General features: G+C 71.1%; 43 protein-coding genes and 1 pseudogene. 28 read left to right on the plus strand and 16 right to left on the minus strand.

Annotated elements, in window-relative coordinates:
* Window positions 1-664 (minus strand): annotated as a pseudogene (locus ACFU53_RS12170) (hypothetical protein); the annotation flags it as partial.
* Between the two features lie 164 nt (window positions 665-828).
* Window positions 829-2,412: an oxidoreductase gene (locus ACFU53_RS12175; RefSeq protein ID WP_383989640.1), complete on the minus strand. Its 1,584-nt coding sequence runs from the start codon at window positions 2,410-2,412 to the stop codon at window positions 829-831.
* 183 nt (window positions 2,413-2,595) lie between these two features.
* Between ACFU53_RS12175 and hisD the strand changes: the two genes are divergently transcribed.
* From hisD to hisF, 8 genes are read left to right on the plus strand one after another with little or no spacing between them, the layout of a single operon-like run.
* A complete protein-coding gene (hisD, locus tag ACFU53_RS12180; protein ID WP_383989643.1) occupies window positions 2,596-3,918 on the plus strand; it encodes a histidinol dehydrogenase in 1,323 nt (440 codons plus the stop codon).
* Window positions 3,915-5,066, plus strand: a complete 1,152-nt coding sequence (locus tag ACFU53_RS12185) for a histidinol-phosphate transaminase (RefSeq protein ID WP_383989646.1) — start codon at window positions 3,915-3,917, stop codon at window positions 5,064-5,066. Before hisD ends, ACFU53_RS12185 begins: the two co-directional genes overlap by 4 nt.
* On the plus strand, window positions 5,063-5,665 hold the full coding sequence (gene hisB, locus ACFU53_RS12190) for an imidazoleglycerol-phosphate dehydratase HisB (protein WP_383889871.1): 603 nt from the start codon (window positions 5,063-5,065) through the stop codon (window positions 5,663-5,665). The genes ACFU53_RS12185 and hisB overlap by 4 nt, the downstream gene beginning before the upstream one ends.
* On the plus strand, window positions 5,662-5,826 hold the full coding sequence (locus ACFU53_RS12195) for a hypothetical protein (protein ID WP_383989649.1): 165 nt from the start codon (window positions 5,662-5,664) through the stop codon (window positions 5,824-5,826). Before hisB ends, ACFU53_RS12195 begins: the two co-directional genes overlap by 4 nt.
* Complete coding sequence (gene hisH / locus ACFU53_RS12200) at window positions 5,817-6,467, plus strand: imidazole glycerol phosphate synthase subunit HisH (protein ID WP_383989653.1); 651 nt, start codon at window positions 5,817-5,819, stop codon at window positions 6,465-6,467. Before ACFU53_RS12195 ends, hisH begins: the two co-directional genes overlap by 10 nt.
* Before the next feature lie 2 nt (window positions 6,468-6,469).
* Window positions 6,470-7,192, plus strand: a complete 723-nt coding sequence (priA, locus tag ACFU53_RS12205) for a bifunctional 1-(5-phosphoribosyl)-5-((5-phosphoribosylamino)methylideneamino)imidazole-4-carboxamide isomerase/phosphoribosylanthranilate isomerase PriA (RefSeq protein WP_383989657.1) — start codon at window positions 6,470-6,472, stop codon at window positions 7,190-7,192.
* A gap of 25 nt (window positions 7,193-7,217) precedes the next feature.
* Entirely contained in the window at window positions 7,218-7,610 is a 393-nt protein-coding gene (locus tag ACFU53_RS12210) for a RidA family protein (RefSeq protein ID WP_383989660.1), read from the plus strand.
* 35 nt (window positions 7,611-7,645) lie between these two features.
* Window positions 7,646-8,401, plus strand: a complete 756-nt coding sequence (gene hisF, locus ACFU53_RS12215; RefSeq protein WP_383989663.1) for an imidazole glycerol phosphate synthase subunit HisF — start codon at window positions 7,646-7,648, stop codon at window positions 8,399-8,401.
* Between the two features lie 100 nt (window positions 8,402-8,501).
* Here hisF and ACFU53_RS12220 read toward each other — a convergent pair whose 3' ends face one another.
* A complete protein-coding gene (locus ACFU53_RS12220; protein ID WP_383989666.1) occupies window positions 8,502-9,137 on the minus strand; it encodes a TIGR03085 family metal-binding protein in 636 nt (211 codons plus the stop codon).
* Window positions 9,138-9,315: 178 nt separating this feature from the next.
* Between ACFU53_RS12220 and hisI the strand changes: the two genes are divergently transcribed.
* The 11 genes from hisI (at window position 9,316) to lgt (ending at window position 18,766) form a co-directional block, all read left to right on the plus strand.
* On the plus strand, window positions 9,316-9,762 hold the full coding sequence (gene hisI / locus ACFU53_RS12225; RefSeq protein ID WP_383989669.1) for a phosphoribosyl-AMP cyclohydrolase: 447 nt from the start codon (window positions 9,316-9,318) through the stop codon (window positions 9,760-9,762).
* Between the two features lie 11 nt (window positions 9,763-9,773).
* Window positions 9,774-11,252, plus strand: coding sequence for an anthranilate synthase component I (locus tag ACFU53_RS12230; RefSeq protein WP_383989672.1), 1,479 nt, complete (start codon window positions 9,774-9,776; stop codon window positions 11,250-11,252).
* A gap of 52 nt (window positions 11,253-11,304) precedes the next feature.
* Window positions 11,305-11,949 (plus strand): TIGR02234 family membrane protein, encoded by a 645-nt coding sequence (locus ACFU53_RS12235; protein WP_383989675.1) that lies wholly within the window; start codon window positions 11,305-11,307, stop codon window positions 11,947-11,949.
* A gap of 206 nt (window positions 11,950-12,155) precedes the next feature.
* Window positions 12,156-12,428, plus strand: a complete 273-nt coding sequence (locus tag ACFU53_RS12240) for an HGxxPAAW family protein (protein ID WP_383989677.1) — start codon at window positions 12,156-12,158, stop codon at window positions 12,426-12,428.
* A gap of 78 nt (window positions 12,429-12,506) precedes the next feature.
* Window positions 12,507-12,998 (plus strand): DUF2752 domain-containing protein, encoded by a 492-nt coding sequence (locus tag ACFU53_RS12245; RefSeq protein ID WP_383989680.1) that lies wholly within the window; start codon window positions 12,507-12,509, stop codon window positions 12,996-12,998.
* Window positions 12,999-13,170: 172 nt separating this feature from the next.
* Entirely contained in the window at window positions 13,171-13,980 is an 810-nt protein-coding gene (gene trpC / locus ACFU53_RS12250) for an indole-3-glycerol phosphate synthase TrpC (RefSeq protein WP_383989683.1), read from the plus strand.
* Between the two features lie 148 nt (window positions 13,981-14,128).
* A complete protein-coding gene (gene trpM / locus ACFU53_RS12255) occupies window positions 14,129-14,308 on the plus strand; it encodes a tryptophan biosynthesis modulator TrpM (protein WP_371584338.1) in 180 nt (59 codons plus the stop codon).
* Window positions 14,309-14,552: 244 nt separating this feature from the next.
* The gene (gene trpB / locus ACFU53_RS12260; protein ID WP_383989686.1) at window positions 14,553-15,842 is read left to right on the plus strand and encodes a tryptophan synthase subunit beta; all 1,290 of its coding nucleotides are present in this window, start codon (window positions 14,553-14,555) and stop codon (window positions 15,840-15,842) included.
* A complete protein-coding gene (gene trpA / locus ACFU53_RS12265; protein ID WP_383989689.1) occupies window positions 15,839-16,657 on the plus strand; it encodes a tryptophan synthase subunit alpha in 819 nt (272 codons plus the stop codon). The genes trpB and trpA overlap by 4 nt, the downstream gene beginning before the upstream one ends.
* A 152-nt stretch (window positions 16,658-16,809) precedes the next feature.
* Window positions 16,810-17,586 carry a DsbA family protein gene (locus ACFU53_RS12270; RefSeq protein WP_383989692.1) on the plus strand — a complete coding sequence of 259 codons (777 nt, stop codon included), beginning with the start codon at window positions 16,810-16,812 and terminating at the stop codon, window positions 17,584-17,586.
* A gap of 166 nt (window positions 17,587-17,752) precedes the next feature.
* Window positions 17,753-18,766 (plus strand): prolipoprotein diacylglyceryl transferase, encoded by a 1,014-nt coding sequence (gene lgt / locus ACFU53_RS12275; RefSeq protein WP_383989695.1) that lies wholly within the window; start codon window positions 17,753-17,755, stop codon window positions 18,764-18,766.
* Window positions 18,767-18,850: 84 nt separating this feature from the next.
* Here the strand turns inward: lgt and ACFU53_RS12280 are convergent, their stop codons facing one another.
* From ACFU53_RS12280 to ACFU53_RS12305, 6 genes are read right to left on the minus strand one after another with little or no spacing between them, the layout of a single operon-like run.
* The gene (locus ACFU53_RS12280; RefSeq protein WP_383989698.1) at window positions 18,851-19,705 is read right to left on the minus strand and encodes an HpcH/HpaI aldolase/citrate lyase family protein; all 855 of its coding nucleotides are present in this window, start codon (window positions 19,703-19,705) and stop codon (window positions 18,851-18,853) included.
* Complete coding sequence (locus ACFU53_RS12285; RefSeq protein ID WP_383989701.1) at window positions 19,702-20,901, minus strand: CaiB/BaiF CoA transferase family protein; 1,200 nt, start codon at window positions 20,899-20,901, stop codon at window positions 19,702-19,704. The genes ACFU53_RS12280 and ACFU53_RS12285 overlap by 4 nt, the downstream gene beginning before the upstream one ends.
* Window positions 20,898-22,463, minus strand: a complete 1,566-nt coding sequence (locus tag ACFU53_RS12290; RefSeq protein WP_383989704.1) for an ADP-ribosylglycohydrolase family protein — start codon at window positions 22,461-22,463, stop codon at window positions 20,898-20,900. Before ACFU53_RS12290 ends, ACFU53_RS12285 begins: the two co-directional genes overlap by 4 nt.
* Entirely contained in the window at window positions 22,460-23,635 is a 1,176-nt protein-coding gene (locus ACFU53_RS12295; protein ID WP_383989707.1) for an ADP-ribosylglycohydrolase family protein, read from the minus strand. Before ACFU53_RS12295 ends, ACFU53_RS12290 begins: the two co-directional genes overlap by 4 nt.
* A gap of 40 nt (window positions 23,636-23,675) precedes the next feature.
* Window positions 23,676-25,214 (minus strand): ADP-ribosylglycohydrolase family protein, encoded by a 1,539-nt coding sequence (locus ACFU53_RS12300; protein WP_383989710.1) that lies wholly within the window; start codon window positions 25,212-25,214, stop codon window positions 23,676-23,678.
* Complete coding sequence (locus ACFU53_RS12305) at window positions 25,211-26,317, minus strand: ADP-ribosylglycohydrolase family protein (protein ID WP_383989713.1); 1,107 nt, start codon at window positions 26,315-26,317, stop codon at window positions 25,211-25,213. The genes ACFU53_RS12300 and ACFU53_RS12305 overlap by 4 nt, the downstream gene beginning before the upstream one ends.
* Before the next feature lie 251 nt (window positions 26,318-26,568).
* Here ACFU53_RS12305 and ACFU53_RS12310 point away from each other — a divergent pair, with 251 nt between their 5' ends.
* The 3 genes from ACFU53_RS12310 (at window position 26,569) to ACFU53_RS12320 (ending at window position 33,769) form a co-directional block, all read left to right on the plus strand.
* Complete coding sequence (locus ACFU53_RS12310) at window positions 26,569-27,297, plus strand: VIT1/CCC1 transporter family protein (protein WP_383989716.1); 729 nt, start codon at window positions 26,569-26,571, stop codon at window positions 27,295-27,297.
* A gap of 405 nt (window positions 27,298-27,702) precedes the next feature.
* Window positions 27,703-32,316: a glutamate synthase large subunit gene (gene gltB / locus ACFU53_RS12315; protein WP_383989804.1), complete on the plus strand. Its 4,614-nt coding sequence runs from the start codon at window positions 27,703-27,705 to the stop codon at window positions 32,314-32,316.
* Window positions 32,309-33,769, plus strand: a complete 1,461-nt coding sequence (locus ACFU53_RS12320) for a glutamate synthase subunit beta (protein WP_383989720.1) — start codon at window positions 32,309-32,311, stop codon at window positions 33,767-33,769. The genes gltB and ACFU53_RS12320 overlap by 8 nt, the downstream gene beginning before the upstream one ends.
* A gap of 206 nt (window positions 33,770-33,975) precedes the next feature.
* Here ACFU53_RS12320 and ACFU53_RS12325 read toward each other — a convergent pair whose 3' ends face one another.
* On the minus strand, window positions 33,976-34,905 hold the full coding sequence (locus ACFU53_RS12325) for a rhomboid family intramembrane serine protease (protein WP_383989723.1): 930 nt from the start codon (window positions 34,903-34,905) through the stop codon (window positions 33,976-33,978).
* A gap of 154 nt (window positions 34,906-35,059) precedes the next feature.
* Here ACFU53_RS12325 and ACFU53_RS12330 point away from each other — a divergent pair, with 154 nt between their 5' ends.
* Window positions 35,060-35,779, plus strand: a complete 720-nt coding sequence (locus tag ACFU53_RS12330; protein ID WP_383989726.1) for a vWA domain-containing protein — start codon at window positions 35,060-35,062, stop codon at window positions 35,777-35,779.
* Window positions 35,780-35,865: 86 nt separating this feature from the next.
* The gene (locus ACFU53_RS12335; protein ID WP_383989729.1) at window positions 35,866-37,518 is read left to right on the plus strand and encodes a cytochrome bc complex cytochrome b subunit; all 1,653 of its coding nucleotides are present in this window, start codon (window positions 35,866-35,868) and stop codon (window positions 37,516-37,518) included.
* Here ACFU53_RS12335 and ACFU53_RS12340 read toward each other — a convergent pair.
* Together ACFU53_RS12340 and ACFU53_RS12345 are read right to left on the minus strand one after the other, a co-directional pair.
* On the minus strand, window positions 37,493-38,473 hold the full coding sequence (locus ACFU53_RS12340; protein WP_383989732.1) for an acyl-CoA dehydrogenase family protein: 981 nt from the start codon (window positions 38,471-38,473) through the stop codon (window positions 37,493-37,495). The genes ACFU53_RS12335 and ACFU53_RS12340 overlap by 26 nt on opposite strands.
* 49 nt (window positions 38,474-38,522) lie before the next feature.
* On the minus strand, window positions 38,523-39,662 hold the full coding sequence (locus ACFU53_RS12345) for an acyl-CoA dehydrogenase family protein (RefSeq protein WP_383989734.1): 1,140 nt from the start codon (window positions 39,660-39,662) through the stop codon (window positions 38,523-38,525).
* 72 nt (window positions 39,663-39,734) lie between these two features.
* Between ACFU53_RS12345 and ACFU53_RS12350 the strand changes: the two genes are divergently transcribed.
* From ACFU53_RS12350 to ACFU53_RS12360, 3 genes are read left to right on the plus strand one after another with little or no spacing between them, the layout of a single operon-like run.
* Window positions 39,735-40,523 carry an SDR family oxidoreductase gene (locus tag ACFU53_RS12350; RefSeq protein WP_383989737.1) on the plus strand — a complete coding sequence of 263 codons (789 nt, stop codon included), beginning with the start codon at window positions 39,735-39,737 and terminating at the stop codon, window positions 40,521-40,523.
* Between the two features lie 14 nt (window positions 40,524-40,537).
* On the plus strand, window positions 40,538-41,152 hold the full coding sequence (locus ACFU53_RS12355) for a TetR/AcrR family transcriptional regulator (protein WP_383989740.1): 615 nt from the start codon (window positions 40,538-40,540) through the stop codon (window positions 41,150-41,152).
* 23 nt (window positions 41,153-41,175) lie between these two features.
* Complete coding sequence (locus tag ACFU53_RS12360; protein WP_383989743.1) at window positions 41,176-42,333, plus strand: acetyl-CoA C-acetyltransferase; 1,158 nt, start codon at window positions 41,176-41,178, stop codon at window positions 42,331-42,333.
* Window positions 42,334-42,383: 50 nt separating this feature from the next.
* Here ACFU53_RS12360 and ACFU53_RS12365 read toward each other — a convergent pair whose 3' ends face one another.
* Genes ACFU53_RS12365 through ACFU53_RS12380 form a run of 4 tightly spaced genes read right to left on the minus strand, consistent with a single transcriptional unit; the run spans window position 42,384 to window position 45,894 of the window.
* Entirely contained in the window at window positions 42,384-43,445 is a 1,062-nt protein-coding gene (locus tag ACFU53_RS12365; protein ID WP_383989746.1) for an NAD(P)H-dependent flavin oxidoreductase, read from the minus strand.
* A gap of 52 nt (window positions 43,446-43,497) precedes the next feature.
* Window positions 43,498-44,247, minus strand: coding sequence for a CoA-transferase subunit beta (locus ACFU53_RS12370; RefSeq protein WP_383989750.1), 750 nt, complete (start codon window positions 44,245-44,247; stop codon window positions 43,498-43,500).
* A complete protein-coding gene (locus tag ACFU53_RS12375) occupies window positions 44,226-45,074 on the minus strand; it encodes a CoA transferase subunit A (RefSeq protein ID WP_383989753.1) in 849 nt (282 codons plus the stop codon). The genes ACFU53_RS12370 and ACFU53_RS12375 overlap by 22 nt, the downstream gene beginning before the upstream one ends.
* Window positions 45,067-45,894, minus strand: a complete 828-nt coding sequence (locus tag ACFU53_RS12380; protein ID WP_383989756.1) for an enoyl-CoA hydratase family protein — start codon at window positions 45,892-45,894, stop codon at window positions 45,067-45,069. The genes ACFU53_RS12375 and ACFU53_RS12380 overlap by 8 nt, the downstream gene beginning before the upstream one ends.
* Window positions 45,895-45,959: 65 nt before the next feature.
* On the opposite strand from ACFU53_RS12380, the gene ACFU53_RS12385 reads away from it, so the two are divergent.
* On the plus strand, window positions 45,960-46,678 hold a 719-nt coding region (locus tag ACFU53_RS12385; protein WP_383989759.1), incomplete at its 3' end, for an SDR family oxidoreductase.

The following is a 46,678-nucleotide window of genomic DNA, read 5'->3' on the forward strand; positions in this document are numbered from 1 at the left end:
GGGGGGGCGCCGCCGGGGCGCCCGGCGGCGCGCCGTCGCCGGGGGGGGGGGGGGGCGGGGGGGGGGGGGGGGGGCCCCCCCCCCACCGAGCACAGCAGGCGGCGGACAGGTACTTCAGGGCCGAGACGTGGCAGCCGTAGTGGTGCGGGGAGCGGCGGACCGCCTCCGCCCACAGCTGTTCGAAACCGGTGTGGCCGAGGCCCGTGCCCCGGGCGTGGTCGAGGGCGATCCGCCAGGGCACCGGGTCGCGCGGCTCGCCCTCGGCGGCCGCGGCGATCAACGGGTTCACCTCGCGCAGCAGTTCGACCCGGGCGGGGGAGTGCCAACCGCGGGCGACCGCCAGCTCGGCCTTGATCAGCAGGGCGTCCGGGTCGTGCGGGGTGGCCGCCTGCCAGGCCCGCAGCCACTCGTCGCGCGCGTGGGCGAAGGCGGCGAGCCGCAACGCGTACCGGTCGCGGTTCTCCCATTCGGCTGCCTCCCGGGTGGTCGCCAGCAGCTTCGCCGCGGGCGCGTACTCACCGCGGCCGGCCGCCACCAGCGCGGGCCCGAGCCGTTCGTCGGGGGCGTCGAGCAGTACCTCGTCGTCGACGGGCAGACCGACGGCGAGCCGTGAGGTGTGGCGTGCCATCCGGGCGGTACGGACGAGCGCGCGCAGCGGATCCATGACACCCCTTCGCGCCTGAACCGGCGCCGCTCTCGCGGACCGGGTTCCCGCCATCGTGGTTTCGCGATTGACGGTTTCGGTATCAAGACGGTGGGATGGCGGGTCCGGTTGTGTGCTGCCCGGATTGAGGTCCGGATCAGCGGTCAATGGTGGAGCAGAACCGATCAGTTCCTGCTCAGCAGCCGGGTGGCGCCCGCCGCCACCGTCGTCGCGAGGATCCAGCCCAGGATGATCACCACCGCGGCCAGCCACTGCCAGCCGCCGCGCAGCTGCCAGTAGCCGACGTGGCCGAGGTCGACGATCGGCAGCAGCAGGTCCAGGGCGAACAGGGAGGGGCTCCAGTTCGGGTGCTCGCCGCTCTTCATCGGCGGATGGTCGGCGTGCGCGAAGGCGTACGAGGTCAGCGCCCACAGCACCGCCATCCACACCGCGGCCCGGCCCGGCCGGTACCCGTAGGCGACCGTCCAGTCCTGCACGTAGCCCCAGAGCTTGGCCGCGAGCGGCAGGTTCTCCCGCCGGTGGCGCTGCTTGGCGAGGAGCACCTCGCGGGCGCCCTCGTCGTCCCCGCCGACCCGCAGCACGGCCGCCAGCCGCTCGTACGGCTCCGGGCTGTACTCGGCGGTCGCCGCCGCCACCCACTCCAGCCGCCTGGCCAGCGGGAACCGGTCACGCGGCACGAGGGTCTCGTACTGGAAGCCGCCCATGTGCAGGTTGCCGGGGCCGGGCCAGCTCTCCGAGCTGTCGATCAGGACGCCGACGCGGGCGCCGGACAGGACGACCTTGCCGCGCTCGGGCTTCTCGCCGAGGAACCGCAGCTCGGGCACCTGGACACGGCGCAGCGACAGCTCCTGGTCGTCCGTGAAGGTGAACCGGGCCCGCTCCAGATCGACGGAGTCGCCGAACCGCCCGTCGTCCAGCCGGATCCCGCCCTGGCACTCGAACCGCTGGACGCGGGTGCCGCGCGCGGGCGTGCTCCCGCTGGTGTGCAGCGGATTACCGATGCCGGCCGGGGTGAGATAGAGGGTGCGCTCGACGGTCAGCTGGGGAGCGTTGAGGGCGAGGCGGCCGTAGGGGTTGGCGAGCCGGCTGCCGCGCAGGCTGAGCGAGGCGCCGACGGTCGCGCCGCGCAGGCTCAGCTCGCCGTGCGACTCCAGCATCTCGGCCTGCACGTCCTGGGCGACGGTCAGCCCGTCGGCGGAGAGCGAGCGGCCGTGCCGGTCGCGGTAGACGACCGCCTGGTTGAGCAGCAGATCGGTGCCGATGTGCGCGTCCGCCAGCCGCACCCCGTTGTGGAACCGGCAGCGCGGCAGATGCAGATCGCCCTCCGTGTGCAGCCGGGCCGCCTCCAGCCGGGGCACCGAACAGTCCACCAGCCGTACGGTCGTGAACCGGGCCTCCGGCAGCAGGATCTCCTTCTCGAACCGGCAGCCCTTCATCTCCATGTACGGCACCACCTGGCCGCCCGCGAGCTCCAGGACGCCCTTGATCTGGACGCCGACCATCTTCAGCGCGGACACCCGGCCGGCCAGCGCGGGCGGCCCGTCCAGCAGCAGCCAGGCCACGATCCGGGCCCGTACGGTCCGCTCGGGCCCCCAGGGGTGGCCGCCGTGCGGATCGTCCACGGCGATGTCCCCGTCGCGCAGGTCGTACACGCTGCCATTGCGGAATGCCTGCCACATACCGGCCTCGGCGGCGGTCAGGTCGTCCGGCAGGTCCCCGTCGTCCCGGATGCCGGCACCCTCGCTCACAGCTTTTCCTTCCCCCGTCCCCTGCACTCACGTGTATCGCGCAACTGTTTACGCTGGTGATGCCCGCTGAGTCACACCCTGAACGCTAGACGGGAAGAAGATCTTCCGGGTTCCTGCGCCGGTCTGTATCAGCCATTGGAACGCGCGGACGGCCGCCTGCGCGGGTCTGAGAGAATTGAGCCTGTGATCTCCCGAATCGATCTGCGCGGCGACGCCCTCCCGGAGGGACCCGCCCTGCGCGACCTGCTGCCCCGAGCCGACTTCGACGTCTCGGCCGCCCTGGAGAAGGTGCGTCCGATCTGCGAGGCCGTGCATCATCGGGGCGACGCGGCGCTGATCGACTTCGCGGAGAAGTTCGACGGCGTACGGCTGAAGTCCGTACGGGTACCGGCCGAGGCCCTCACGCAGGCGCTGGAACAGCTCGACCCGGCCGTCCGCGCGGCCCTGGAGGAGTCGATCCGCCGAGCCCGCATCGTCCACCGCGAGCAGCGCCGCTCCACGCACACCACCCAGGTCGTCCCCGGCGGCACGGTCACCGAAAAGTGGGTACCTGTCGAGCGTGTCGGCCTTTACGCCCCCGGCGGCCGGTCGGTGTACCCCTCGTCCGTGATCATGAACGTGGTCCCGGCGCAGGAGGCCGGTGTCCCGTCGATCGCCCTCGCCTCCCCGGCGCAGGCCGAGTTCGACGGGCTCCCGCACCCCACGATCCTCGCGGCCTGCGCGCTGCTCGGCGTCGACGAGGTGTACGCGGCCGGTGGCGCCACCGCCGTCGCGATGTTCGCGTACGGCACCGAGTCCTGCCCGCCCGCCAACATGGTCACCGGCCCCGGCAACATCTGGGTGGCCGCCGCCAAGCGGTACTTCACGGGTGTCATCGGCATCGACTCCGAGGCCGGCCCGACCGAGATCGCGGTCCTCGCGGACGACACCGCCGACCCGGTGCACGTCGCAGCCGACCTGATCAGCCAGGCCGAGCACGACCCGCTCGCGGCCGCCGTGCTCGTCACCGACTCCGTCGCGCTCGCCGACGCGGTCGAGAAGGAGCTTCAGCCGCAGGTCGAGGCCACCAAGCACATCGAGGACCGCATCCGGCCCTCCCTCGCGGGCCGGCAGTCCGCGATCGTCCTGGTCGACGGCGTCGACGAGGGGCTGCGCGTCGTCAACGCGTACGGCGCCGAGCACCTGGAGGTGCAGACGGCGGACGCCGAGGCGGTCGCCGAGCGCGTCGTCAACGCGGGCGCGATCTTCATCGGCCCCTGGGCGCCGGTCTCGCTGGGTGACTACGCGGCCGGCTCCAACCACGTGCTCCCGACCGGCGGCTGCGCCTGCCACTCCTCCGGTCTGTCCGTCCAGTCCTTCCTGCGCGGCATCCACATCGTCGACTACACGAAGGACGCGCTGGCCGAGGTCGCGCACCACGTGGTGACGCTGGCGGAGGCGGAGGACCTGCCCGCGCACGGCGCGGCGATCAAGGCAAGGTTCGGTTGGAAGGTACCCGGCAAGTGAGCTTCGGAATCGACGATCTTCCCGTACGGGACGAACTGCGCGGCAAGAGCCCCTATGGCGCCCCTCAGCTCGACGTCCCCGTACGGCTGAACACCAACGAGAACCCGTACCCGCTGCCCGAGCCGCTGGTCGAGCGGATCGCCGAGCGCGTGCGGGAGGCGGCCCGGCACCTCAACCGCTACCCGGACCGGGACGCGGTGGAGCTGCGGACGCGGCTCGCCGAGTATCTGACGAAGGCGTCCGGGTACGGGGTCGATCCAACAAACGTTTGGGCGGCAAACGGCTCCAACGAGGTCATCCAGCAGCTGTTGCAGACGTTCGGCGGACCCGGCCGTACCGCCATCGGCTTCGAGCCGTCGTACTCCATGCACGGGCTGATCTCGCGCGGCACGGGCACCGGCTGGATCTCCGGCCCCCGCAACGACGACTTCACGATCGACCTCGCCGCCGCCGAGAAGGCCATCGCCGAGCACCGCCCGGACGTCGTCTTCATCACCACCCCCAACAACCCCACGGGCAACGCGGTCTCACGGGAGACCGTCCTCGCGCTGTACGAGGCCGCGCAGGCGGCCAGGGCTGCGACTGCCGGGGCGATCGTCGTGGTCGACGAGGCGTACATCGAGTTCAGCCACGGCGACTCGCTGCTGCCGCTGCTCGACGGACGGCCGAACCTCGTCGTCTCCCGCACGATGTCCAAGGCCTTCGGCGCGGCCGGTCTGCGCCTCGGCTACCTCGCCGCCCACCCGGCGGTCGTGGACGCGGTCCAACTCGTCCGGCTGCCGTACCACCTCTCCGCCGTCACCCAGGCGACCGCGCTGGCCGCCCTGGAGCACACCGACACCCTCCTCGGCTATGTCGAACAGCTGAAGACGGAGCGGGACCGGCTCGTCGCCGAACTGCGCGCCATCGGCTACGAGGTGACCGAGTCCGACGCGAACTTCGTGCAGTTCGGCAGGTTCGAGGACGCGCACGAGGTCTGGCGGAAGATCCTCGACCGGGGCGTCCTGGTCCGGGACAACGGCGTACCGGGATGGCTGCGGGTCACCGCCGGAACCCCCGCCGAGAACGACGCGTTCCTCGACGCGGTACGTGAACTACTGAGCTTTGTGGGGGACACCCCCACACCCCCGAAGGAGCAGAGCGCATGACTCGCGAAGGCCGCGTCGGCAGGATCGAACGGACGACCAAGGAGACGTCGGTCCTCGTCGAGATCAATCTCGACGGCACCGGCAGGACGGAGATCTCCACCGGGGTCGGTTTCTACGACCACATGCTCGACCAGCTCGGCCGGCACGGTCTGTTCGACCTGACCGTGAAGACCGACGGCGACCTGCACATCGACTCCCACCACACCATCGAGGACACCGCCCTCGCACTGGGCGCCGCCTTCAAGCAGGCCCTCGGCGACAAGGTCGGCATCTACCGCTTCGGCAACTGCACGGTCCCGCTGGACGAGTCCCTCGCCCAGGTCACCGTCGACCTGTCCGGCCGCCCCTACCTCGTGCACACCGAGCCCGAGAAGATGGCGCCGATGATCGGCGAGTACGACACCACGATGACCCGGCACATCCTGGAGTCCTTCGTCGCCCAGGCCCAGATCGCGCTGCACGTGCACGTGCCGTACGGGCGCAACGCGCACCACATCGTCGAGTGCCAGTTCAAGGCGCTGGCCCGGGCCCTGCGCTACGCCTCCGAGCGCGACCCGCGCGCGGCCGGCATCCTCCCTTCGACGAAGGGCGCGCTGTGAACGGGCTCTCCACCGTCCTGATCGTCGTCGGCCTCTTCCTGGTCGGCGGGATCATCTCGTTCGCCAAGCAGCAGATGCCGAAGAGCCTCATCACACTGCTCTCGATCGGCGCCGCGATGTGTCTCGTCGCGGGCGTCCTGCGGCTGGAGGTGTGGAATTGAGCACCGCGTCCAAGAAGGTCGTCGTCTTCGACTACGGCTTCGGGAACGTGAGGTCCGCCGAGCGCGCCCTCGCGCGCACGGGGGCCGAGGTCGAGATAACGCGTGACTTCGACAAGGCCATGAACGCGGACGGGCTGCTGGTGCCCGGCGTCGGCGCCTTCGCCGCCTGTATGAAGGGCCTGAAGGAGGCGCGCGGCGACTGGATCATCGACCGACGCCTCTCCGGCGGCCGCCCGGTGATGGGCATCTGCGTCGGCATGCAGATCCTCTTCGCCCGCGGCATCGAGCACGGTGTGGAGACCGAGGGCCTCGACGAGTGGCCCGGCGCGGTCGAGCCGCTCCAGGCCGAGATCGTGCCGCACATGGGCTGGAACACCGTCGACGCCCCGGCCGACACGAAGCTGTTCGCCGGCCTGGAGGCCGACGCCCGCTTCTACTTCGTGCACTCCTACGCCGTCCGCGACTGGTCCCTGGAGACGCACAACCCCGCCCTGACCGCCCCCAAGGTCACCTGGTCGACGCACGGCAAGCCCTTCGTGGCGGCCGTGGAGAACGGCGCCCTGTGGGCCACGCAGTTCCACCCCGAGAAGTCCGGCGACGCCGGAGCGCAGCTGCTGAACAACTGGATCGGAACCCTGTAGCCATGGCAAAGCTCGAACTCCTTCCCGCCGTCGACGTCCGTGACGGCCAGGCGGTCCGGCTCGTCCACGGCGAGTCCGGCACGGAGACCTCCTACGGCTCCCCGCTGGAGGCCGCCCTCGCCTGGCAGCGTGCGGGCGCCGAGTGGCTGCACCTGGTCGACCTGGACGCCGCGTTCGGCACCGGCGACAACCGGGACCTGGTCGCCGAGGTCACGAGGGCGATGGACATCAAGGTCGAGCTGTCCGGCGGTATCCGGGACGACGCCTCCCTGGCGAAGGCCCTGGCCACCGGCTGTACCCGGGTCAACCTCGGCACCGCCGCCCTGGAGACCCCCGAGTGGGTCGCCAAGGTCATCGCCGAGCACGGCGACAGGATCGCGGTGGGTCTGGACGTGCGCGGTACGACGTTGAAGGGCCGAGGCTGGACCCGCGACGGCGGCGACCTCTACGAGACGCTGGAGCGCCTCGACAAGGAGGGCTGCGCCCGCTACGTCGTCACGGACATCGCCAAGGACGGCACCCTCCAGGGCCCCAACCTGGAGCTGCTGCGCAACGTGTGCGCCGCGACGGACCGCCCGGTCGTGGCCTCCGGTGGCGTGTCGTCCCTCGACGACCTGCGGGCCATCGCCGAGCTGGTGCCGCTCGGTGTCGAGGGCTCCATCGTCGGGAAGGCCCTGTACGCGAAGGCGTTCACCCTGGAAGAGGCCCTGGAGGCTGTGTCGTGACTGTCCCGAAAACGGATGCGGCGTCATGACGCCCGAAGCCGTGCGGCGCGTGCAGAGCGAGAGTCCTTGGGAGGAGTCCTTCGGTTTCGCGCGTGCCGTCGCGGCGGGCGATCGCGTCCTGGTGGCGGGCACGACTGCCTTCAAGGGCGATGTGCTGTACGGGGAGGGCGACCCGTACGAACAGGCCAAGGTGGCTTTCACCAGCGCGGTCGAGGCGCTCGGTGAGTTCGGTCTCGGCGCCGAGTCCGTGATCCGCACGCGGATGTACCTGACACACATGCGGGACGTGGAAGACGTGGGGCGGGCCCACAAGGAGATCTTCGACCCGGTGCGTCCGGCCGCGACCCTGCTGGTCGTGGAGGGTTTCGTCGATCCGCGCATCCTTGTCGAAGTAGAGATCGAAGCATTCAGAGGCTAGGCCTTTCCGAGGCCTTTCTAAGGAGCCGTGGATTCATGACCCTGGCGGTCCGAGTCATCCCCTGCCTGGACGTGGACAACGGCCGGGTCGTCAAGGGTGTCAACTTCCAGAACCTGCGCGACGCGGGCGACCCCGTCGAAATGGCCAAGGTGTACGACGCCGAGGGTGCCGACGAGCTGACGTTCCTGGACATCACCGCCTCGTCGGGCAACCGTGAGACGACGTACGACGTGGTGCGCCGCACCGCCGAGCAGGTCTTCATCCCGCTGACGGTCGGCGGCGGCGTCCGCACGGCCGAGGACGTGGACAAGCTGCTGCGGGCCGGCGCGGACAAGGTCGGCGTCAACACGGCGGCGATCGCCCGCCCCGACCTGATCCGCGAGATCGCCGAGCGCTTCGGCCGCCAGGTGCTGGTGCTGTCGGTGGACGCACGCCGCACCGACTCCGGCTCCTTCGAGGTCACCACCCACGGCGGCCGCAAGGGCACCGGCATCGACGCCGTCGAGTGGGCCCACCGGGCCGCCGAACTGGGCGCCGGCGAGATCCTGCTCAACTCGATGGACGCGGACGGCACCAAGGACGGCTACGACCTGGAGATGATCACCGCCGTCCGCAAGCACGTCTCCGTCCCCGTCATCGCCTCCGGCGGCGCCGGCAGACTCGCCGACTTCTCCCCGGCCATCGAGGCGGGCGCCGACGCCGTCCTCGCCGCCTCCGTCTTCCACTTCGGCGACCTGCGCATCGGCCAGGTCAAGGACGCGCTGCGGGGGGCGGGGCACCCGGTGCGGTGACGCCGTAGCTCTTGACGCGAGCCCCGGTCGCCTGATGGTGGCCGGGGCTTTCCACCGGTGCGGGCGGACGTGCGGCGGGCCCGGCTCAGATCTCCACGGCTCAGATCCCCAGCTGCTTCGTCTCGTGCAGCTTGGTGATCGCCTCCTTCTCGCCCTCCAGTTCCACGTCGGCCACCTGCTGGCGGCCGTACAGGAACAGCAGCAGCTCGGAGGGCTCGCCGGTGACCGTGACGACGGGGGCGCCGCGGTGGGCCACCGCGGTCTGGCCGTCGGGGCGGCGCAGGACCAGGCCGGTGGGGGAGCCGCGGCCCATGAGACGGGCGGTACGCTCCAGACGGGACCAGAGGGCGTCCTGGAAGACGTGGTCGAGCTCGCGCGGCGACCACTCGGGCCGGGCGCGGCGGACGTCCTCCGCGTGGACGTAGAACTCGATCGTGTTCGACGCCTCGTCGATCTGCTTCAGGGAGAAGGGCGAGAAACGCGGCGGACCGGTGCGGACGAGCTGGATCAGCTCCTCGTAGGGCTTCGCGGCGAACTCCTCCATCACCCGGTCCAGGCGCGACGCGAGCTGCTTGATGAGGATGCCCCCGGCGGCGTCGGGGCGGCGCTCGCGCACCACCACGTGCGCGGCCAGATCACGGGTCGTCCAGCCCTCACACAGGGTGGGAGCCTCAGGGCCCGCGGTCTCCAACAGGTCGGCGAAGAGAAGCCGTTCACGCTTGGCATAGGTCGACATGACAGCCAGCCTACGACCGGGCCACCGCTCCGCCCAGCGCAGGCCCGGCCGATACGCGGCGGACGCCTGGCCGGGGAGCGTAGGGCGCCGGGCCGGGAACGCCGTTTCGTATGACAAGACGGTCCGGCCTGTGGACAACGGACGAGGCAGGTCACCGCGGCGCGGCACAATGGCACGCATGACCAGCACGCCGTCCTCCAGCAGCCCCAGTAGTCCCGGAGCCCCCGTCGGCCACGGCACTCCCAGCGCGCTGGACCCCGAGATCGCCGCGCGCCTCAAGCGCAGCGCCGACGGGCTCCTGCCCGCCATCGCCCAGCAGTACGACACCGGTGAGGTGCTCATGCTCGGCTGGATGGACGACGAGGCCCTGCACCGCACGCTCACCACCGGCCGCTGCACGTACTGGTCGCGCAGCCGCCGCGAGTACTGGGTGAAGGGCGACACCTCCGGCCACTTCCAGTGGGTGAAGTCCGTCGCCCTGGACTGCGACGCCGACACCGTCCTCGTCAAGGTCGACCAGGTCGGCGCCGCCTGCCACACCGGCGCCCGCACCTGCTTCGACGAGGACGTCCTCAAGGCCGTCGAGGGCGGCGCCGATTCCGACGTACCGTCACTGGATCAGTAAGGTCAGCCGCCATGGACCTCGAGACGTTCCGCAAGCTGGCCACCGACCGCCGTGTCATCCCGGTCAGCCGCAAGCTCCTCGCCGACGGCGACACCCCGGTCGCGCTCTACCGCAAGCTGGCCGCCGAGCGCCCCGGCACCTTCCTGCTGGAGTCGGCGGAGAACGGCCGGTCGTGGTCCCGCTACTCCTTCGTGGGCGTCCGCAGCCACGCCACCCTCACCGCCCGCGACGGCCAGGCCCACTGGCTCGGTACCCCGCCCGTCGGCGTCCCCCTGGACGGCGACCCCCTCGCCGCCCTGCGCGCCACCATCGAGACGTTGCACACCCCCCACCAGGAGGGCATGCCGCCCTTCACCGGCGGCATGGTCGGCTACCTCGGCTACGACATCGTGCGTCGCCTGGAGAAGATCGGCCCCGGCGAGCGGGACGACCTTCGGCTGCCCGAGCTGACCATGCTGCTGACGAGCGACCTGGCGGTCATGGACCACTGGGAGGGCTCGGTCCTGCTGATCGCCAACGCCATCAACCACAACGACCTGGACACGGGTGTCGACGAGGCCCACGCCGACGCCGTCGCCCGCCTCGACGCCATGCAGGCCGACCTCGCCCGGCCCGTCGCCCAGCCCCCGGCGGCCCTCCCGCCCTCCGAGCTCCCCGAGTACACCGCGCTGTGGGGCGGCCCCGACTTCCAGGAGGCCGTCGAGGACATCAAGGAGCGCATCCGGGCCGGCGAGGCCTTCCAGGTCGTCCCCTCCCAGCGCTTCGAAACGCCGTGCACGGCAAGCGCGTTGGACGTCTACCGTGTCCTCCGGGCGACCAACCCGTCCCCGTACATGTACCTGTTCCGCTTCGACGGCTTCGACGTCGTCGGTTCCTCCCCCGAGGCCCTGGTCAAGGTCGAGGACGGACAGGCCATGGTCCACCCCATCGCCGGCACCCGGCACCGCGGGGCGACCCCGCAGGAGGACCAGGCCCTCGCCGACGAGCTGCTCGCCGACCCCAAGGAACGCGCCGAGCACCTGATGCTCGTCGACCTCGGCCGCAACGACCTGGGCCGGGTCTGCGAACCGGGCTCGGTCGAGGTCGTCGACTTCATGTCCGTCGAGCGGTACTCGCATGTGATGCACATCGTGTCCACCGTCACCGGCCGGGTCGCGGCGGGCCGTACGGCCTTCGACGTCCTGACCGCCTGCTTCCCCGCCGGCACCCTCTCCGGCGCACCGAAGCCGCGCGCGATGCAGATCATCGACGAGCTGGAGCCGTCCCGCCGAGGCCTGTACGGCGGCTGCGTCGGCTATCTCGACTTCGCGGGCGACTCCGACACCGCCATCGCCATCCGCACGGCACTGCTGCGCGACGGCACGGCGTACGTCCAGGCCGGCGCCGGCATCGTCGCCGACTCCGACCCCGTCGCCGAGGACACCGAGTGCCGCAACAAGGCGGCGGCGGTCCTGCGCGCGGTGCACACGGCCAACCGACTCGGACAATAGGGCGCTTCTCACGTTAACCCCGGGTGACAACCCACCCGGGGGGCAGGCGATAGTGGAGTACGTGACCGCAGTACCTCACCCCCGTTCCGAACCCGCGTCCGTCCGCTCCGGCCGGCGCAGCCTCGCCCTGGCGCTGCTCAGCGGCGCGCTCGGCGCGGCCGTCGCGCTGCTCGCCAGCCGCCAGCGCTGGTCGGAGGGCACCATCTCGGTGGCCGGCGGCCCCTTCCCGCTGACCGCCCAGGGCAGCGACGTCACGGGCGTGCCCGCGGCCCTCGCCGTAGTGGGCCTCGCCGCGCTCGTCGCCGTCTTCGCCGTACGCCGGTCCGGGCGCGCCCTGGTCGCCGTCCTGCTCGCCCTCTCCGGCGCGGGCACGACGGCCGCCGCGCTGCTCGGCGCGTACGACAGCTCGGCGCTCGACGACAAGGCGGCCGAGGCCTCCGGCGACAGCGCCGCGACCGTCGACGCGCTCAGCCACACCGGCTGGCCGTACGTCGCGGCCGTCGGCGGCGTGCTCATCCTGCTCGCCGGGCTGCTCGCGCTCCGCTACGGACGGCTGTGGCCCGTGATGTCCGGCCGCTACGAACGCGACGGAACCCCCCGGCCACGCAAGGCCGAGCCGGTCGACCCCGACCGGCCCGAGGACATGTGGAAGGCCCTGGACCGAGGTGAGGACCCCACGGGACCGGACCCGGCCTAGGCCACGCGGACCGTACGACGCCCGGTGACGGGAGGCCGTACGGCCATAGGACCTCCCGGCGGCGGGCGGGGCCGGGACGCGGGAGTGGACACCCCCGCTCAAGGCACCCGTACGCGTACGGGACAATGGACGACGAGCGTCCGACTCAGCACAGGCATCGAGCGACACGCCTCGAGCACCACGCAATGAACAACGAGGAGCAAGTCATGGCGGGCAGCAGCCACGGTCACACCCCGGCCGCCTGGACCGGCGTCACCATCGCCTTCATCGGTTTCTGCGTCTCGGGCGCCTACATGGTGATGGCCCAGCCGCTGGGATTCTGGGCAGGCATGGTCATCACCGTCCTCGGCGGCGTCGTCGGCATGGTCATGCGAGCCATGGGCATGGGCCAGCCGAAGGACGCGCACGCCGTGTACGAGACGGCGGCGGTACGCGCCAACACCGCGGCGACCCCCGCTCCGGCCGGCGCCAAGAGCTGACTTCCGTGTGAGGGACGGCTCCGGGCCACCACGGCGGAGCCGTCCCTTCGAGCGCGCGTACGGCCCGCGCGGGGCAGAATGCGGGGTGTGAACGCCGAGACCCATCCCGCCGCGCCACCGCCGCGCGCCGAAACGGCCGATACCGCCGCCGCGAACACGGGCCGTGGCACGGGGCGCGCGCTGCGCGGGCCCTGGGTGCCCGCCGGAGTGCTGACGGCCGTCGGCGGGGCCTTCGCGTACGTCGCGGCCGTGGACCCCAACGAACCCGGCCACTACCCGGTCTGCCCGCTGTGGCGCTTCACCGGCCTCTACTGCCCCGGCTGCGGCGGGCTGCGCAGCGCGCACGCCTTCGCGAACGGGGACATGGCGACCGCCCTCACCGACAACGCGCTGGCCGTGGCGGGCTTCCTGGGCTTCGCGGTGCTGTGGACCGTTTGGGTGGTCCATGTGGCGCGTGGGCGGCCCCTGCGGCTCCGGCTCGGCCCCGTCCAGATGTGGTCGCTCGGCGCGTTGGCGCTGGTCTTCACGGTTGTCCGGAACTTGCCGTTCGGTGGCTGGCTCCATCCTTGATCAAATGGTGAACGTCCAGGTAGTGGGACCGCCGTCAACCGGATGCGAGGCCTACGCCCTCCTCCGGATACCATCGCAGTGAACTGCCAGAACCCTGAGAACCGCTCGACTGTCAATACATGACCGTCAAACGTTGTCACCGATTTTCACCGTCTGAAAGGGGGCCGCTCGCGTGAGTGTGCTCGACGAGATCATCGACGGAGTCCGTGCCGACCTCGCGGAGCGGCAGGCGCGCGTCAGCCTCGACGAGCTCAAGGAGCGCGCGGCGAAGGCTCCGGCGGCCAAGGACGGCGTGGCCGCGCTGCGCGGCGACGGCGTCAAGGTGATCTGCGAGGTCAAGCGGTCCAGCCCCTCCAAGGGCGCGCTCGCCGCGATCGCCGACCCGGCCGGTCTCGCGGCCGACTACGAGGCGGGTGGCGCGGCGATCATCTCCGTCCTCACCGAACAGCGCCGCTTCGGCGGCTCACTCGCCGACCTGGAGGCCGTCCGCGCGCGCGTGGACATCCCCGTCCTGCGCAAGGACTTCATCGTCACGTCCTACCAACTGTGGGAAGCCCGGGCGTACGGCGCCGACGTGGTCCTGCTGATCGTCGCGGCCCTCGACCAGCCGGCGCTGGAGTCGCTGATCGAACGCGCAGAGTCCATCGGGCTCACCCCGCTCGTCGAGGTCCACGACGAGGACGAGGTCGAACGCGCGGTCGATGCCGGTGCCCGTGTGATCGGCGTCAACGCGCGCAACCTCAAGACCCTCGAGGTCGACCGCACCACGTTCGAGCGCCTCGCTCCCGAGATCCCCGACTCCATCGTCAAGATCGCCGAGTCCGGCGTACGGGGCCCGCACGACCTCATCGCCTACGCCAACGCCGGCGCCGACGCGGTCCTCGTGGGCGAGTCCCTCGTCACCGGCAAGGACCCCAAGACCGCCGTCGCCGACCTCGTTGCCGCGGGCGAGCACCCGGCGCTGCGGCACGGGCGGGGCTGACCCGGCCATGACCGACCGCGCCTTCGCCGCCGACCGACCGGGGTTCGCCCCGGCCGGGGCGCCCGGGTGCGCGGGGTCGGCCGCGGTCTCGTCGCCTGTGACTGCTGTCGCCCACATGGGTGATCCGGGGCCGGTAGGCTGTGTCCCGATGTTCTCGATCTCCATGACGACCAAGGACCCCTACGCCCGCCTCGCACGCGGGTGCCGTCCCCGTGGCTGCCGGGCGCCCGCCCGCCGGGTCCACGGGCGCCGGGTCCGGTACGTCATCGGCGACGAGCCGGGCCAGGTGAACGGCATGCGATGGCCCCGGACGCGTCACCTGCGATGAGCTGAGCCGCGCCTCGCGCACGGCGACGTGCCGTTGTCGGACCCCGTGCAGGGGCTCCGGTCGTACGGCACCGCCGGTACGCCGTACGGGCGTGCGCCTTCGCGGCGGAATCACTGCCACCGGAGCGAGGTCCGACGACCGTTCGCGACGGTGAGCCCTGACTGCGGCTCAGCGCGGCGTGTACGCGATCACGGTGAACCCATCGTCCGACCAACCCGGGGCTGTGCCCCTGCGAGGTAACCGCATGTCCAGTGAGTTCTTCATTCCCGACCCCGAGGGTCAGGTTCCCAGTGCCGAGGGGTACTTCGGCGCGTTCGGCGGCAAGTTCATCCCGGAGGCGCTGGTCGCCGCCGTGGACGAGGTCGCCGTGGAGTACGACAAGGCGAAGCACGACCCCGAGTTCGCGCGTGAGCTCGACGATCTGCTCGTGCACTACACCGGGCGGCCCAGTTCGCTCACCGAGGTGCCGAGGTTCGCCGAGCACGCCGGTGGGGCGCGGGTGTTCCTCAAGCGCGAGGACCTGAACCACACCGGGTCACACAAGATCAACAACGTACTCGGGCAGGCGCTGCTCACCAGGCGCATGGGCAAGACGCGGGTCATCGCCGAGACAGGTGCGGGCCAGCACGGCGTCGCCACCGCCACGGCCTGCGCGCTCTTCGGGCTCGACTGCACGATCTACATGGGTGAGATCGACACCCAGCGGCAGGCCCTGAACGTCGCCCGCATGCGCATGCTCGGCGCCGAGGTCGTCGCCGTGAAGTCCGGTTCCCGGACCCTCAAGGACGCCATCAACGAGGCGTTCCGGGACTGGGTCGCCAACGTCGACCGCACGCACTACCTGTTCGGGACCGTGGCCGGGCCCCACCCCTTCCCCGCCATGGTCCGCGACTTCCACCGGGTGATCGGGGTCGAGGCCCGGCGGCAGATCCTCGAACGCGCCGGGCGGCTGCCCGATGCCGCCGTCGCCTGCGTGGGCGGCGGGTCCAACGCCATCGGCCTCTTCCACGCCTTCATCCCGGACACCGGCGTACGCCTCATCGGCTGCGAACCCGCGGGTCACGGCATCGAGACCGGTGAGCACGCGGCGACGCTGACCGCCGGTGAGCCGGGCATCCTGCACGGGTCGCGCTCGTACGTCCTGCAGGACGAGGAAGGGCAGATCACCGAGCCGTACTCGATCTCGGCGGGCCTCGACTACCCGGGCATCGGCCCCGAGCACTCGTACCTCAAGGACAGCGGCCGCGGCGAGTACCGCGCGGTCACCGACGACGCGGCCATGCAGGCGCTGCGTCTGCTGTCGCGCACCGAGGGCATCATCCCGGCGATCGAGAGCGCCCACGCGCTCGCCGGTGCGCTGGAGGTCGGCAAGGAGCTGGGCAAGGACGGGCTGATCGTCGTCAACCTGTCCGGGCGCGGCGACAAGGACATGGACACGGCCGCGCGCTACTTCGGCCTGTACGAAACCGCTGCCGACGCCGAGGTCGCCGCCGACGCGGCCGATCTCGCCGAGATCGAGGGGGACGCCAAGTGAGCGGCAACATCGAGCTGTTGAGTGACACCCTCGCCGCCGCCAAGGCGGAGGGGCGGGCCGCGCTCATCGCCTATCTGCCGGCCGGGTTCCCGACCGTCGACGGCGGTATCGCCGCCATCAAGGCGGTCTTCGAGGGCGGCGCCGACGTCGTCGAGGTCGGGCTGCCGCACAGCGACCCGGTCCTCGACGGTCCCGTCATCCAGACCGCCGACGACATCGCCCTGCGCGGTGGCGTCAAGATCGCGGATGTGATGCGCACGGTGCGGGAGGCCTTCGAGGCCACCGGAAAGCCCGTCCTCGTCATGACGTACTGGAACCCCATCGACCGCTACGGCGTCGAGCGCTTCACGGCCGAGCTCGCGGAGGCGGGCGGCGCGGGCTGCATCCTGCCCGACCTGCCCGTCCAGGAGTCGGCGCTGTGGAGGGAGCATGCGGAGAAGCACGGGCTCGGCACGGTCTTCGTGGTCGCGCCCAGCAGCAGGGACGCCCGTCTCGCCGAGATCACCGCGGCGGGCAGCGGCTTCGTCTACGCCGCCTCGCTGATGGGCGTCACGGGCACCCGGGCGTCGGTGGGCGCGCAGGCCCAGGACCTGGTGGAGCGCACCCGGGCCACGGGTTCCGGCCTGCCGGTCTGCGTCGGCCTCGGGGTCTCCAACGCCGAGCAGGCCGCCGAGGTCGCCGGGTTCGCCGACGGTGTGATCGTCGGGTCCGCGTTCGTGAAGCGGATGCTGGACGCGCCCGACGAGGCTGCCGGTCTGGACGCCGTACGGGAGCTGGCGGGCGACCTTGCGAAGGGTGTGCGCCGGAGCGTGTGACCGGGGTGTGACCCGGCGCGTCGAGGGGGCTCGTGACGTTCACCCGTTTGTCGTACGGGGATGGCTGGACGTAGCGGGTGATCCGCTCACTCGAACGGGTGGAAGTGGGATCGGGGAGGCGCGGTGCGCCTCCCCGGTTCGTTCTGCGGGATGTGAGCGAGAAGAACCGTGAGGGAAAGCGCACCGCCCGTGAACGGCTGGCGGAGGAGCGCGAGAAGCAGAAGGCCGCCGAGAAGCGCCGGCGGGCGCTGATCGTGGGTGCCTCGGTGCTCTGCGTGCTGGGGCTGGCCGCCGTGATCGGCGTCGTGGCGGCGAACGCGGGCAAGGACGACGACGCCGACACCGCGGGCCCGGTCGTGGCGCCCTCGGGGGCCAACGGCGAGGACAGCCTCGCGATCCCCGTCGGGGACGCAGGCGCCAAGTCGACCCTCTCGGTGTGGGAGGACTTCCGCTGTCCGGCCTGCAAGTCCTTCGAGGACGCGTACCGCTCGACGATCCACGAGCTGACCGAGGCCGGGAAGCTGAAGGTCGAGTACCACCTCGCCACCCTGATCGACGGGAACATGGGCGGCAGCGGCTCCCGCAAGGCCGCCAACGCCGCCGCGTGCGCGCAGAACGAGGGCAGGTTCCCCGCGTACCACGACGTGCTGTACGTGAACCAGCCCCCCGAGACGAGTGACGACTTCGCCAGTGAGGCCAAGCTGCTCGACCTGGCGCAGAAGGTGGACGGGCTGGACACCGCCGCCTTCCGCACCTGCGTCGAGGAGGGCACGCACGACAGCTGGGTCGCGAAGTCGAACGAGGCCTTCCAGAAGGGCGGCTTCTCGGGCACGCCGAGTGTCTTCCTCAACGGCACCAACATCTACGCGGACCAGTCCATGACCCCCGCCAAGCTGAAGCAGATGGTGGAGGCGAAGGCCCAGGGGTGAGGCTCGGGGGAGCCGGGAGGGCCGTGAGGTCCTGGGGTGAGTCCCGTGGGGCCCTCGGTGACTGTGGGGGCCGTGGGACGTCAAGGAAGAAGGGGTACGGCGTTATGGACCCGTTGCCGGGCTGCCTGCCGTCGGCCGGGCCCGGCAAGGTAGCGTCGACCCTGCCATGGAACTTGCCTACATTCCCAGCCCGTCGCGCGGGGTGCTGTACCTCGGTCCCGTCCCGCTGCGCGGCTACGCCTTCTGCATCATCATCGGTGTCTTCGTAGCCGTCTGGCTCGGCAACAAACGCTGGGTCGCGCGGGGCGGACGGGCCGGTACGGTCGCCGACATCTCGGTCTGGGCCGTGCCCTTCGGTCTGATCGGCGGGCGCCTCTACCACGTGATCACGGACTACGAGCTGTACTTCAGCGAGGGCCGTGACTGGGTGGACGCCTTCAAGGTCTGGGAGGGCGGGCTCGGCATCTGGGGCGCGATCGCCCTCGGCGCGGTGGGTGCGTGGATCGGGTGCCGTCGGCGTGGCATCCCGCTGCCCGCGTACGCCGACGCCGTCGCGCCCGGTATCGCCCTCGCGCAGGCGATCGGGCGGTGGGGCAACTGGTTCAACCAGGAGCTGTACGGAAAGCCGACGGATGTGCCGTGGGCCGTGGAGATCACGTCCTCCACGGACGGGCGGCTGCCGGGGACGTACCACCCGACGTTCCTCTACGAGTCGCTGTGGTGCATCGGTGTCGCGCTCCTCGTCATCTGGGCGGACCGCCGCTTCAAGCTCGGACACGGGCGGGCGTTCGCGCTGTACGTCGCCTCGTACTGCGCGGGGCGGTTCTGGATCGAGTACATGCGGGTCGACGAGGCCCACCACATCCTCGGGCTGCGCCTCAACAACTGGACCGCCCTGTTCGTCTTCATCCTCGCCGTGATCTACCTCGTCCTGTCGGCCCGGAAGCGGCCGGGGCGGGAAGAGGTCGTCGAGCCGGGGGTCTCCGACGGCGACGGGGACGAGGGCGCTGCTGCGGTGGACCTCGAGAAGGACGCTCAGATGGACGACGGGGACTCGGAGTCGGCGGAGCCCTCGGGCAAGTCCGACGCGAAGCAAGAGAAGGACGCGAAGGAAGAGAAGGACGCGGAGGCCTCCGACTCCGTGGTCGAGAAGAAGGCCGAGTCCGCCGAGAAGAGCTGACGCACCGCTCCGCTCGCTGCGATCCGCCGCTCCGCGCCGGAGCCCCACCCACCCGCCCGTTCAGGCGGGTGGGTTTTTGGGTTGTCAGTGTCTGGTGGGGCGGTTGGCCAGGGAGAGGGTTCTGTGGGCGCTCGCTACCACCGCTGGGTCGATGAAGCGGCCGTCGGGGAGGGCTTGGGCGCCGGGGGTCGCGGTGGCGGCTTTGACGATCTCCTCGGCCGACTCGATTTCCTGCGGGGTGGGGGCGTAGGCGCGTTCGATCACCGGGAGCTGGCGGGGGTGGATGGCCGTGCGGCCCAGGAAGCCGAGAGCGCGGCCGCGGGTGGAGGAGATCGCCAGACCTTCGAGGTCCTTCGTGTCCGGATAGATCGACTGGGCCGGCGAGGGGAGGCCTGCGGCGCGCGCGGCGAGGATCACTCGGGAGCGGGGCCAGTCGAGGGCCGGGTCGTGGAGGACGGCCAGGTCGGCGCGGAGGTCCGTCTCGCCGAGGGCGATGCCGTGGAGGGCGCGGTGGGCGGTGGCGATGTCGTAGGCCCGTTCCACGCCCAGGGCCGATTCGAGGAGGGCGTACAGGGGGATCGCTCCTCCTTCCGCGGGCGCGGTTCGTTCCGCGACCCCTACGACCTCGGCGGGGGACGTGATCTTCGGGAGGCGGAGGGCCGTCAGGCCAGGGAGCGGGGAGAGGGTACTGAGGTCCTCTTCGGCGTGTGGGGTGTTCAGGGCGTTCACGCGTACGTGGACCGGGACGGGTGGCGGGGCCGAGAGGAGTTCGGCTGTGGCCGAGCGGGCGTAGTCCTTGCGGTCGGGGGCCACCGCGTCCTCCAGGTCCACGATCACCACGTCCGCGCCGGAGGCCAGGCCCTTGGCGACCACCTCCGGGCGGTCGCCGGGAACGTAGAGCCAGGTCAGGGGGAAGGGTGTCGTCGTCTGGGGGGTCACAGGGCCCCCTCCTGTCGGAGGGTCTCGATGTCCGGTTCCGACAGGCCCAGTTCGGTCAGGATCGAGTCCGTGTCGGCACCGTGTGCGCGGCCCGCCCAGCGGATGGCGCCGGGGGTGGCGGAGAGGCGGAAGAGGACGTTCTGCATGCGCAGGGGGCCGAGGTCGGGGTCGTCGACGGTCGTGATCGTGTCCAGGGCACGGTACTGGGGGTCGGTCATCACCTCCCGTACGTCCTGGATGGGGGCCACCGCCGCCTCCGCCTTCTCGAACACCTCGATGACCTCCTCGCGGGTGTGGCGGGCGATCCACGCGCCGACCGCCTCGTCCAGGACGTCCGCGTGACGGGCCCGGTCCGCCCCTGAACCGAACCAGGGCTCGTCGATCAGCTCGGGCCGGCCGACCAGGCGCATCACCCGTTCCGCGATCGACTGGGCGGAGGTGGAGACGGCCACCCAGGAGCCGTCCGCCGTGCGGTAGGTGTTGCGGGGCGCGTTGTTGGCGGAGCGGTTGCCCGTGCGGGGCTGGATGTGGCCGAGCTGGTCGTACCAGAGGGGCTGGGGGCCGAGGACGGTGAGGATCGGCTCGATGATCGCCATGTCGACCGTCTGCCCCTCGCCGGTACGGTCACGCGCGGCGAGCGCGGTCATCACCGCGTACGCCGTCGCCAGGCCCGCGATCGAGTCGGCCAGGCCGAAGGGGGGCAGGACCGGTGGGGCGTCCGGCTCGCCGGTGATCGCGGCGAAGCCGCTCATCGCCTCGGCGAGCGTGCCGAAGCCGGGGCGATGCGCGTACGGGCCGAACTGGCCGAAGCCGGTGACGCGGGCGAGGACCAGGCGCGGGTTCGCCGCCGACAGCTCCTTCCAGCCCAGGCCCCATTTCTCCAGGGTGCCGGGGCGGAAGTTCTCGATGATCACGTCGGAGGTGGCGGCGAGGCGGAGGAGTGTGTCCCGGCCGCCGGGGGTGGAGAGGTTCAGCGTCAGTGTGCGCTTGTTGCGGCCCAGCAGTTTCCACCACAGGCCCACGCCGTCCTTCGAGGGGCCGTGGCCGCGGGACGGGTCCGGCTTCGTGGGGTGCTCGATCTTGATGACCTCCGCGCCGAAGTCGCCGAGCATCGTGGCGGCGAGGGGGCCGGCGAAGAGGGTGGCGAGGTCGAGGACGCGGAGGTGGGTGAGCGGGGGGTCGTACGCCTGGGTCATGGGTGGGGGGTCTCCCGGAGGGTGAGGTGGGCCAGGGCGTCGAAGCCGATGCCGTTGAAGTCGGCGATCGAGGTGGCCAGGCGGTTCTTGAGGGGGGCCGTCCAGCGGTCGGGGAGTGCGTCCGGGGAGCCGGTCAGGAGGCCGGCGATGCTGCCCGCCGTGGCGCCGTTGGAGTCGGTGTCCCAACCGCCCGACACCGCACGGCAGATGGAGGCCGTGAAGTCGCCGTCCGCGTGGGTGAGCGCGGCGGTGATCAGAGCCGTGTTGGGGATGGCGTGGACCCAGTGGTGGTCGGCGTAGGCGGTGTGGAGTTCGTCGACGATCGTGTCGAAGTCGCGGGTCTCGGCGGTGAGTCGGAGGGCGTGGTTGATCGCCTTCGCCAGGCGGGAGTCCGGGGGGACGACCTGGAGGCCGGTGCGCACGCAGTGGTGGATGTCGTGGGTGCCTGTGCTTCCGACCGATGCGGCCTGGGCGATGGTGGCCGCGATGTATATGGCCGCGTAGACGCCGTTCGTGGTGTGGGTGAGGGTGGCGTCGCGGTGGGCCTGTTCGGCTGCGGCGGCCGGGTCGCCCGGGTTGGTCCAGCCGTGGACGTCGGCGCGGATCAGGGCGCCGATCCATTCGCGGAACGGGTTGCGGTGGCGGGCGGTGTGCGGGGGGTCGATGCCGGTGAGGAGGTTGCGGTAGGCGATGCGTTCGGCGGTGAAGGTGCGGCCTGCGGGGAGTTCGTCGAGCCAGAGGGTTGCCACGTCGGTGGTCGTGAAGTGTCTGCCGTGGCGGGCGAGGAGGAGGAGGTTGAGGAGGGGGTAGTTGAGGTCGTCGTCCTCGGGCATGCCGTCGATGTTCTCGGCGAGGGAGGTGGGGGCCGAGCGGCGGTTCCAGGGATGGGCGGCGAGGAGTTCCGGGGGGACGCCTCGGGCGGTGAACCAGGTGGTGAGGGGCCAGTTGCCGGTGGAGCGGGCGAGTTGGCGGATGGCTGTGAGGGACAGCTTTTCGACGGGTTTGCCCAGGAGGCAGCCGACGGCGCGGCCGAGCCAGGCGGCCTCGAGGCGGGGGAGGTGCGCGGCTGGGGTGGGAGGGGTTTCTTCCCTGAGCCCGCCCCTTCCCGAAGCCGGGGGGCCCGCCCCCAGCCCCCCGGACGTTGCGCCTACCGGAGCTGACAGGGTGCCGTCTGCGCCCACCCTCTCCCACTCTCGACTTCGCTCGAGCGGGGGGACCCCCATCGCACCGGCGGCACGACTGCCCGCAGGCTGAGCGGGATGGGTGGGGTGGGCGGGCCAATTCCTGCACAGGGCCTTGATCTTGCTCAGCTCTGTCGGCTCACTCTCCGCCAAGCTGCTCGGCAGGTCTGCCAGTTCGTCCAGCAGATCCTCGGCCAGGAGTCTCAGGTAGCGGGAGGCCCGTTGAGTGGACGCGCCGGCGCGGAGGGGGGCCGGGGGGCCGCCCGCTGATTGCCAGCGGGCGGCGATGGCCGAGGGTTCGCGGCCGTCCTGCAGTGCCTGCTGGAGTTCGTGGCCCAGGAGGTCCTCCGGTTGGACCCAGGTGAGGCGGAGGGGGGTCACCGGAGGCGGGCCAGGGTGGTGAAGGCGGACTCGTGGGCGCGGCGGCGGCGTACGTCCTGGGCGTGGATCTGGAGGGTGACCTCCGTCAACGTCCGGGCGGGAGCGTGCAGGTCCAGGCGGCTGGCCTCCGCCACCGTCTTGGCCCAGTCGGACGGGATCTCCGAGCCCAGTGCGCCCGCGAGAGCGCCCGACATCGTGGCGATCGAGTCGCAGTCCCGGCCGTAGTTCACCGAACCCAGGACCGCGTGGCGGTAGTCGCCGCGGGCCACGAGCAACATGCCCAGGGCGATGGGGAGTTCCTCGATCGCGTGAAGGCGGGAGGGGCGGCGGGCGCCGAGGGAGGGGGCACGGTAGTCGGGGCCGACCGTGTCGAACGGGGTCACCGCCTCGCGGAGCGGCCGTAGCGCCGACTCGAAGTCCGTGTGGCGGCGGGCCACTTCGCACACCGCCTCGATCGCCGCGCGTGTGCCGTCCTTCGCGACGGCGAGGCAGGTCCCGATCACCGACTCAGCGGTGGCGCCCGGCGTGCACGCCGCCGCGACCCCCGCCGCGAACACGCCCGCCGCCTCCCTGCCGTACGACGACTGGTGAGCGCCCGCGATGTCCAGGGCCTCGGTGTACGCGCCCCCCGGGTCGGCCGCGTTGACCAGGCCGACGGGGGCCATGTACATCGCGGCTCCGCAGTTGACGATGTTGCCGGTGCCGGCCTCACGGGGGTCGATGTGGCCGTAGTGGATGCGGGCCACCAGCCACTTCTCGGCGAGGAAGACCCGCTGGAGGGGGAGGGCCTCCGCCTCCAGTTCGGGGATCCAGCGCGGGGTCGTCATCATGTCCGGCACCAGGTGCTCCGCGATGGCGTAGGCGTCCAGATGGTCGCGTACGCGGTCGTACACCCGTACCAGCGCGTGGGTCATCAAGGTGTCGTCGGTGACGTGGCCGTCGCCCTTGTGGTAGGGGGCGATGGGGCGGGCGGTGCGCCAGTCATCGCCGTTCCAGGGGCCGACGATGCCGTGGACGCGGCCGCCGTGGCGTTCGAGGATCTGCTCCGGGGTGTAGCCCTCGACCGGGCCGCCGAGGGCGTCGCCGACGGCGGCGCCGACGAGGGCGCCGGTGATGCGCTCGTCGAGGCTTGCTTCAGCGTTTGCTTCAGAGCCTGCGTCAGGATGGGGCATTCTGTGCTGGTTGGCTTCGGTTGGGGGCGTCATGCCCGAATCATCCTCCGGGGGTGGCGAGTTCCGTGGCTGCGAGAAGTTCGGCGAGGTGTACGAGGTCCGTACCGGTGAGTCGGGGGAGCGCGCAGCCGGAGAGGGTGCGGCAGGCGTCCCGCCAGGAGTCGGGGATGGCGGAGCCGCCGCTGAGCGCACCGGTCAGGGCGCCGGCGAGGGCCGGGGCGGAGTCGGCGACGCGGGAGAGGCAGGCGGCGGCGGGGACGGCCTCGGCGATCCGGCCGCGGGCGGCGGTGGCGAGGGCGAGCGCTACGGGGACGGTCTCGGCGGCGGCGATGCCGTAGCTGTAGACGTGGTCGACGATCTGGTGCTCCAGGAGGGGGACCAGAGCGAATGTTCCTTCCTTTTTGTGGCGGTGGGCGAGGTCCAGGGCGTGGCGGGCGTTGCGGCCGATCTCCGTTTCCGCCGGGAGTTCGGCCAGGGCCGCTGCCGTGCAGTCGTCGACGTCCGCGCCGACGAGCGCCAGCGCGAGCGCGGCGGCCATCGCGCGTGCGCCGTGCACGCCGTCGCCGTCCTGGGTGTAGCGGGCGTCGAACTCGGCGAGATCGGCGGCGCGTCGGGGGTCGCCGGGGTGGGCCAACGCCAGGACGCAGGCGCGTACGCAGGCCGCGTCGTCGAAGTAGTGCGGGTTGTCGTGGCCGGTGGCGGGTGGGCGCAGGCCGGTGGCGAGGTTGCCGAGTCCGGCGCGTACGGAGATACGGGCGCGCAGGGGGAGTACGGCGGACTCGACCTCGGGGGCGCGTTCGGCGGCGGCCGCGATCTCGCTGGCCACGGCGTTCCAGGAGAGGTCGATCGAGGCGCGGGTGCGGCGTTCCAGGCTGAGGTCGCCGAGGGCGCCCGCGTCGCCGGCGCGGAGGAGTGCCTCTGCGGCGAACGCCGCCCATTCCGCGTCGTCGGAGGGGCCGAGGCGCAGGGGCTCGGGGGGTTGGTTGAGGGCGATGGGGACCGGGAGTGTGGTGGTGGCGTTCTGCTCGGCGAAGGTGTCCAGTTCGCGGGTCAGGCGGCGCGTCCACTCCGGCATTCGGGCGGCTCGGTGGCGGGCGGCGGGCCAGCCTGCGGCGTCGCCTGCGGCCAGGCCGAGCAGGAGACCCTCGATGCGGTGGCCCTCCGGGGGGTGCGCCGGGCCGGCCTCGGCTTCGCCCTCGGCCGGGTTGCTCCCACCCGCAGCACCCGTGCGACTTTCGTCGTCGGGTGCGGGTGGCCCCTGCGGGGCGTCCCCGCCGTCGGCGACCGCGGGTTGGGGGGTGATCGACTTCGCCACGACCGCGGGTTGGGGGGTGATCGGCTTCGCCACGATCGTGGGTTGGGGGGTGATCGGCCTCGTCACGGTCGTGAGCTCGGCTTCGACCGGCTGCGCCGCGACAGCGGGTTCGATCCCGCCAGTCGCGTTCGGCGCCCACGAGGTGGGTGTCGTGCGGGGCGTCGCTTCGTCGTACGGCGCGGGTGTTGCGGTGCGTGTCGTCTCGTCGCCCGGTGTTGAGGGTGGGGCGGGTGTGGTCTCGTCCCACGGTGTGGGTGGGGTCATGACGGGGTCTCCGATCTGGTGTCCGGTGCCAGGGCGAAGGTGCTCGGATCCGGTGGGGGCCACTCTTCGCGGTGGAGGGGGGTCGTGTTGGTGCCCCATTTGCCGCCCTCTCCGGGGACCAGGAGTTCTGCCACGTCCAGGACGTGGTGGCCCGCCATGGAGGGGAGGCAGCTGCCTCTCGCCGGGCCGATGGCGGTGGTCCACTCGGTCGGGATCGATGACGCGCCCCGGGTCGCTCCGGCCAGGGCGCCGGCGACGGCGGCGGTCGTGTCGGCGTCGCGGCCCATGTTCACCGCCGTCAGCACCGACTCGGTGAAGTCGCCGTCGGCCGCCGCGTAGGCGCCGAAGGCGAGGGCGACGGCTTCGGGGGCGAGGTCGGTCCAGGGGTAGCCGCCGATGACGACGGCGGAGCGGACCGCGCGTTCGCCGCGGTGGGCGACGGCGACCGCGCGGCGCAGGGAGCGGGCCGTCCAGGAGTCGTCGGGGATCACGGCGAGGGCGGAGGCCACGACCGCGATCGTGGGGGCACCCGCCATCGCCGCCGCCACTCCCGCCGCGACCGCCTGGCCGCCGTAGATGCCCTCGCCGTCGTGGCTGACCGAGCCGTCGATGGCGACCAGGCGGGCGGCCTCCGCCGGGCGGCCCGCCGCGAAGACGCCGAAGGGGGCGGCGCGCATGGCCAGTCCGTCGCTCCAGGCGTGCCGGTGCTGAGCCGAGATCGGCGCGGCAAGGCCCCGGCGGAGGTTCTCCAGGGTGCCGCGTTCGCTGAAGCCGGCGCCCCGGAACGGGCCCTCGTCCCGGTCCGCGATCCACTGGTGCCAGGCAGTCTCCACATGCGTGACGGTGAGCGCCGAGCCGTGCCGGGCCAGCAGCAGCCCGGAGAAGATGGCGTACTCGGTGTCGTCCGTGCCCGAGGGGCGCTCGGTTACGTACCCCGTGATGCGCCCCCAGCGCGCGCGGATCTCGGAAGGTTTCATGTTCTCGGCGGGCGCCCCCAGCGCGTCCCCGACGGCGAGCCCGAGCATGGCCCCGCGGGCCCGCTCGCGGAGGGCGGCGGCGTCACCGGGCGCCGGGACCGAGGGAATGCAGGCGATGGAAGGCATACGGTCGCCTCTCTGGCCCTATGGGCAGTTGATCCGCTCTGAAGATTTCTCTGTGTAGATCTCTGCCACATCGGGTGCCTCGCCGGCGCGTGGAACGCTCGTGTGTCACCCGGTCGACATCTGTGCAGGGCCATGTACGAATGAGCGGCGGCGGTTTCTCGAACAAGTGTCAACCCGGGTAAGTACGGCCTTCCTTGCTGGCAGAAGCAATTTTCCGAGCGTACGTTCGACGTGAGGAAAGGGGCTTGATCGTGGCGATCATCGACACCGAAGCCGCGTTGCACGAGGCGCACCGTGACAACCACACCCACCGGGACGTGAACGGCGGCTGGCTGCGGCCCGCCGTGTTCGGGGCGATGGACGGGCTCGTGTCCAACCTGGCGCTGATGACCGGTGTCGCGGGCGGGTCGGCCGGACGGGAGGGGGTCGTCGTCGCCGGGCTCGCGGGGCTCGCCGCCGGGGCCTTCTCCATGGCCGCCGGTGAATACACCTCCGTGGCCTCGCAGCGGGAACTCGTCGAGGCCGAACTCGACGTCGAGCGACGGGAGTTGCGCAAGCACCCCAAGGACGAGGAGGAGGAGCTGGCCGCTCTCTACGAGAGCCGTGGGGTCGAGTCGGGGCTCGCGCGGGAGGTGGCGAGACAGTTGTCGCGCGATCCGGAGCAGGCCCTGGAGATCCATGCGCGCGAGGAGCTGGGCGTCGATCCCGGCGACCTTCCCTCGCCCGCCGTCGCCGCCGTGTCGAGCTTCGGCTCCTTCGCGCTGGGCGCCCTGCTGCCCGTACTGCCGTATCTGCTCGGCGCGGGCGCGCTGTGGCCCGCCGTGCTGGTGGCGCTCGTGGGGCTCTTCGGGTGCGGTGCGGTGGTCGCCCGGGTGACGGCCAGAACCTGGTGGTTCAGCGGGCTGCGGCAGCTGGCGCTTGGGGGTGCCGCGGCGGGTGTGACGTACGCCCTGGGCAGTCTGTTCGGAGCGGCCGTATGATGGATCGGATGGCTACGTATGCGCGGGACCGTATAAGTAGTCGTTACCAGTCGGTTTCGGATGCTTAACCGCTGGGCATGAGCCGTAAGCGCCGCGGGCAAAGACGCCTGCCAAACAACCGATGTAGTGGGCGACGACGCCTCCTGCGCCCCCAGGTCGACCGACACTGATCTGTCCGGTCGCCACCCCTTGTTTCACGCCACCGTGTGCGGCACCCCTCCGCGCCCGTGGCGTCCGCATGTTGGGACGAAGTATCCGGTTCCCGAGAATCGTTCCATCATGTAACCTGCACGAAATTTTGCACTTTTACGCAGAGGGCCAGCGTCGTCCCTCGGCACATGCTCCCCCAGAGCCTTCAAGGGCCTGGGAGGTACCCCCAGCCAAATGACGACGACGGGAGAGCCGATGCGTACGCCGCGCCAGCCGTCCCAGCACTCCGCGAATGGCCAGAAGTGGTCCTTCATGGATGCTCGCCCTGCTGCGCAGGGTATGTACGACCCCCGCAACGAGCACGACGCCTGTGGCGTCGGCTTCGTGGCCACCCTCACCGGCGAGGCGAGCCATGCGCTGGTCGAGCAGGCGCTCACGGTTCTTCGTAACCTGGAGCACCGCGGTGCCACCGGCTCCGAGCCCGACTCCGGCGACGGCGCCGGCATTCTCTCGCAGGTTCCCGACGCGTTCTTCCGTGAGGTCGCCGGATTCGAGCTGCCCGAGGCAGGCTCGTACGCCGTCGGTACCGGCTTCCTGCCCGAGGAGGGCACCGAGGACGCCGTCGCCCGCATCGAGGCCATCGCGGCCGAGGAGGGCCTGACCGTCCTCGGCTGGCGCGACGTGCCCGTCGCCCCCGAACTGCTCGGCGCCACGGCCCGCTCGACGATGCCCGCCTTCCGTCAGGTCTTCGTCACCGACGGTGCCGCCGTGCCTGCTAAGGACATCGACCTCGACCGCAAGAGCTTCGTGCTGCGCAAGCGCGCCGAGCGCGAGGTCGACGTCTACTTCCCCTCGCTCTCCGCGCGGACGATCGTCTACAAGGGCATGCTGACCACCGGCCAGCTGGAGCCCTTCTTCCCGGACCTGTCCGACCGCCGCTTCGCCTCCGCGATCGCGCTCGTGCACTCCCGGTTCTCCACCAACACCTTCCCGTCGTGGCCGCTCGCCCACCCGTACCGCTTCGTCGCGCACAACGGCGAGATCAACACGGTCAAGGGCAACCGCAACTGGATGGTCGCCCGCGAGTCCCAGCTGGTCTCCGACCTGTTCGGCCCCACGGAGACGCTGGACCGGATCTTCCCGATCTGTACGCCGGACGCCTCCGACTCGGCGTCCTTCGACGAGGTCCTGGAACTGATCCACCTCGGCGGCCGCTCCCTGCCGCACTCCGTGCTGATGATGATCCCGGAGGCGTGGGAGAACCACGACTCCATGGACCCGACCCGGCGAGCCTTCTACCAGTTCCACTCCACGATGATGGAGCCCTGGGACGGCCCGGCCTGTGTCACCTTCACCGACGGCAAGCAGGTCGGCGCGGTCCTCGACCGCAACGGACTGCGCCCCGGCCGCTACTGGGTCACCGAGGACGGCCTCGTCGTCCTCGGCTCCGAGGTCGGCGTCCTCGACATCGAGCCCTCCAAGGTCGTCCGCAAGGGCCGCCTGCAGCCCGGCAAGATGTTCCTCGTCGACACCGTCGAGCACCGCATCATCGAGGACGACGAGATCAAGGCCGGCCTCGCCGCCGAGCAGCCGTACGCCGAGTGGCTGGAGGCCGGGGAGATCGAGCTCTCCGACCTGCCCGAGCGCGAGCACATCGTGCACACCCACGCCTCGGTCACCCGCCGCCAGCAGACCTTCGGTTACACCGAGGAAGAGCTGCGCGTCATCCTCGCGCCGATGGCCAAGACCGGTGGCGAGCCGCTCGGTTCGATGGGCACGGACTCGCCGATCGCCGCGCTGTCCGCGCGTCCGCGGCTGCTCTTCGACTACTTCACCCAGCTGTTCGCGCAGGTCACCAACCCGCCGCTGGACGCGATCCGCGAAGAGCTGGTCACGTCGCTCCGCAGCTCGCTCGGTCCGCAGGGCAACCTGCTCGAGCCGACGGCCGCCTCCTGCCGTAGCGTCACCCTGCCCTTCCCGGTGATCGACAACGACGAGCTGGCCAAGCTCATCCACATCAACGCCGACGGCGACATGCCCGGCATGAAGGCCGCCACGCTCTCCGGCCTCTACCGGGTCTCCGGCGGCGGTGACTCCCTCGCCGCGCGCATCGACGAGATCTGCGCCGAGGCCGACGCCGCCATCGACAACGGCGCCCGGCTGATCGTCCTCTCCGACCGCCACTCGGACGCCGAGCACGCGCCGATCCCGTCGCTGCTGCTCACCGCGGCCGTCCACCACCACCTCATCGGCACCAAGCAGCGCACCCACGTGGGTCTGCTGGTCGAGGCCGGTGACGTCCGCGAGGTCCACCACGTCGCCCTGCTCATCGGCTTCGGCGCCGCGGCCGTCAACCCGTACCTGGCGATGGAGACCGTCGAGGACCTCGTCCGCGCCGGAACGTTCCTCTCCGACATCGAGGCCGAGCAGGCCATCCGCAACCTGATCTACGCCCTCGGCAAGGGCGTCCTGAAGGTCATGTCCAAGATGGGCATCTCCACGGTCGCCTCCTACCGCGGCGCCCAGGTCTTCGAGGCCGTCGGTCTCGCGGACGAGTTCGTCGAGAAGTACTTCACCGGCACGGCCACCAAGATCGGCGGCGTCGGCATCGACGTCATCGCCAAGGAGGTCGCCGCCCGCCACGCCAAGGCGTACCCGGCCAGCGGCATCGCGCCGGCCCACCGCGCCCTGGAGATAGGCGGCGAATACCAGTGGCGCCGCGAGGGCGAGCCGCACCTGTTCGACCCGGAGACGGTCTTCCGCCTCCAGCACTCGACCCGTACGCGTCGCTACGACATCTTCAAGAAGTACACGGACCGCGTGAACGAGCAGTCCGAGCGTCTGATGACGCTGCGTGGCCTGTTCGGCTTCAAGGAGGGCGTGGAGGGACGCGCGCCGATCTCGATCGACGAGGTCGAGCCGGCCTCCGAGATCGTCAAGCGGTTCTCGACCGGCGCCATGTCCTACGGCTCCATCTCCCGCGAGGCGCACGAGACGCTCGCCATCGCCATGAACCAGCTGGGCGGCAAGTCCAACACCGGTGAGGGCGGCGAGGACCCGGACCGTCTGTACGACCCGGCGCGCCGGTCCAGCATCAAGCAGGTCGCCTCCGGCCGCTTCGGTGTGACCTCCGAGTACCTGGTCAACGCGGACGACATCCAGATCAAGATGGCCCAGGGCGCCAAGCCCGGTGAGGGCGGTCAGCTGCCCGGCCACAAGGTGTACCCGTGGGTGGCGAAGACGCGTCACTCGACGCCGGGCGTGGGCCTCATCTCCCCGCCGCCGCACCACGACATCTACTCCATCGAGGACCTGGCCCAGCTGATCCACGACCTGAAGAACGCGAACCCGCAGGCGCGGATCCACGTGAAGCTGGTCTCGGAGGTCGGCGTCGGGACCGTGGCCGCGGGTGTCTCCAAGGCACACGCGGACGTCGTCCTGATCTCCGGCCACGACGGCGGTACGGGCGCCTCGCCGCTCACGTCGCTGAAGCACGCCGGCGGTCCCTGGGAGCTCGGCCTCGCCGAGACCCAGCAGACCCTGCTCCTCAACGGCCTGCGCGACCGCATCGTCGTGCAGACCGACGGCCAGCTGAAGACCGGCCGTGACGTGGTCATCGCCGCGCTGCTCGGCGCCGAGGAGTTCGGCTTCGCGACCGCGCCGCTGGTCGTCTCCGGCTGCGTCATGATGCGCGTCTGTCACCTGGACACCTGCCCGGTCGGCATCGCCACGCAGAACCCGACGCTCCGCGACCGGTTCTCCGGCAAGGCCGAGCACGTCGTGAACTTCTTCGAGTTCATCGCCGAGGAGGTCCGCGAGATCCTCGCCGAGCTGGGCTTCCGCTCCATCGAGGAGGCCGTCGGCCACGCCGAGGCGCTCGACGTGACCCGCGCGGTCGACCACTGGAAGGCGCAGGGCCTGAACCTGGAGCCGCTGTTCCACGTGCCCGAGCTGCCCGAGGGCACGGTCCGCCACCAGCTGATCGAGCAGGACCACGGCCTGGAGAAGGCGCTCGACAACGAGCTGATCAAGCTCGCCGCCGACGCACTCGCCGCCTCGGACGCCACCGACGCCCAGCCGGTCCGCGCCCAGATCAAGGTCCGCAACATCAACCGCACGGTCGGCACCATGCTCGGCCACGAGGTGACGAAGAAGTTCGGCGGGGCCGGTCTGCCCGAAGACACCATCGACATCACCTTCACCGGCTCGGCGGGCCAGTCCTTCGGCGCCTTCCTGCCGCGCGGTGTCACGCTGCGCCTGGAGGGCGACGCCAACGACTACGTCGGCAAGGGCCTCTCCGGCGGCCGTGTGATCGTCCGCCCCGACCGGGGCGCCGACCACCTCGCCGAGTTCTCGACGATCGCGGGCAACACCATCGCCTACGGCGCGACCGGCGGCGAGCTGTTCCTCCGCGGTCGTACGGGCGAGCGGTTCTGTGTCCGCAACTCCGGCGCGACGGTCGTCTCCGAGGGCGTGGGCGACCACGGCTGCGAGTACATGACCGGCGGCCACGCGGTCGTCCTCGGCGAGACGGGCCGCAACTTCGCGGCCGGTATGTCGGGCGGCATCGCGTACGTCATCGACCTGAACCGCGACAACGTCAACGTCGGCAACGTGGGCGCCGTCGAGGCCCTCGACGACACCGACAAGCAGTGGCTGCACGACGTGGTGCGCCGCCACGCCGAGGAGACCGGCTCGACGGTCGCCGAGAAGCTGCTCGCCGAGTGGCCCGTCGCCGTGGAGCGCTTCAGCAAGATCATCCCCAGCACGTACAAGGCAGTGCTCGCCGCCAAGGCCGCCGCCGAGCAGGCCGGTCTCTCCGAGACCGAGATCACCGAGAAGATGATGGAGGCGGCGATCAATGGCTGACCCGAAGGGCTTCCTGAACCACGGGCGCGAGGTCGCCAAGTCCCGCCCCGTCGACGTACGTCTGAAGGACTGGAACGAGGTCTACGCTCCGGGTTCGCTGCTCCCGATCATCTCGAAGCAGGCGTCCCGCTGCATGGACTGCGGCATCCCGTTCTGTCACAACGGCTGTCCGCTCGGGAACCTCATCCCCGAGTGGAACGACTACGCCTACCGCGAGGACTGGGCGGCGGCTTCGGAGCGTCTGCACGCGACGAACAACTTCCCGGAGTTCACGGGCCGGCTGTGCCCGGCCCCGTGCGAGTCGGCCTGCGTGCTCGGCATCAACCAGCCGGCCGTCACCATCAAGAACGTCGAGGTCTCGATCATCGACAAGGCGTGGGACACCGGCGATGTCGCGCCCCAGGCCCCGGAGCGTCTGTCCGGCAAGACGGTCGCGGTCATCGGCTCGGGCCCGGCGGGCCTGGCCGCCGCGCAGCAGCTGACGCGGGCCGGTCACACGGTCGCGGTGTACGAGCGCGCGGACCGCATCGGCGGTCTGCTCCGCTACGGCATCCCCGAGTTCAAGATGGAGAAGCGGCACATCAACCGCCGCATCGAGCAGATGCGCGCGGAGGGCACCCGCTTCCGTACGGGCATCGAGATCGGCCGCGACCTCAAGGCGACGGACCTGAAGAAGCGGTACGACGCCGTCGTCATCGCCGCGGGCGCCACCACCGCCCGTGATCTCCCGGTCCCCGGCCGCGAGCTGGCCGGCATCCACCAGGCCATGGAGTACCTGCCCCTGGCCAACAAGGTGCAGGAGGGCGACTTCGTGGCGCCCCCCATCACGGCCGAGGGCAAGCACGTCGTCGTCATCGGCGGCGGTGACACGGGCGCGGACTGCGTGGGCACGGCCCACCGCCAGGGCGCGGCCTCCGTGACGCAGCTGGAGATCATGCCCCGCCCGGGCGAGGACCGGAACGTCTCGCAGCCGTGGCCGACCTTCCCGATGCTCTACAAGGTCACCTCGGCGCACGAGGAGGGCGGCGAGCGGGTCTACTCCGTCTCCACCACCCACTTCGAGGGCGACGAGGACGGCAACGTCCAGTTCCTGCACCTCACCGAGGTCGAGTTCATCGACGGCAGGCTGACCCCGAAGCCGGGCACGGAGCGCAAGATTCCCGCCCAGCTGGTCACGCTGGCGATGGGCTTCACCGGCACCGACCGCGACAACGGTCTGGTGGACCAGTTCGGCCTGGACCTCGACGAGCGCGGCAACATCGCCCGCGACGCCGACTTCCAGACCAACATCCCCAGTGTCTTCGTCGCCGGTGACGCGGGTCGCGGCCAGTCGCTCATCGTGTGGGCGATCGCCGAGGGCCGGTCCGCGGCTCGGGGCTGCGACCGCTTCCTCACGGGGGCGAGCGAACTGCCGGCGCCGATCCGGCCGACCGACCGCTCGCTGATGGTCTGATCCTGCCGACCGACCGCTCGCTGATGGTCTGACGGCCCCACACAAGGCGGTGACCTGACGGTCACCCCACATACGTCCCGTACAACGGCGTACGGAACACAGACGGCGCCTGCCCGCCAGTCCCCGACCGGACGACTGGGCAGGCGCCGTTGCATGTCCGGGGACCGCCAGGGCGGAACGCCCGCTGCCCGGCGGTCGCCGTTCGCTCAGCCCGTCATCGCCGAGACCTTCGCGAGCGCCAGCACCACCCATAGCGCCAGCACCGCCGCACACGCCCCCGCCTGCACCAGGACTCTCCGTCGGTCCCGGGGCGCGTAGGCGAACGCGAGGGCGATCAGGCCGCCGGTCAGGAGGCCGCCGAGGTGGCCCTGCCAGGAGGTGACGACGGCCGAGATGATCAGCCACACCAGCAGGCCCGCCATGAAGCGGTTGATGCCCGCCGGGTCGGCGCCCAGGCGGCGGGCGAGGACGTAGTACGCGGTGCAGACGCCGAAGATCGCGCCGGAGGCGCCCACCGTGGTGCCGTCGGGGTCGAGGAGGAGGACGAGGGCGGAGCCGCCGAGGGCCGAGAGGAGGTAGAGGGAGAGGTAGCGGGTGCGGCCGAGTTGGGATTCGACGATCCTGCCGACGTTCCAGAGCGTGAGCATGTTCATCACGATGTGGAGGATGCCGAAGGTGCCCTCGGTGGGCGGGAGATGGAGGAACGCGCCGGTGAGGAGGCGGTACCACTCGCCGTCGATCACACCTTCGAGGTGGAAGTCGTCCGGGTAGGCGCTCTGCCAGACGTAGTGGAGGCCGTCCGGGCCGGCCAGGCCCCGGCCCAGCATCGCGAAGTCGTCCACGATCTCCGGGCGGAGCAGCTCGGCGACGTAGGCCACGACGTTCAGGCCGATCAGGATGTACGTCACCAGTGGGACGGTCGAGATACGGCCGCCGAAGGCCGTGCGGGCCTGGCGGACCGTTCTCGAGCCCTCCTGCACGCACTCCGGGCACTGGTGGCCCACGGCCGCGTCGCGCATGCAGTCCGGGCAGATGAACCGCTCGCAGCGCGTGCAGCGGACGTACGACTCCACTTTCGGGTGGCGGTAGCAGGTGGTGACGGCGGGCTCGGACGACGACGGGGACTCGGGTTCCACGGCCGGCTCCTTGTGGGTGCGGGACTGATGACGAGCCGGTGAGGACGGCGGCGAACAAAATAGCGAACGATCTGGGGTGAGTGGGGAGGGGGTGGCACATGGGGTGTCATAGCCTCGGGTCTCCCGCAGAGCCTCGATGCCAGGAGACCGCCGTATGCCCGCGATCAGCCTCAGCAAGATGCAGGAGACCGCCCCCGCGCTCGTGGACCTCTACAAGGCCGCCGGGATCTCCCTCGACAGACACGGGCTGAAAGGGCAGCGGGCCGCCGTCTATCTCGTGGTCGACCACAGCGGTTCCATGCGGCCGTACTACAAGGACGGCAGTGTGCAGGCCCTCGCCGATCGCGTGCTCGGACTGTCCGCGCAACTCGACGACGACGGGAGCGTGCCGGTCGTGTTCTTCTCCACCGGGGTCGACGCGGTCACGGAGATCGGTCTCGCCGATCACCACGGCCGGATCGATCGAGTCGTGGCCGGGCTGGGACACATGGGGAAGACCAACTACCACCTGGCCATGGACGCCATCATCGACCACTACCTCGACTCCGGTGCCGAGGATCCGGCCTTCGTGGTGTTCCAGACGGACGGTGGGCCGACCGGCAAACTCGCCGCCGAACGGTACATGTGCAAGGCCGCCAGGCTCCCCCTCTTCTGGCAGTTCATCGGCTTCGGCGACCCCGACAGCAAGCAGTTCGACTTCCTGCACAGGCTGGACGAGTTGGCCGTGCCGGGCAAGCGGGTCGTCGACAACGCCGGGTTCTTTCACGCCGGTTCGGATCCGAGGGCCGTCTCCGACGAGGAGTTGTACGACCGGCTGGTGGAGCAGTTCCCGAAGTGGCTGGTGGCGGCCCGGGCCGAGGGCATCGTCAGGTAAGGCGTGCAATGGAAGTGGGGGGTGATCCCCATTTACATCGTCGGACGTGCGTGCCACCCTGAGAAAAGCCGAGGGGAGGGCTACGCATGGGCGGGGCGCGGGCGGTCGAGGCGGGTGTCGGCGACGGCGGAAGGGGCGCCGCGCCGGGCAAGGGGGAGCGGGTCGCGGACTGGGCCGACGGGCGGCTCGGGCTGTACGGGATCGCCAAGGCCAATCTGCGCAAGGTGTTCCCGGACCACTGGTCCTTCATGCTCGGCGAGATCTGCCTCTACAGCTTCCTCATCCTGATCCTCACGGGCGTCTGGCTGACCCTCTTCTTCGAGCCGAGCGGCGTCGAGGTCGAGTACCACGGCACGTACGAGCAGCTCAACGGCGTCCTGATGACCAGGGCGTACGAGTCCACGCTGGAGATCAGCTTCGACGTGCGCGGTGGTCTGCTGATCCGGCAGATCCACCACTGGGCGGCGCTCGTCTTCGTCGCCGGGATGCTCATCCACATGATGCGGGTGTTCTTCACCGGCGCGTTCCGCAAGCCGCGCGAGATGAACTGGGCGTTCGGCTGGACGCTGCTGTTCCTCGGCATCCTCACCGGCCTGACCGGCTACTCGCTCCCGGACGACCTGCTCTCCGGCACCGGCATCCGCTTCGCGCAGGGCGCCATCCTGTCCGTGCCGATCGTGGGGACGTACCTGTCGTTCTTCCTGTTCGGCGGGGAGTTCCCTGGGCACGAGATCATCTCCCGGCTCTTCCCGATCCATGTGCTGCTGCTGCCCGGGATCATGCTGGCGCTGGTCGTCGCCCATCTGATCCTGGTCTTCCACCACAAGCACACGCAGTACCCCGGGCCCGGCCGGAACCGGACGGCGGTGGTCGGCATGCCGTTCATGCCGGTCTACGTGGCCAAGGCCGGCGGCTTCTTCTTCCTCGTCTTCGGTGTGCTGACCTTCATGGGCGCGATCGCCACCATCAACCCCGTGTGGGCCTTCGGGCCGTATCGCCCCGACCTCGTCACCACCGGCGCCCAGCCCGACTGGTATCTCGGGTTCTCCGAAGGCCTGATCCGGGTGATGCCGGGATGGGAGATCAACGCCCTCGGACACACACTCGTCCTCGGTGTCTTCATCCCCTTCTCCCTCTTCCCGCTGATCATGCTGGCCATCGGCGTCTACCCGTTCGTCGAGGCGTGGATCACCGGCGACAAGCGCGAGCACCACATCCTCGACCGGCCCCGCAACGTACCCGTCCGCACCGGCCTGGGCGTGGCCTGGCTGAGCCTCTACGGCGTCCTGCTGATCGGCGGCGGCAACGACATCGTCGCCACCCATCTCCATCTCTCGATCAACGCCATCACCTGGTTCGTGCGCATCGGCTTCTTCGCGGTGCCCGTCGTCGCCTTCGTCGTCACGAAACGGATCTGTCTGGGGTTGCAGCGCCGAGACCGCGACAAAGTCCTGCACGGCCGCGAGACCGGCATCATCGAACGGCTCCCGCACGGCGAGTACGTCGAGGTCCACGAGCCGCTCTCCCAGGCGCAGCTGTTCGCGCTCACGCAACATGAGCAGGACCCGCCGTACGAGGTCGGGCCGCTCGTCGACGCGAACGGGGTGCGGCGGCGGGTCAGGCCCGTCGACCGGCTCCGCGGCCGGCTCGCCCGCGCCATGTTCGGGCCCGGGGCGCGGATCCCGAAACCGACGGTCGAGGAGTATCGCGAGATCAGCAGCGGCGACCACCACCACTGAGGACCGTGCTTCGGCATGCGGCCGGGCCGCCCCACGCGGTCCGCAGCGCACTGGCCTTCGTCAGCCAGAGCGACAGGTCGTACTCCGCCGTGTAACCGATGGCGCCGTGCAGTTGGAGTGCGGTGCGCGCGGTAGCGTACGCCGCCTCGCACGCCGTCACCTTGGCCGCCGCCACATCCGCCGGGTCCAGGGTGACCGCCGCCCCGAAGACCAGCGGACGCGCGAACTCCAGGGCCACCTTCGCGTCCGCCAGCCGGTGCTTCACCGCCTGGAACGAGCCTATGGGCACGCCGAACTGGGTGCGCCGCCTTACGTACGCCACCGTCCTGTCCAGGAGAGCCAGTCCGATGCCGAGGGCCTGGGCGGCGACCGCGAGACGGGCCCAGGTGAGGCCTGGGGCGAGGGAGGGCGCGTTCGTGGCGAGGAGTTCGCCGCCGGGGGAGAGAGGGGTCAGGCGGCGGGCCGGGTCCAGGGAGGGGCGGACGGGGCCGTGGCTGGGGGAAAGGCGTAGTTCGCCTGTGCCCAGGTCGAGTGACAGGTGGGTCGTCGCCGCGTCCCCGTCCAGCGCGTACGACTCCGGTGACGGTGCCACCGTGGCCATGGCCTCCCCGGACACCAGCGCCGGGAGCAGGCGCTTGGCCGGGCCCGGGTCCTCCAGGCCGGCCAGGAGGACCGCCGCCGCCACTGTCTCCACGAGGGGGCCCGGCACGGCGTGCCGCCCCAACTCCACGAAAGCGACGGCCAGTTCGACGGGGAGGGGGCCGACCCCCTCGTACGCCGACGGCGCCGCCAGCGCGAAGACGCCGGCCTCTGCGATACGGGACCACAGCGCCCGCCCGGCCTCGTGCTCGCCCCGACCCCAGGCCCGTACGACGGAGGGCGTGTCGGCGGCCGTCATCATGGCGTCCAACGACTCGGTGAACGCCCGCTGCTCGGTATCGAGGAGGAAGCGCATCAACGGCGGCCCTTCGAGGTCGGCGGAGTCGGAAAAATCGGTGAGCCCATCAGCGGCGGCCCTTCGGCAGGCCGAGGAGGCGCTCGGCGATGATGTCGCGCTGGATCTCGTTGGTGCCGGCGTAGATCGGGCCGGCGAGGGAGAAGACATACCCCTCGGCCCAGTCCGAGTCCGCCAACGACCCGTTTTCCCCGAGCAGTTCGAGTGCGGTTTCGTGCAGGGCGATGTCGTACTCGGACCAGAAGACCTTGTTCAGGCTGGACTCGGGGCCGACCGACGTGCCCTCCAGGAAACGGGAGGCGGCCGCGTAGGTGAAGAGCTGGTAGGCGCGGGCGCCGATCAACGCGTCGGCCACACGGTCGTGTGCGGACGCCGGGCTCCCCTGGGTGTGCCAGAGGTCGAACAGCCGGTTCGCGGAGGCCAGGAAGCGGCCCGGGGAGCGGAGCATCAGGCCGCGTTCGTTGCCGGCGGTGGACATGGCGATGCGCCAGCCCTGGCCGGGCTCGCCGATGACGTCCTCGTCCGGGACGAACACGTCGTCGAGGAAGAGTTCGGCGAAGGCGGGCTTGCCGTCCAGGCGGCCGATCGGGCGGACCGTCACGCCGGGGGCACACAGGTCGAACATCAGATACGTCAGCCCCTGGTGGGGCTTCGGGGTGCCCGGCTCGCTGCGGAACAGGCCGAACGCCCGGTCCGCGAAAGCGGCACGTGACGACCAGGTCTTCTGCCCGGTCAGCAGCCAACCGCCGTCCGTGCGCACCGCCTTGGAGGTGAGCGAGGAGAGGTCGGACCCGGCCTCGGGCTCCGACCAGGCCTGGGCCCAGACCACCTCGCCGGAGGCCATCGGGGGCAGCACGCGGGCCCGCTGCTCCTCCGTGCCGTGGTCGAAGAGGGTCGGGGCGAGGAGGTTGATGCCGTTCTGGCCGACGCGGCCCGGGGCGCCCGCCGCGTAGTACTCCTCCTCGAAGACCAGCCAACGCGGCAGGCCCGCGTCGCGGCCGCCGTACGCGGTCGGCCAGTTCACCACCGACCAGCGGTCGGCGGACAGTTCGGCCTCCCAGGCGCGGTGGGCGGCGAAGCCCTCCTCCGTCTCCAGGGAGGGGAGCGGCTCGGGCGGGACATGGGCGCGCAGCCATGCGCGGGCCTCGGAGCGGAAGGCCTCGTCGGCGGGGGAATGGGCGAGGTCCATGGGGCACACCCCTCTTTGCCTGACAAACGTTTGGTCTTCCCTAACAAGTGTTTGGTAGGTTAGCGTGCCCGCATGACGAACGTCGAGTCTCCGACGTACCTCCCCGGCCACGGGCTCCTCACCGGACGCACCGCCGTGATCACCGCGGCAGCCGGCGCGGGCATCGGCGGAGCGACCGCGCGACGCTTCCTGGAGGAGGGGGCGCGCGTCCTGATCAGCGACGCCCACACACGCAGACTCAAGGAGTACAAGGCCGAGCTGGCCGACGAGTTCGGGGCGGAGTTTGTCCGGGCGGTGCCGTGCGACGTGACCGACGAGGATCAGGTGCGGGCGCTCTTCGAGGCGGGCGTCCGGCTGCACGGACAGCTCGACATCGTCGTCAACAACGCGGGCCTCGGCGGCACCTCGGATCTCGTCGACATGACCGACGAGCAGTGGTCCAAAGTGCTGGACGTGACGCTGAACGGCACGTTCCGGTGCACCCGGGAGGCTCTGAGGCTGATGCGGGAGAGCGGTGGCGGCGTGATCGTCAACAACGCCTCCGTCGTCGCCTGGCGCGCCCAGGCAGGCCAGGCGCACTACGCTGCGGCGAAGGCGGGCGTGATGGCCCTGACCAGGTGCGCGGCGGTCGAGGCGGCCGAGTACGGGGTCCGGGTCAACGCCGTGTCGCCCAGCCTCGCCGTGCACCCGCACCTCGTGAAGGTCACGACCCCCGAGCTGCTGGCCGAGCTGACCGCGCGAGAGGCCTTCGGGCGGTACGCCGAACCCTGGGAGGTGGCCAACGTGATCGTGTTCCTCGCGTCCGGCTACTCCTCGTACATGACGGGTGAGATCGTCTCCGTCAGCAACCAGCACCCCTAAGGACAAAGAACAGCGTGCCGACCAAGAAGAAGCCCCAGGCGTCCGACACCGCGCCCGCCCGTCGTAGTGAACTCCTCGCCAAAGCCGCCAACATCTTCGCCGATCTGGGCTACAACGCCACCACCGTACGCAGGATCGCGGACGACATGGGCATGCTCGCGGGCAGCCTCTATTACTACTTCGAGTCCAAGGACGCGATGCTCGAGGAGATTTTGCGGACCTTCCTCGACGAACTCTGGGACGGCTACGACGCCGTCCTGGACGCCGAACTGCGCCCCCGGGAAACCTTCGAGGCATTGGTCGTCGAGTCGTTCCGGGCGATCGACCGGCACCGCGCCGCCGTCTCGATCTACCAGAACGAAGCCAAGCAGCTGGTCGCGCAGGACCGGTTCCTGTTCCTCGACGCGTCGCAGCGCAAGTTCGAGAAGGCATGGCTGGCCACGCTGGAGCGCGGGGTCGCCGCCGAGGAGTTCCGGGCCGACCTCGACACGAGGGTCACCTACCGGTTCGTGCGCGACACCGTCTGGGTCGCCGCCTCCTGGTACCGGCCGAGCGGACAGTACAGCCCGGAGGAGATCGCCCGGCAGTACCTGTCGATGGTCCTCGACGGGATCGCCGTACGTGAATAACCGTTGACGTCAGGGGAGTTGCCATGACCGAGGCCTACATCGTCGAAGCGGTCCGGACGCCCGTCGGGCGGCGCGGGGGAGGGCTCGGCCAGGTCCATCCGGCCGACCTCGGCGCCCACGCCCTCAAAGCGCTCGTCGCACGCGCGGGCGTGGACCCGGCCGCCGTGGAGGACGTCGTCTTCGGCTGCCTGGACACCGTCGGACCGCAGGCCGGTGACATCGCGCGGACCAGCTGGCTGGCCGCCGGGCTGCCCGAGGAAGTACCGGGCACGACCGTCGACCGGCAGTGCGGCTCCTCGCAGCAGGCCGTGCACTTCGCCGCCCAGGCCGTGCTCTCCGGCACCCAGGACCTGGTGGTCGCGGGCGGTGTCCAGAACATGACGATGATCCCCATCGCCTTCGCCTCCCGCCAGGCCGCCGTACCCCTCGGGCTCACGGACGGGCCCTTCGCGGGCAGCGAGGGGTGGCGGGCACGGTACGGGGACCGGCCGGTGAACCAGTTCGCCGGCGCCGAGATGATCGCCGCCAAGTGGGGTATCAGCCGCCGTGACCAGGAGGAGTACGCGCTGCGCTCCCATCAGCGGGCGGTACGGGCCGTCGACGAGGGCCGCTTCGCGCGCGAGACCGTGCCGTACGGGGACGTGACCGTCGACGAGGGGCCGCGCCGGGACACCTCCCTGGAGAAGATGGCCGCCCTGAAGCCGGTCATCGACGGCGGCACCGTCACGGCCGCCTGCTCCTCCCAGGTCTCCGACGGTGCCGCCGCGCTGCTCCTCGCCTCCGAACGCGCCGTACGGGAGCACGGGCTGACCCCGCGCGCCCGCGTGCACCACCTCTCCGTACGCGGCGAGGACCCCATCCGCATGCTCACCGCCCCGATACCGGCGACCGCGTACGCCCTGAAGAAGACCGGCCTCACCCTCGACGCCATCGACCTCGTCGAGATCAACGAGGCCTTCGCGCCGGTCGTGCTGGCCTGGCTGAAGGAGACGGGCGCCGATCCGGAGAGGGTCAACGTCAACGGCGGCGCGATCGCCCTCGGCCACCCCCTGGGCGCGACCGGCGCCAAGCTCATGACGACCCTTCTGCACGAACTGGAGCGCACGGGCGGCCGGTACGGGCTGCAGACGATGTGCGAGGGGGGCGGGCAGGCGAACGTGACGATCATCGAGCGGCTGTGACGGCCACCGAACGGCGGTGAGGGGCAGCGGGCGGCCGTGGGCCGCTCCGGTCACCGAGTGGCGCCGAGGCGTCCCAAGGACGCCCGCACCTCCTCCGCCTCCTCCATGATCCGTTCCACCAGTTCCGCGCACGACGGCAGGTCGTCGATCACCCCGGCGACCTGCCCGGCCGCCATCACCCCCAGGTCCGTACGGCCGTCCACCATCGCGGACCTGAGCAGCATGGGCGTGTTGGCGGCGAGCAGGACCTGGCTCCAGGTGAGGTCCTTGCCGTGCCGCAGCGCGAGGCCGTCCCGCACCATGCGGCGCCAGGTGACCCCGGACAGCCGCCGGAAGCCGGCCGCGTGGCGCACGGCGTGCACCAGGGCGCGCGTACGGCCGGACGCCTCCAGCGTGTTCACGAACTCCGTGCGGAGCATCCGGTGCGGCAACCCGTCCACGGCCCTCGTGACGGTGACGTCCTTGACCGTCGCTGCCAGATAGCGGGCCTTCACCGCGTCGGGCACCGTCGACTCCGAGGTGAGCAGGAACCGGGTGCCCATCGCCATCCCGGCCGCCCCGAGCGCCAGCGCGGCCACCAGACCGCGCCCGTCGTGGAAGCCGCCGGCGGCGACGACGGGGATGCCGACGGCGTCCACGACCTGCGGCAGCAGTACGGTCGTCGCCACTTCCCCGGTGTGCCCGCCGCCCTCGCCGCCCTGGACGACGACCGCGTCCGCACCCCACGCCGCCACCTTCTCGGCATGCCGCCGGGCGCCGACGGACGGGATCACGACCACACCCGCGTCCTTGAGCTCGGCGATCAGCTCCCTGGACGGCGCGAGCGCGAACGACGCCACCCGGACGCCCTCCTCGACGATGATCCGCACCCGCTCCCGCGCGTCCCCCGCGTCGGCCCGCAGATTCACCCCGAAGGGCGCGCCGTCCGTGCGGGACTTCACCTCCCGTACGGCGTCCCGGAGTTGCGCGGGCGTCATCGTCGCGGAGGCAAGGATGCCGAGCGCTCCCGCGTTCGCCGTGGCGGAGACCAGCCGGGGGCCGGCGACCCAGCCCATACCGGTCTGCACGATCGGACGGCGGACGCCGACGAGCCGGGTGAGAGCCGTCTCCATCAGTCACCTCTCCTGAGTCGGTCGCGTCTCCCGGGCCGGCTGCTTCTTCTCCTCAGCCGCCGACCTCGCGTGCGCGGGTGTTCTCCGGGTCGATCACCTCGCGGATCAGCCTCAGTTCGGCCTCGGTCGGTTCGCGCGTGTACGGCACCTCGGCCGGGACGGCGAGTGCGAAACCCGTCGCCTCTTCGACCTGCTCGACCGTGACGCCCGGGTGCAGTGAGGCCAGCCGCATCGCGTGGTCGGGGGTCGCGAAGTCGAAGACCCCGAGGTCGGACACGACACGCGGAAGGTGGTGGAAGCGGGCGGTCACGGGATGTTCGGCCGCACGGTCGTGGCCGACCCCGCACACCATGTCGACCTTCTCGACGAAGACCCGCCGGGAGTGCCTGGGGATCCAGTAACTGGTCGGGTTGTTCAGGGTGTTGACCGGTGCGCCCCGCACCCCGAGCAGCTGTCGCTTCGGCTTCGCCCAGTCGCCGACGCACGAGATGTTCTGGTTGCCGTACCGGTCGATCTGGCTCGCGCCCATCATCACGTGCCGTCGGCCGCCGGTGACCAGCGCCAGGTGCCGCCGGTAGGGCAGCCACCCCTCGACGGTGCCGTCGAGGCCGACGAGCAGCGCCTCGCCGTCGGTCAGCAGCAGCTCCGGCGAGAAGGTCCGCTTGGCGAGGCGCGCGCCCAGGGACGGGACGAGGCCCATGGGGCTGGCGAGGATCTCCCCGGCCCCGCGCCAGGCCTCGGCGCAGGCGATCACGCAGTACTCGGCGCGGGTCGCTCCGCTCATGAGCCCTCCTTGTGCCATGCCCGCACGGCCGACTGGTACGCCTGCTCGTCACCCGTCAGGAACCGCTCGGCGAAGTCCTCCCAGGGCGTGCTCGCGTACGCCTTCTGAAAGGCCTCGTCCCGGCCGTGGTCGGGGGCGCAGGAGGTGAAGTGCGCGCCGTTCGGGGCTTCGATCACGCCGGTGACCACATGGCGGCTGACCAGCAACGACTGGGGCGGGGCCTCCTTCGCCAACTCGGCCGTGTCCACGAGCCGTTCGCACGAGACGTACGCCGTGTCGGCCGCCTCGCAGAACAGGTCGTCGAAGTACGGGTCCGGACCCAGATACTGGCCGTTGCCCTGCCGGTCGGCCCGGTTGACGTGCACGAACGCGGCGTCCAGGCGCAGCGCGGGCATGGCGACGAAGGTCTCCCCGTCGTCGTACGGCGACGTCACGGTCCGCAGACCGGGATTGACCCGCATCACGTCCGAGCCGATGCCCGCCCGTACCGGCAGGAAGGGCAGCCGGTTCGCGGCGGCCCGCAGCCCCCACATGAACATCGCCTCGTCGACCTCCGTCAACTCGAACGTGCCCCGCTCGCGCGCTGCGCGGAAGTGCGGTTCGAGGGGGATGGAGTCGAGGGTGGCGAAGGCGGCGACCAGTTTCCGGACGCGTCCGGCGGCGGCGAGCATGCCGACGTCCGGGCCGCCGTACGAGACGACCGTGAGATCGGTGATCCCGGACCGGAGCAGTGCTCTCACCAGAGCCATCGGCTTGCGGCGCGAGCCCCAGCCGCCGATGCCGAGGGTCATCCCGCTCGCCAGCCGCGAGACGGCCTCGTCGGCGGTCATCGTCTTGTCACTCACCCAAGTCCCCCTCTTTCATGGCGTTCCCCGTGGCCGGCCCTGAGTTCCCTGAGTTCCCTGAGTTCCCGGCCGCCCCGGTCGTCCCGGCCTTCCCGAAGGTGTCGCGAACCTCGTCGGCGACACCGCTGAGGTTCGCCTCGAAGGTGAAGCCCTGCTCGAAGCGGTAGCTGCGGCGGACGTCGACGGGGTCGATGCCGTTGATGGCGGCCTTGGCCAGCCGGAGCAGCCGGCCGTCCTTCGCGGCGATCTCCCGCGCCAACTCCAGGGCGGCGACGCGCAGTTCGGGACGTGGTACGACCCGCCACACCGAGCCGTGCGCCCGTAGCTCGGCGGCGGTCGCCGTACGCGAGGTGTAGTACAGCGCGCGCATCAGGTGCTGGGGCACCAGCCGGGCCAGATGCGTCGCCGCGCCCAGCGCGCCCCGGTCCAGCTCCGGCAGCCCGAACGTCGCGTCCTCGCTCGCCACGATCGCGTCCGCGTTGCCCACCAGCCCGATCCCGCCGCCCAGGCAGAACCCCTGCACGGCGGCGATCACCGGCACCTCGCACTCGTACACGGCGGCGAAGGCCTCCGCGCAGCCGTGGTTGGCATCGATCAACGCGCTCTGTCCCCCCGCCTGGATCTCCTTGATGTCGACCCCGGCGTTGAACCCGCGCCCCTCCGCCGCCAGGACGACACACCGGACCTCGGGATCACGGCCCGCGCCGCGCACGGCCTCGGCCAGCTCGAACCACCCGCGCACCGGCAGCGCGTTCACCGGCGGGAAATCGATCGTGACGACGGAAATCCCCTTTTCCGGGGACGAGGTGGAGACACTCATCGGCGCATCAGCTACCTTCCACCTAACGTTTGTTAGGTACGTCTCTGGGTGGAAGGTAGCAGCGGATGCGGCTCAACGGGAAGCTCGCCGTCGTCACCGGCGGCACACGCGGCGTCGGCGCAGGCATCGCCCGAGCCTTAGCCGAAGCCGGCGCCGAGGTCGTGACCTGTGCCCGCCGCCCGCCCGAAGTGCCGCTCAAGGGCGCCGAGTTCATGCCGCTGGATGTCCGGGATCCCGATGCCGTGCACCGCTTCTTCGCCGAACTGCCCCGCGTGGACGTCCTCGTCAACAACGTCGGCGGTACCCCCTACCGCCCGCTCACCGAGTCCGACGCCCGCCGTCACGCCCGCGTCATCGAACTCAACCTCACCGCCCCGCTGACCGTCTCCCTCGCCGCCCACGAACACCTCCGGCGGGCCGGGGGCGCGATCGTGATGATCGGCAGCGTGAGCGGCAGCCGCCCGTCGCCCGGCTCGGCGGCGTACGGCGCGGCCAAGGCCGGCCTGGAGCACCTGGCGCGCTCGATGGCCGTGGAGTGGGCCCCGGAGATACGGGTCAACACCCTCGTCCTCGGCATGGTCCGCACGGAACTCTCCCACCTCCACTACGGCGATGAGCACGGCATCGCCGCCGTGGCCCGCACCGTCCCGCTCGGCCGCCTCGCCGCCCCTTCCGACATCGGCGACGCGGCTGTCTTCCTCGCCTCCGACGCGGCCGCCTACATCACCGGCGCCTCTCTCCTCGTCCACGGCGGCGGCGAACGCCCCGCCTTCCTCGACGCGTC

It is taken from the genome of Streptomyces sp. NPDC057474 (genome assembly GCF_042802555.1).
Taxonomy (GTDB): domain Bacteria; phylum Actinomycetota; class Actinomycetes; order Streptomycetales; family Streptomycetaceae; genus Streptomyces.

Coding starts and splice junctions, on each gene's coding strand:
- ACFU53_RS12365 (WP_383989746.1), bottom strand. CDS start 43,445: ATGGAGACGGCTCTCACCCGGCTCGTCGGCGTCCGCCGTCCGATCGTG.
- gltB (WP_383989804.1), top strand. CDS start 27,703: ATGCGTACGCCGCGCCAGCCGTCCCAGCACTCCGCGAATGGCCAGAAG.
- ACFU53_RS12305 (WP_383989713.1), bottom strand. CDS start 26,317: ATGCCTTCCATCGCCTGCATTCCCTCGGTCCCGGCGCCCGGTGACGCC.
- ACFU53_RS12295 (WP_383989707.1), bottom strand. CDS start 23,635: ATGCCCCATCCTGACGCAGGCTCTGAAGCAAACGCTGAAGCAAGCCTC.
- hisB (WP_383889871.1), top strand. CDS start 5,063: ATGACTCGCGAAGGCCGCGTCGGCAGGATCGAACGGACGACCAAGGAG.
- ACFU53_RS12350 (WP_383989737.1), top strand. CDS start 39,735: ATGACGAACGTCGAGTCTCCGACGTACCTCCCCGGCCACGGGCTCCTC.
- hisI (WP_383989669.1), top strand. CDS start 9,316: ATGACCAGCACGCCGTCCTCCAGCAGCCCCAGTAGTCCCGGAGCCCCC.
- ACFU53_RS12340 (WP_383989732.1), bottom strand. CDS start 38,473: ATGCGCTTCCTCCTCGATACCGAGCAGCGGGCGTTCACCGAGTCGTTG.
- ACFU53_RS12345 (WP_383989734.1), bottom strand. CDS start 39,662: ATGGACCTCGCCCATTCCCCCGCCGACGAGGCCTTCCGCTCCGAGGCC.
- ACFU53_RS12300 (WP_383989710.1), bottom strand. CDS start 25,214: ATGACCCCACCCACACCGTGGGACGAGACCACACCCGCCCCACCCTCA.
- ACFU53_RS12370 (WP_383989750.1), bottom strand. CDS start 44,247: ATGGCACAAGGAGGGCTCATGAGCGGAGCGACCCGCGCCGAGTACTGC.
- lgt (WP_383989695.1), top strand. CDS start 17,753: ATGGAACTTGCCTACATTCCCAGCCCGTCGCGCGGGGTGCTGTACCTC.
- ACFU53_RS12245 (WP_383989680.1), top strand. CDS start 12,507: ATGCGGGGTGTGAACGCCGAGACCCATCCCGCCGCGCCACCGCCGCGC.
- trpB (WP_383989686.1), top strand. CDS start 14,553: ATGTCCAGTGAGTTCTTCATTCCCGACCCCGAGGGTCAGGTTCCCAGT.
- hisF (WP_383989663.1), top strand. CDS start 7,646: ATGACCCTGGCGGTCCGAGTCATCCCCTGCCTGGACGTGGACAACGGC.
- priA (WP_383989657.1), top strand. CDS start 6,470: ATGGCAAAGCTCGAACTCCTTCCCGCCGTCGACGTCCGTGACGGCCAG.
- ACFU53_RS12210 (WP_383989660.1), top strand. CDS start 7,218: ATGACGCCCGAAGCCGTGCGGCGCGTGCAGAGCGAGAGTCCTTGGGAG.
- ACFU53_RS12380 (WP_383989756.1), bottom strand. CDS start 45,894: ATGAGTGTCTCCACCTCGTCCCCGGAAAAGGGGATTTCCGTCGTCACG.
- ACFU53_RS12320 (WP_383989720.1), top strand. CDS start 32,309: ATGGCTGACCCGAAGGGCTTCCTGAACCACGGGCGCGAGGTCGCCAAG.
- trpM (WP_371584338.1), top strand. CDS start 14,129: ATGTTCTCGATCTCCATGACGACCAAGGACCCCTACGCCCGCCTCGCA.
- ACFU53_RS12330 (WP_383989726.1), top strand. CDS start 35,060: ATGCCCGCGATCAGCCTCAGCAAGATGCAGGAGACCGCCCCCGCGCTC.
- ACFU53_RS12360 (WP_383989743.1), top strand. CDS start 41,176: ATGACCGAGGCCTACATCGTCGAAGCGGTCCGGACGCCCGTCGGGCGG.
- ACFU53_RS12230 (WP_383989672.1), top strand. CDS start 9,774: ATGGACCTCGAGACGTTCCGCAAGCTGGCCACCGACCGCCGTGTCATC.
- ACFU53_RS12220 (WP_383989666.1), bottom strand. CDS start 9,137: ATGTCGACCTATGCCAAGCGTGAACGGCTTCTCTTCGCCGACCTGTTG.
- ACFU53_RS12285 (WP_383989701.1), bottom strand. CDS start 20,901: ATGACCCAGGCGTACGACCCCCCGCTCACCCACCTCCGCGTCCTCGAC.
- ACFU53_RS12335 (WP_383989729.1), top strand. CDS start 35,866: ATGGGCGGGGCGCGGGCGGTCGAGGCGGGTGTCGGCGACGGCGGAAGG.
- ACFU53_RS12240 (WP_383989677.1), top strand. CDS start 12,156: ATGGCGGGCAGCAGCCACGGTCACACCCCGGCCGCCTGGACCGGCGTC.